Annotated in this window: 54 protein-coding genes, 1 tRNA gene and 2 pseudogenes (2 of these 57 cut by a window edge); 21 read left to right on the top strand and 36 right to left on the bottom strand. The window is 40.2% G+C overall.

All coding sequences use genetic code 11. The features are described from left to right. The 6 genes from ABDV70_RS06585 to ABDV70_RS06560 form a co-directional block, all read right to left on the bottom strand. Positions 1–42: the 5' portion of a YdcF family protein gene (locus ABDV70_RS06585; protein ID WP_343596384.1), read on the bottom strand. The gene continues 1089 nt to the left of window position 1, outside the view; 42 of the gene's 1131 nt are visible here — the first part of the coding sequence; it begins with the start codon at positions 40–42; its stop codon lies beyond the left edge, outside the window. Between the two features lies 1 nt (position 43). Then, positions 44–1081, bottom strand: a complete 1038-nt coding sequence (gene murB / locus ABDV70_RS06580) for a UDP-N-acetylmuramate dehydrogenase (RefSeq protein WP_343596451.1) — start codon at positions 1079–1081, stop codon at positions 44–46. A 15-nt stretch (positions 1082–1096) separates the two neighbouring features. After that, positions 1097–1606: a low molecular weight protein-tyrosine-phosphatase gene (locus ABDV70_RS06575; protein ID WP_343596382.1), complete on the bottom strand. Its 510-nt coding sequence runs from the start codon at positions 1604–1606 to the stop codon at positions 1097–1099. A gap of 75 nt (positions 1607–1681) precedes the next feature. After that, on the bottom strand, positions 1682–3670 hold the full coding sequence (gene dnaX / locus ABDV70_RS06570; protein WP_343596380.1) for a DNA polymerase III subunit gamma/tau: 1989 nt from the start codon (positions 3668–3670) through the stop codon (positions 1682–1684). Positions 3671–3815: 145 nt separating this feature from the next. Continuing rightward, a complete protein-coding gene (locus tag ABDV70_RS06565) occupies positions 3816–4673 on the bottom strand; it encodes a MaoC/PaaZ C-terminal domain-containing protein (protein ID WP_343596378.1) in 858 nt (285 codons plus the stop codon). A gap of 59 nt (positions 4674–4732) precedes the next feature. After that, positions 4733–6124, bottom strand: coding sequence for a 3-oxoacyl-ACP reductase (locus ABDV70_RS06560; RefSeq protein WP_343596376.1), 1392 nt, complete (start codon positions 6122–6124; stop codon positions 4733–4735). A 331-nt stretch (positions 6125–6455) separates the two neighbouring features. On the opposite strand from ABDV70_RS06560, the pseudogene ABDV70_RS06555 reads away from it, so the two are divergent. Both ABDV70_RS06555 and ABDV70_RS06550 read left to right on the top strand, forming a co-directional pair. After that, a pseudogene (locus ABDV70_RS06555) lies at positions 6456–7736 on the top strand (acetyl-CoA C-acetyltransferase); the annotation flags it as partial. 272 nt (positions 7737–8008) lie between these two features. Then, entirely contained in the window at positions 8009–8215 is a 207-nt protein-coding gene (locus tag ABDV70_RS06550) for a KTSC domain-containing protein (protein ID WP_343596374.1), read from the top strand. On the opposite strand, the gene ABDV70_RS06545 is transcribed toward ABDV70_RS06550, so the two are convergent. The 3 genes from ABDV70_RS06545 to ABDV70_RS06535 all read right to left on the bottom strand — a co-directional run bounded on the left by ABDV70_RS06545 (position 8205) and on the right by ABDV70_RS06535 (position 10405). After that, on the bottom strand, positions 8205–8789 hold the full coding sequence (locus ABDV70_RS06545) for a class I SAM-dependent methyltransferase (RefSeq protein WP_343596372.1): 585 nt from the start codon (positions 8787–8789) through the stop codon (positions 8205–8207). The genes ABDV70_RS06550 and ABDV70_RS06545 overlap by 11 nt on opposite strands. Before the next feature lie 450 nt (positions 8790–9239). Next, positions 9240–9461 (bottom strand): DUF1653 domain-containing protein, encoded by a 222-nt coding sequence (locus tag ABDV70_RS06540; RefSeq protein ID WP_343596449.1) that lies wholly within the window; start codon positions 9459–9461, stop codon positions 9240–9242. A gap of 35 nt (positions 9462–9496) precedes the next feature. Next, on the bottom strand, positions 9497–10405 hold the full coding sequence (locus tag ABDV70_RS06535) for a LysR family transcriptional regulator (RefSeq protein ID WP_343596370.1): 909 nt from the start codon (positions 10403–10405) through the stop codon (positions 9497–9499). Between the two features lie 135 nt (positions 10406–10540). Between ABDV70_RS06535 and ABDV70_RS06530 the strand changes: the two genes are divergently transcribed. The 3 genes from ABDV70_RS06530 (at position 10541) to ABDV70_RS06520 (ending at position 13888) form a co-directional block, all read left to right on the top strand. Further along, positions 10541–11809 carry an MFS transporter gene (locus ABDV70_RS06530; protein WP_343596368.1) on the top strand — a complete coding sequence of 423 codons (1269 nt, stop codon included), beginning with the start codon at positions 10541–10543 and terminating at the stop codon, positions 11807–11809. 13 nt (positions 11810–11822) lie between these two features. Continuing rightward, positions 11823–12521 carry an alpha/beta fold hydrolase gene (locus tag ABDV70_RS06525; RefSeq protein ID WP_343596366.1) on the top strand — a complete coding sequence of 233 codons (699 nt, stop codon included), beginning with the start codon at positions 11823–11825 and terminating at the stop codon, positions 12519–12521. A gap of 329 nt (positions 12522–12850) precedes the next feature. After that, complete coding sequence (locus ABDV70_RS06520; protein ID WP_343596364.1) at positions 12851–13888, top strand: nitronate monooxygenase; 1038 nt, start codon at positions 12851–12853, stop codon at positions 13886–13888. Here ABDV70_RS06520 and dusB read toward each other — a convergent pair. The 4 genes from dusB to cysS form a co-directional block, all read right to left on the bottom strand. After that, positions 13885–14907 (bottom strand): tRNA dihydrouridine synthase DusB, encoded by a 1023-nt coding sequence (gene dusB / locus ABDV70_RS06515; RefSeq protein ID WP_343596447.1) that lies wholly within the window; start codon positions 14905–14907, stop codon positions 13885–13887. The two genes, ABDV70_RS06520 and dusB, sit on opposite strands and share 4 nt — an antisense overlap. Positions 14908–15581: 674 nt before the next feature. Beyond that, the gene (locus ABDV70_RS06510; protein WP_343596362.1) at positions 15582–15872 is read right to left on the bottom strand and encodes a hypothetical protein; all 291 of its coding nucleotides are present in this window, start codon (positions 15870–15872) and stop codon (positions 15582–15584) included. A gap of 211 nt (positions 15873–16083) precedes the next feature. Continuing rightward, positions 16084–16159 (bottom strand) — tRNA-Gly (locus ABDV70_RS06505). A 62-nt stretch (positions 16160–16221) separates the two neighbouring features. Continuing rightward, on the bottom strand, positions 16222–17649 hold the full coding sequence (gene cysS, locus ABDV70_RS06500) for a cysteine--tRNA ligase (protein WP_343596360.1): 1428 nt from the start codon (positions 17647–17649) through the stop codon (positions 16222–16224). A gap of 205 nt (positions 17650–17854) precedes the next feature. Here cysS and ABDV70_RS06495 point away from each other — a divergent pair, with 205 nt between their 5' ends. The 9 genes from ABDV70_RS06495 to ABDV70_RS06455 all read left to right on the top strand — a co-directional run bounded on the left by ABDV70_RS06495 (position 17855) and on the right by ABDV70_RS06455 (position 26543). Beyond that, positions 17855–18832 (top strand): KpsF/GutQ family sugar-phosphate isomerase, encoded by a 978-nt coding sequence (locus tag ABDV70_RS06495; protein WP_343596359.1) that lies wholly within the window; start codon positions 17855–17857, stop codon positions 18830–18832. A gap of 1 nt (position 18833) precedes the next feature. Beyond that, positions 18834–19373, top strand: a complete 540-nt coding sequence (locus tag ABDV70_RS06490) for an HAD-IIIA family hydrolase (protein WP_343596358.1) — start codon at positions 18834–18836, stop codon at positions 19371–19373. Between the two features lie 37 nt (positions 19374–19410). After that, positions 19411–19959, top strand: a complete 549-nt coding sequence (gene lptC / locus ABDV70_RS06485) for an LPS export ABC transporter periplasmic protein LptC (RefSeq protein WP_343596356.1) — start codon at positions 19411–19413, stop codon at positions 19957–19959. Next, positions 19943–20527 (top strand): lipopolysaccharide transport periplasmic protein LptA, encoded by a 585-nt coding sequence (gene lptA / locus ABDV70_RS06480; RefSeq protein WP_343596355.1) that lies wholly within the window; start codon positions 19943–19945, stop codon positions 20525–20527. The genes lptC and lptA overlap by 17 nt, the downstream gene beginning before the upstream one ends. After that, positions 20524–21270: an LPS export ABC transporter ATP-binding protein gene (lptB, locus tag ABDV70_RS06475; protein WP_343596353.1), complete on the top strand. Its 747-nt coding sequence runs from the start codon at positions 20524–20526 to the stop codon at positions 21268–21270. Before lptA ends, lptB begins: the two co-directional genes overlap by 4 nt. An 87-nt stretch (positions 21271–21357) precedes the next feature. Beyond that, the gene (locus ABDV70_RS06470; protein ID WP_343596352.1) at positions 21358–22131 is read left to right on the top strand and encodes an IclR family transcriptional regulator; all 774 of its coding nucleotides are present in this window, start codon (positions 21358–21360) and stop codon (positions 22129–22131) included. A 222-nt stretch (positions 22132–22353) separates the two neighbouring features. Next, positions 22354–23745 carry a GntP family permease gene (locus ABDV70_RS06465; RefSeq protein ID WP_343596350.1) on the top strand — a complete coding sequence of 464 codons (1392 nt, stop codon included), beginning with the start codon at positions 22354–22356 and terminating at the stop codon, positions 23743–23745. Positions 23746–23858: 113 nt separating this feature from the next. Further along, positions 23859–25019: an iron-containing alcohol dehydrogenase gene (locus ABDV70_RS06460; protein ID WP_343596348.1), complete on the top strand. Its 1161-nt coding sequence runs from the start codon at positions 23859–23861 to the stop codon at positions 25017–25019. 27 nt (positions 25020–25046) lie between these two features. Next, a complete protein-coding gene (locus tag ABDV70_RS06455; protein WP_343596346.1) occupies positions 25047–26543 on the top strand; it encodes a CoA-acylating methylmalonate-semialdehyde dehydrogenase in 1497 nt (498 codons plus the stop codon). A gap of 77 nt (positions 26544–26620) precedes the next feature. Here the strand turns inward: ABDV70_RS06455 and ABDV70_RS06450 are convergent, their stop codons facing one another. From ABDV70_RS06450 to ABDV70_RS06425, 6 genes are read right to left on the bottom strand one after another with little or no spacing between them, the layout of a single operon-like run. Continuing rightward, entirely contained in the window at positions 26621–27679 is a 1059-nt protein-coding gene (locus tag ABDV70_RS06450) for a 2,3-butanediol dehydrogenase (protein ID WP_343596344.1), read from the bottom strand. A 25-nt stretch (positions 27680–27704) separates the two neighbouring features. Further along, the gene (locus tag ABDV70_RS06445) at positions 27705–28355 is read right to left on the bottom strand and encodes an SDR family oxidoreductase (protein WP_343596342.1); all 651 of its coding nucleotides are present in this window, start codon (positions 28353–28355) and stop codon (positions 27705–27707) included. Positions 28356–28389: 34 nt separating this feature from the next. Continuing rightward, on the bottom strand, positions 28390–29793 hold the full coding sequence (gene lpdA / locus ABDV70_RS06440; RefSeq protein ID WP_343596341.1) for a dihydrolipoyl dehydrogenase: 1404 nt from the start codon (positions 29791–29793) through the stop codon (positions 28390–28392). Between the two features lie 10 nt (positions 29794–29803). Further along, complete coding sequence (locus ABDV70_RS06435; RefSeq protein WP_343596339.1) at positions 29804–31351, bottom strand: 2-oxo acid dehydrogenase subunit E2; 1548 nt, start codon at positions 31349–31351, stop codon at positions 29804–29806. Position 31352: 1 nt separating this feature from the next. Next, positions 31353–32372, bottom strand: a complete 1020-nt coding sequence (locus ABDV70_RS06430; RefSeq protein ID WP_343596337.1) for an alpha-ketoacid dehydrogenase subunit beta — start codon at positions 32370–32372, stop codon at positions 31353–31355. A 26-nt stretch (positions 32373–32398) separates the two neighbouring features. After that, complete coding sequence (locus tag ABDV70_RS06425) at positions 32399–33361, bottom strand: thiamine pyrophosphate-dependent dehydrogenase E1 component subunit alpha (RefSeq protein WP_343596335.1); 963 nt, start codon at positions 33359–33361, stop codon at positions 32399–32401. A 337-nt stretch (positions 33362–33698) separates the two neighbouring features. Between ABDV70_RS06425 and ABDV70_RS06420 the strand changes: the two genes are divergently transcribed. Together ABDV70_RS06420 and ABDV70_RS06415 are read left to right on the top strand one after the other, a co-directional pair. After that, the gene (locus ABDV70_RS06420; protein WP_343596333.1) at positions 33699–34655 is read left to right on the top strand and encodes a lipoyl synthase; all 957 of its coding nucleotides are present in this window, start codon (positions 33699–33701) and stop codon (positions 34653–34655) included. Positions 34656–35002: 347 nt separating this feature from the next. Then, positions 35003–36091 (top strand): transcriptional regulator, encoded by a 1089-nt coding sequence (locus ABDV70_RS06415; protein ID WP_343596446.1) that lies wholly within the window; start codon positions 35003–35005, stop codon positions 36089–36091. Here the strand turns inward: ABDV70_RS06415 and ABDV70_RS06410 are convergent. Next, positions 36088–37434: a PepSY-associated TM helix domain-containing protein gene (locus ABDV70_RS06410; protein ID WP_343596331.1), complete on the bottom strand. Its 1347-nt coding sequence runs from the start codon at positions 37432–37434 to the stop codon at positions 36088–36090. The two genes, ABDV70_RS06415 and ABDV70_RS06410, sit on opposite strands and share 4 nt — an antisense overlap. Positions 37435–37530: 96 nt before the next feature. Here ABDV70_RS06410 and ABDV70_RS06405 point away from each other — a divergent pair, with 96 nt between their 5' ends. Both ABDV70_RS06405 and ABDV70_RS06400 read left to right on the top strand, forming a co-directional pair. Continuing rightward, positions 37531–37947, top strand: a complete 417-nt coding sequence (locus ABDV70_RS06405) for a DUF2946 domain-containing protein (protein WP_343596329.1) — start codon at positions 37531–37533, stop codon at positions 37945–37947. A gap of 61 nt (positions 37948–38008) precedes the next feature. Beyond that, positions 38009–40108, top strand: a complete 2100-nt coding sequence (locus ABDV70_RS06400; protein ID WP_343596327.1) for a TonB-dependent siderophore receptor — start codon at positions 38009–38011, stop codon at positions 40106–40108. Positions 40109–40202: 94 nt separating this feature from the next. Here the strand turns inward: ABDV70_RS06400 and ABDV70_RS06395 are convergent, their stop codons facing one another. The 6 genes from ABDV70_RS06395 to pqqA all read right to left on the bottom strand — a co-directional run bounded on the left by ABDV70_RS06395 (position 40203) and on the right by pqqA (position 44541). Continuing rightward, positions 40203–41252, bottom strand: coding sequence for a dipeptidase (locus tag ABDV70_RS06395; RefSeq protein ID WP_343596326.1), 1050 nt, complete (start codon positions 41250–41252; stop codon positions 40203–40205). A 35-nt stretch (positions 41253–41287) separates the two neighbouring features. Beyond that, positions 41288–42433: a pyrroloquinoline quinone biosynthesis protein PqqE gene (gene pqqE, locus ABDV70_RS06390; RefSeq protein ID WP_343596325.1), complete on the bottom strand. Its 1146-nt coding sequence runs from the start codon at positions 42431–42433 to the stop codon at positions 41288–41290. After that, the gene (gene pqqD, locus ABDV70_RS06385; RefSeq protein ID WP_343596324.1) at positions 42430–42714 is read right to left on the bottom strand and encodes a pyrroloquinoline quinone biosynthesis peptide chaperone PqqD; all 285 of its coding nucleotides are present in this window, start codon (positions 42712–42714) and stop codon (positions 42430–42432) included. Before pqqD ends, pqqE begins: the two co-directional genes overlap by 4 nt. Next, a complete protein-coding gene (gene pqqC / locus ABDV70_RS06380; protein ID WP_343596323.1) occupies positions 42711–43472 on the bottom strand; it encodes a pyrroloquinoline-quinone synthase PqqC in 762 nt (253 codons plus the stop codon). The genes pqqD and pqqC overlap by 4 nt, the downstream gene beginning before the upstream one ends. A gap of 12 nt (positions 43473–43484) precedes the next feature. Then, the gene (pqqB, locus tag ABDV70_RS06375) at positions 43485–44396 is read right to left on the bottom strand and encodes a pyrroloquinoline quinone biosynthesis protein PqqB (RefSeq protein WP_343596321.1); all 912 of its coding nucleotides are present in this window, start codon (positions 44394–44396) and stop codon (positions 43485–43487) included. 70 nt (positions 44397–44466) lie between these two features. Beyond that, on the bottom strand, positions 44467–44541 hold the full coding sequence (pqqA, locus tag ABDV70_RS06370) for a pyrroloquinoline quinone precursor peptide PqqA (RefSeq protein WP_343596445.1): 75 nt from the start codon (positions 44539–44541) through the stop codon (positions 44467–44469). Positions 44542–45084: 543 nt separating this feature from the next. On the opposite strand from pqqA, the gene ABDV70_RS06365 reads away from it, so the two are divergent. Next, on the top strand, positions 45085–45750 hold the full coding sequence (locus ABDV70_RS06365; RefSeq protein WP_343596319.1) for an O-methyltransferase: 666 nt from the start codon (positions 45085–45087) through the stop codon (positions 45748–45750). A 108-nt stretch (positions 45751–45858) separates the two neighbouring features. On the opposite strand, the gene ABDV70_RS06360 is transcribed toward ABDV70_RS06365, so the two are convergent. The 4 genes from ABDV70_RS06360 to tsaD all read right to left on the bottom strand — a co-directional run bounded on the left by ABDV70_RS06360 (position 45859) and on the right by tsaD (position 49700). Beyond that, positions 45859–46701, bottom strand: coding sequence for a universal stress protein (locus ABDV70_RS06360; RefSeq protein ID WP_343596317.1), 843 nt, complete (start codon positions 46699–46701; stop codon positions 45859–45861). A 390-nt stretch (positions 46702–47091) separates the two neighbouring features. Next, complete coding sequence (locus tag ABDV70_RS06355) at positions 47092–47718, bottom strand: acyltransferase (RefSeq protein ID WP_343596315.1); 627 nt, start codon at positions 47716–47718, stop codon at positions 47092–47094. Beyond that, the gene (locus ABDV70_RS06350; RefSeq protein ID WP_343596314.1) at positions 47711–48310 is read right to left on the bottom strand and encodes a YigZ family protein; all 600 of its coding nucleotides are present in this window, start codon (positions 48308–48310) and stop codon (positions 47711–47713) included. The genes ABDV70_RS06355 and ABDV70_RS06350 overlap by 8 nt, the downstream gene beginning before the upstream one ends. A 364-nt stretch (positions 48311–48674) precedes the next feature. Beyond that, complete coding sequence (gene tsaD / locus ABDV70_RS06345; RefSeq protein WP_343596313.1) at positions 48675–49700, bottom strand: tRNA (adenosine(37)-N6)-threonylcarbamoyltransferase complex transferase subunit TsaD; 1026 nt, start codon at positions 49698–49700, stop codon at positions 48675–48677. 147 nt (positions 49701–49847) lie between these two features. Here tsaD and rpsU point away from each other — a divergent pair, with 147 nt between their 5' ends. Further along, entirely contained in the window at positions 49848–50063 is a 216-nt protein-coding gene (rpsU, locus tag ABDV70_RS06340) for a 30S ribosomal protein S21 (RefSeq protein WP_001136722.1), read from the top strand. 27 nt (positions 50064–50090) lie between these two features. Next, the gene (locus tag ABDV70_RS06335; protein WP_343596312.1) at positions 50091–50537 is read left to right on the top strand and encodes a GatB/YqeY domain-containing protein; all 447 of its coding nucleotides are present in this window, start codon (positions 50091–50093) and stop codon (positions 50535–50537) included. 22 nt (positions 50538–50559) lie between these two features. Here the strand turns inward: ABDV70_RS06335 and ABDV70_RS06330 are convergent, their stop codons facing one another. The 6 genes and pseudogenes from ABDV70_RS06330 to ABDV70_RS06305 all read right to left on the bottom strand — a co-directional run. Next, positions 50560–51963, bottom strand: a complete 1404-nt coding sequence (locus ABDV70_RS06330; RefSeq protein WP_343596443.1) for a M48 family metalloprotease — start codon at positions 51961–51963, stop codon at positions 50560–50562. 77 nt (positions 51964–52040) lie between these two features. Further along, positions 52041–53009, bottom strand: a complete 969-nt coding sequence (locus tag ABDV70_RS06325; protein ID WP_343596310.1) for a D-glycerate dehydrogenase — start codon at positions 53007–53009, stop codon at positions 52041–52043. A gap of 9 nt (positions 53010–53018) precedes the next feature. Beyond that, positions 53019–53672, bottom strand: coding sequence for a hypothetical protein (locus ABDV70_RS06320; RefSeq protein WP_343596308.1), 654 nt, complete (start codon positions 53670–53672; stop codon positions 53019–53021). A 76-nt stretch (positions 53673–53748) separates the two neighbouring features. Beyond that, positions 53749–55641 carry a peptidase M48 gene (locus tag ABDV70_RS06315; RefSeq protein ID WP_343596306.1) on the bottom strand — a complete coding sequence of 631 codons (1893 nt, stop codon included), beginning with the start codon at positions 55639–55641 and terminating at the stop codon, positions 53749–53751. Between the two features lie 89 nt (positions 55642–55730). Further along, positions 55731–57275 carry an amidophosphoribosyltransferase gene (purF, locus tag ABDV70_RS06310; RefSeq protein ID WP_343596305.1) on the bottom strand — a complete coding sequence of 515 codons (1545 nt, stop codon included), beginning with the start codon at positions 57273–57275 and terminating at the stop codon, positions 55731–55733. 129 nt (positions 57276–57404) lie between these two features. Beyond that, positions 57405–57671: pseudogene (locus tag ABDV70_RS06305) on the bottom strand (CvpA family protein) (its annotated part continues 219 nt past the right edge of the window); the annotation flags it as partial.

Raw genomic sequence — 57671 nt, 5'->3', positions numbered from 1 at the left:
CGCTATTCGTACGATCTTGACCATCCAATGTTGCTTTCTCATTTTAATTACTCACATGGGGTTGAATTAGCCCTAAACCATTAAACAGTACAGGTTCAGGCTCAAGTGTGATATTAAATTTTTGTTGAACTGCATGTTGAACAGCCTGATAAGTCTGTTGAACCTCATTTAAAGTTGCATCTGCATAGTTCACCAAGACCAACGCTTGTTTTTCAAACATACCCACAACACCAAGACGCTGCCCCTTCCATCCTGCCTGATCAATTAACCAACCTGCGGCAATTTTCACTTGAGCGTTCGGCTGCGGATAATGGGGTAATTTTGGAAATTGCTGTGCCAATTGCTGATAATGACTTTCATTAATAACAGGATTTTTGAAAAAACTGCCTGCATTTGGAAAAACACTGGGGTCAGGTAATTTACTTTGACGAATGGCAATCACTTGACGTTGTAAATTTTCTGCGGTCTGTTCATCGCCAACGGCTGTGCGTAAGTCACCATAACCGAGTTTTAAATCTGCAACTTTTAGTAGTTTAAATGTCACAGAAACAATCACAAAACGGTTTGGATTATCTTTAAAAATACTATGACGATAAGCAAAGTGGCATTCTGCTGCTGTCAGGGTTTTAAATTGTGACTGTTCACGGTCATAGACTTGCACAGTTTCAATAAAATCACCCGCTTCCACCCCATATGCACCAATATTTTGTACAGGGCTTGCTCCGACACGCCCGGGAATTAAGGCTAGGTTTTGCAGACCATACCATTGTTGTTGGGTAGTATATAAAACAAAATCATGCCAGTTTTCACCCGCCCCGACACAAACAGTCACATGGTTTTCATTTTCTTCGAGTTTTTCAATTCCTCGAATATTTATGTGAATCACCAATGCCTGTATTGACTCAGGCAATAGCATATTGCTACCACCTGAAAGAATGAGACAATTCAGTTGATGTTGTTTTGCAAAATCCAAAGCATCCAGTAATGCCTGTTGCGTTGAAATTTGCACATAATATGCAGCAGTCGACTTTAGATTTAATGTATTAAACTTTTGAAGTTGAACTTGCTGTTGTACCTCAATCACTGAATTTTCACCTTATGATTTCGTTAATTTACTGAATGTATCAATCCATGCCTGACTTGCTGCTTCACAATGATCAATCACCAGCTCAAAATCAGCCGCATCGCCATAGTAAGGGTCTGCAATAGCTTGATTGTGTCGCAATGGGTCTTGTGCAGTCATCATGACAATTTTTGCCTTACACGCATCTGCGCTAAACTGTTGCTTCGCATGTTGATGTAATTTTTCAATTTCTTTGAGATTTTGATGATCCATCGCCAAAATCAGATCAAACTCGGTAAAATCCTGTACTTTAAGTTGTCTTGCTCTGAGTGCGGATAGATCATATCCCCGTTGCCCTGCATGTTTTTGACTTCGATGATCGGGGGCTTCGCCAATATGATAGGCAGCAGTTCCTGCCGAATCGACGAAAATATCGAGATGATTTTGCATAAAAAAATGCCGAAGAACAGCCTCAGCCGTTGGAGATCGACAAATATTTCCTAAACAGACACACAATACTTTCTTAGGCATTAAGTTCGCCATTATTTTCCCCAACGCTACTGACAAGTCATTATTTTAAGCATGTCATGCTTCGTTCAAAGCATTATAACCATTCATTTAATGTGGCTTTAATTGAATATTTCGAATTTCACCATCAAAACTTTCTAACAACTGGCGGACGGTTGAATCATGATGAATTAACTCTGCCGCACGTTTAAATGCCTTTTCCTTACGTTGTTGCTGCATCACATAAGGTGTGGTCATCGCAACTTCGCCATATTGAACTGCAAAACGAGTATTATGCCACTGTTGTTTTAATGCTTGTTCCAAATTGTGTTGTTGCTGCGTCAATAATTGTTCGTATTGTTGTGGAATATGGAAAATACTTTCTCCATCAATATTCCCTGCCATTACCCCATATTGTGCCAACTCTTGTACCGCTGGTGATAAAGCGCTATTTCTAAACCAGTATTCCCATTTTTCAACCGTCCATTCACCTTCGAGTGCCTGCTCTGCAACACGTAAAATGTCTTGTGGCATTAATGACGAATTTTGAGCTGGCTCAGGCTCAGGCTCAGGCTCAGGCTCAGGCTCAGGCTGGAGTATATCTTGCTGTAGATCAGCTTCAATGGTGCTTAAACTACTTTCAGGGTTTACATCATGAACGGGTAATTCCTGTTCAAATGTAGCAGCCTGTACTTCCTCAACCGATGGATCATCATAAGTAAAAGGAAATACATCATCAGGTGCATGTGTTTCTGAGATTGGCTGACTCGGTGCATCATCCAATCCAACATCAATCAGTGGGTTCTCATCATCGACCTGAAAATGAACCACGTCTGCATCATCAAGATGAGCCTGTATTTCTGCTTCATCTACAATCAACTCTTCAGAAAAATCTGTTTCATCTTCTTCTGAAATTACAGTTTCCCGATCTGAAGCTTTTTGTTCTAGTGTGATGACGTCTTCTACAGGTTCAGCATGGACAATAGTTTCTGACTGAACCACAACTTCGTTGGCTTGCAATGGACGGAACGCCAATAAGCGCAGCACACACATCTCAAAACCTTGTTCTTGTGTGACTGCCCAAGACAGTTCTGTACGTCCTTTACATGCAATCTGATAATACAGTTGCAAATCAACCGCAGAAATTGTTTGCGATAATGTTTTTATCTTTTGATTAATTTCCTGACTATATTTCAAACTCAAATCAGGTAAATATTGCATCAATGCCAGTTCATGGAATGTAGAAATCAGTTGATCTAACACCAATGCAACATCGAGGGCCTGTTGTCTAAACTGCAATAAAAGCTGACTAACTTTTTGGGTCTGATTGCGGTGAATTGCCAAAATCAAATCATAAATAATGGTACGGTCAATCAAACCCAGCATTTCTTTGACATCTTGCTGATGAATCTGACCTTGTCCATAAGCAATAGCCTGATCGGTCAAAGACAACGCATCACGTAATGAACCTTGTGCGGCTTCTGCAATCTGCCAAATCGCATCTGATTCATTTTGAATATGTTCTTTGTCTAAAATATCAGTCAAATGGTGCTGAATTTCACTGGCATCCAAAGGACGCAAGGTGAACTGTAAGCAACGTGAAATGACCGTAATTGGAAGCTTTTGCGGATCTGTAGTCGCAAATAGAAATTTGACATGTTCAGGTGGTTCTTCCAATGTTTTGAGCAAAGCATTAAAAGAATGCGTAGACAACATGTGGACTTCGTCAATCAGATAAACCTTAAACCGTCCCTGTGTCGGCGCGTAAGGCACATTATCTAAAAGCTCACGCGTATCTTCCACTTTGGTACGTGAAGCCGCATCAATTTCAATCAGGTCAATAAAACGACCTTCATTGACGGCTTTACAAGTCGCACATACCTCACATGGTGTTGCAGTAATCCCTGTTTCACAGTTCAAGCATTTCGCTAAAATACGGGCAATGGTCGTTTTTCCCACACCACGCGTTCCCGTAAACAAATAAGCATGGTGCAAACGACCACGTTCTAAAGCACTGGTTAAGGCTCTAGAGACATGATTTTGCCCCACCAACTCATTAAAATTACGTGGACGATATTTTCTAGCAAGAACTTGATACATGTATGCTCCTTTCTACATCGCTAAGCATACTGTTTTTTGACGCAATAGTGAATGAACACTGTACCGATTGGATGAAATACAACGCATTTATCGAATTTGTTGCCTCTCATCCCATATTTATTTTTACAGTATTCACCAGATCATTTTACAGCGCTGTTACATGCCCAATTAAATGCGGTTTGGATGTTTGCTGTTGCTGAATTAAAAAATCTGTTCTTGGTGCCTGTAATGCGGTTAAAAATTCAACATTTGATGGTAAAAAAATCGGTAATTTGAAATGAACTTCTGCCTGATACTTTTCAGGTAACTCCAAATTGGCAAGTGCTTTTGCTTTACTCCACATACCATGTGCAATGGCACGTTTAAAACCAAAGGCTTTTGCTGTCAGTGCATGTAAATGAATGATATTGGCATCGCCTGAAATAAACGCATAACGGCGACCAATATTTTCAGGAATCTGCCATGTATCTTGAAGTACATAATCTGGTGTTTGCACAGTCCGATGGTTATTTTTATCTGCAACGCCTTTAGTTTTTTGACGTGACAAATAGGTACTTACCCCTTCCATCACCACTTCATCGCCTATTTTCACCTGAGTGATAAACTCAAATTGTACCCCTTTGGCATGTGGCTTTAATTCGCCAAATTTACATGAAAGTTGATATTGCAAATTGGCAGCCAACGGACGGTATTGTGTCACCTGATTATGAATATGTACCAAACCTAAAATTGCAAATGGAAATGGCTCTTCTGTCATCATGTGCATCTGCAAACTTTGTGAAAGCACTGCAAAATAGATTGCGGGGATATATCCATTATTGTCAAAACCACAAATTTCATTATAGGCATGTAAATGACGTGCATGCACATGAAACGCATCTACGACATATTCAACATCGGGCAAAGTCTGAAGCAAGCCTTTCTTTTTCAGCACCAAGCCTTTAATGATATTGGGGTAAGCAGTATATGGCTTGGGAAATTGACTAAAATGACGTGTTCGCATTGCTCACCTTCTTGAATGTTTAGATCTGGCGATAAAGCATTTTATCCCCATAGATTCGATTATGCACCCAGTAGACTTTGTCCACAAACCCGAACCACATTACCATTTATACCCGAAGATGCTGCCGTTGCAAACCATGCAATCGTTTCGGCAACATCGACAGGTAACCCACCTTGACTCATGGCGTTCATACGTCGACCAGCTTCACGAATCGCAAATGGAATCGCTGCGGTCATTTGCGTTTCAATAAACCCCGGGGCAACTGCATTGATAGTTACGCCATTTTTAAGTCTTGGTGCTGTTAATTGAACCAGACCAATGACACCTGCTTTCGAGGTTGCATAGTTCGTTTGCCCCAAGTTCCCCGCAATACCACTAATCGATGAGACGCAAATGATTCTACCGTGGTCATTCAACACCTGTTTTTCCAACAAATATTGATTAATTTTCTCTGCTGCGGTGAGGTTAATTTTAATCACCAAATCCCAAAAATCAGGCGTCATATTGGCAAGGGTTTTATCTCGGGTAATGCCTGCATTATGTACAATCATATCTAACCCGCCCAATGCTGCCGCAGCCTTTTGAATTTCGGCTCCTGCATCAGGTTCAGTAATATCCAATGGCAATACTGAACCGCCAATTTCCGCTGCAACACGCTCTAAGTCAGCTTGTTGCGAAGGCACATCCAAGCAAATGACATGCGCACCATCTCGTGCCAGTACATGCGCAATTGCCTCACCAATCCCTCGACTTGCACCCGTAACCACGGCTGTTTTCTCATTAAGTGGTTTTGTCCAGTCGACTTCGACCACATCTGCTTTTGAAACATGAATCACCTGACCTGAAACATAAGCAGAACGTGGTGAAAGCAGAAAACGAAATGTAGATTCAATATTGTGTTCGGCATCTTCATCAACATAGACGATTTGCGCTGCAATGCCTTTTTTAAACTCTTTCCCAACAGATTTAATAAATCCGACCAATGCCTGTTGCGCAATCGCCTGTGCAATGGTTGGGCAACTTTCAGGCGTTCTGGCAAAAATAATGACTCGCCCCGAACTTTGGACTTTACGTGCCACAGGATGAAAAAATTCATAAACCTGATGCAACTGCTCCGAGTTTTCGATACCACTTGCATCAAAAACCAAAGCTTTAAATTTAGTTGTCTGATCTTGTTCTGTAAAAAAGGTTGTTTGTAACCCAACCTGATCTAACACAGGTTGCAACGCTAACTGTTGAATATAACTATTGGCATGAATGGCTTGTAATATTTTTATTAAAGCTGTTGTTAAATTTGATGTAACAGAGGCAGCACCAAACAATACCGCCCCCTTGACAACAGGTGACGGACTTTCAAATCGTTCCAGTAAAATAGGGCTTGGTAAACCTAAATTTTTAATGACAAATTTACCAATAGGATTTTTTGAGAATAGTTGATATTGGTCGGTCATAAATTTTGCCTCAGATATTTTTAGGATACGGCGTACAGATTATAAAATTGCCATACAATCTCATGATCTTATCGTTTCATTTCATTACGTTATTGTAATGATCATACTCAAGATGAGCTTTAAATGTGTTGACCCGAATCTTTTTTGACGGTGTCATTTAAGTCAATTGTCCATCTGCTATTCTGTGTTATGTTAGCGAAAAGCGGTATTTTCAATACCTTAGAAAAAACAGAAAAATGATCAGGCTTGCAGAATGTACCCTCAAAACAATACTTCATTCTGTCTGACTTTTTACTGATGCCCCGTTTAGTGATGCAACAGGAACATCTTTATGAGCCAAACCACAGTTCGTCGTGTCGCCATTCTTGGTGGAAACCGTATTCCATTTGCCCGTTCAAATGGCCCTTATTTTAAAGCCAGTAATTCGGACATGCTCACCGCGGCCTTAAATGGTTTGGTTGAGCGTTTTCATCTTGAAGGACAACGCCTCGGTGAAGTGGTTGCAGGTGCTGTACTCAAACACAGCCGTGACTTTAATTTAACCCGTGAATGCGCTTTAAGCACCAAGCTTGCACCTGAAACACCCGCAGCAGACTTACAACAAGCTTGCGGAACAGGTTTACAAGCAGCATTTATGGTCGCCAATAAAATTGCCCTAGGACAAATTGAAGTGGGAATTGCTGGCGGTGTCGATACAGCTTCCGATGCTCCGATTGCCATTGGTGACGGATTACGCAAAGCATTACTTGAGCTGAACATTGCAAAAACGGCAAAAGCACGTTTGCAAGCTCTCGCAAAAATTAATTTCAAACATTTACTTGATGCGCCCAAAAATGGCGAACCGCGTACAGGTTTATCAATGGGCGAACATGCTGCCATTACAGCATTAGAATGGGGAATTTCACGACAGGCACAAGACGAGTTAGCCGCAGCAAGTCATCAGAAACTTGCCGCAGCCTATGAAGCAGGTTTCTTTAATGATTTAATCACACCCTTTTTAGGTTTAGAGCGTGACCAGAACCTACGTCCAGATTCGACTGTAGAACAACTCGCCAAACTTCGCCCTGTGTTTGGACGTGGTGAAAGTGCCACCATGACCGCAGGCAACTCAACCCCACTGACTGACGGTGCTTCAGTCGTATTACTCGCCTCTGAAGAATGGGCAAAAGCCAATGGACACGAAGTTTTGGCTTATTTAAGCTTTAGCGAAACGGCGGCAGTAGACTTTGTATCGAAAAAAGAAGGCTTGCTCATGGCGCCCGCCTATGCCGTGCCACGTATGTTAAACCGCGCAGATCTAACCTTGCAGGATTTTGACTTTTACGAAATTCATGAAGCCTTTGCCTCACAAGTCTTAAGCACACTCAAAGCATGGGAAGACCCTGAGTTTTGCAAACAACGCTTAGGTTTGGCACAGCCTTTGGGTGCAATTGACCGTAGTAAATTAAATGTCCACGGGTCATCTTTGGCAGCAGGACATCCATTTGCAGCGACAGGTGGTCGTCTTTTGGCAACCGCAGCAAAACTGATTCACCAAAAAGGTTCGGGACGCGCACTCATTTCCATCTGTGCGGCAGGTGGTCAGGGCGTTACAGCTATTGTTGAAAAATAAACATATCCTTTATCTCCCTAATGTACTCTCCACATTAGGGAGTTTTTTATCTCTCAATACAAATGAATTTCATTAATCACTCAAGTTATTCACTAAAAAACCATCTTTAAACTATACATATCATCTAACAACGCTAATTTTTATTAGTCATAAAAAGCTTTTTATAAAAACAGATAACATCTCTGGATTATTTGGTTAGAATTTACATAAACAGTACGTTTTTTAAGCCTATTTTTTCTATATTCAAAATATGGGGAAATTTTGAGGTGCCTATGGATGAAAGCCGATTTGTGGTGATGTGGAAATACAATCCAACTTCACGTTATTTAAAAATATTTTATCAGGATGGTACTGCGGTACTATTTCATCCTGTACCTGAGTTTGTTTATCAAAATTTATTACGCACACAAGACAAGGCAGCTTTTGTCGAAAAATACCTTGTCTATGATTTGCATTTTTCACATATTGCTATTGCTTAACAATACACATCAACCCTGCACCAATGGCAAGTGTCGTGGTCAAAAATGATGGATCTGATTCTACAAGTTTTTTAAAATCAATCACCTGATCTGCATGGGAAAGTACATTATCCACAATACAGATTCCAGATGATTTCAACAAATGCGGTAAATATGTCCAATATTCAACATACGCATCTCGCTCTGCATCTAACAAAATAAAGTCAAAGCTTTGCTGACTTTGCTTTAAAAATTCAAGTGCATCTCCAACCCAAAACGTCACTGGCGTGTGTATTTTAAACGCATCTAATTGTGCTGCTGCCATCTGACTACGTTCAACATCGATTTCTAAAGTTGTGATCTGACCTTGAGTACTTTCTGCGGCTTTTGCCAACCATAGGGTTGAAAAACCTGTTGATGTACCAATTTCCAGAATGTTCTGGCTACGTTGAACCAATACTTGTTGCGCCAAAAATGTAGCCGAATCTGGCTCGATATTTCGGTAACGTGCCAAACGGTGATCCTGTGCCACATCGTGTTGGCAGTAGCGTTGATAAAGCTGTTGTTGCTGTTTTAAAAATTGTGTATCGAACATGGTTATTTTTCCGTGTTATGCTGATTTTATTATTCGCGGTTGACAGAACATTAAGCAGTTTTTTTAACTGCATGATTCTGTAAAATATCGTTTATACGGTTTGAATACCGTTTATATCATGGGTTTTGTACTCCTTCACACGTCATTCTGATTATTCATATTTTTGTTCTAAATAAAATTTTTATATTTTAGTGCCAGTTTTTTCCCTTATTGATCAAGGACATTATTTCCTCTAAAAATAGCTTTGTTCTAAATCAGGTTAAACCTTAATTTTCAAACACTACCAACTGATATCTAATACTGATGATTCATCAGAATGAGAAAAAAATCCTTTTACATTCATTCATAATTCACACATTATTTAATCTCTTTTTATGTGCTGATTGATCTCATTCATAGGTTAATCTCAGACCTCAGACTATATCCATATTTTCCAGACTCACTACAACCTCAACTGGTCGCTTGCATTAGTCGAAAACGCGGACAAATTGTTCCATCTGCCAAAGTCACCTGTTCAGTAAACATACTCAATGGTCGAATCCACATCGAATAATCACCATATAAACACTGATACACCACATGCGCTTCTTCTGTTTCACTGTGTTTAGCCACATGAAAGACTTGATAAAGCTGCCCTTTGTAGTGCTGATAAATACCCCGTTGAATCATGATGTATTCCTTAAATTTCAAAGTGATGATTGTATACATCAATCTTGCTGATGACACAATGATTGAATCACACTTGCAAAATTAATGGCACATTGTGACGGCGCCTGAGCCTTATAAGCAAGCGCCAGACTTACCTGTGGAATCGGTTCTTGCAGATCATAATATTGAATGCCGCTTAACTGCACTTGTTTGGATGATTCTGGCACAAGAGATACCCCTAAATTTGCCGAAACAAGTGATAAAATCGAAACCAGTTGTGGCGCATGTTGACCAATTTTTGGCTCGAACCCCACCTTACGACACGCCTCCACCATTGCATCGTATAACCCCATGCCAATTTCGGAAGTTGGGGTCATAATAAACGCATCATTTTTTAATTGATTCAAATCGAATGCTGCTGTTACAGGCTGCTGTGCCAATGGATGCTGTTGAGACATGACGGCAACCAATGGTTCATCTTTTAAATGTTGTATTTTTAGATCTTTTGGAATTGGGTTGGATGGGCGAACCACAACCAAATCCAGTTGGTCATCTAATACTTTTTCGATAAGTACCGCAGAGTTTCCTTCTTCAATTTTTAAATCAACCTGCGGGTAAACTTTCTGAAATTCACGTATTCCAGCAGGAATAAGCGGGTTTAATGCAGCCGTTCCGGTAAAACCAACACGCAGTTGTCCTTGTTCACCATTGGCAACTTGCCTTGCAATCTGAATGGCTTCTTCGGCACGTTGTTGTAGGGGTTTGACTGCCTGCAAAAAAGCCATGCCTGCCTCGGTTAAAGTAATGCCATGCGCGGTTCGATGAAACAGGCTTGCTCCGATTTCATCTTCTAAATCCCGAATCTGCATGCTCAAAGGTGGCTGACGGATACCCAGCTTGGCTGCCGCTTTGGTCAGATTTTTCTCTTCTGCTGCCATCAGAAAATAACGAATATGTCGTAATTCCATATGTATTCTTTATTCGATGTATATAACAAGGATAAGGTATATATAAAACATATCAAGTTAGCCAGCTAAATATATTAGAAAAATACCTACCCAATTGCTAAAGTATGCCTATCACACGAACATGCTGCTCTTCCCATGTTAAATTCATCTCCCTCACCCATCACATCAGAAACTGTTGAGGTGCCAAAAGCTCAGCCTATTCCACCTCAATCCAAGACTGCCGTTTGGATTCAACAAGGGACAGCCGAATATTATCGTGCTGGCATTGCATTGTTCCTGTTAGGTTTTGCCAGTTTTTCTCTGATTTATTGTGTTCAGCCATTATTGCCCGAATTTACTCAAAGCTTTCATGTCAACCCTGCCACCAGTTCTTTAGCACTGTCACTCACCACAGGTTTTCTCGCTTTTTCTATTGTGCTTGCCAGTGCATTTTCTCAAGCAGTTGGACGTAAAGGCCTGATGTTTTCCTCGATGCTCATTGCTTCACTTCTTAATATTATTGCCGCCTTTTTAACTCACTGGCATGCATTATTAGTGATTCGTGCCCTTGAAGGATTCATTTTGGGAGGTGTTCCTGCTGTTGCAATGGCTTGGCTCGCTGAAGAAATTGATCCCTTACATTTAGGTAAAGCCATGGGGCTTTATATTGGCGGAACAGCCTTCGGTGCGATGATGGGTCGTGTTTTTATGGGACTTGTGACCGAGTTTATGTCTTGGCGTGTGGCACTCGCAAGCCTTGGTATGATCTGTTTTGTTTTTTCGATTGGCTTTTTATGGTTGTTACCTCGCTCTCGCAACTTTGTGAAAAAATCAGGGCTCAACCTTGGCTTTCATCTTCAAGCATGGCGCAAACATCTTCAAAATAAACAATTACTTCGGCTATATAGTATTGGATTTATTCTAACCAGTATTTTTGTGACCCTATTTAACTATTCAACTTTTCATTTATCGCTTGCGCCTTATTCACTCAGCCAAAGCATGATTAGTCTGATCTTTTTGGTCTATGCTTTTGGGATTGTTTCTTCATCTGTTGCTGGTAGTTTATCTGACCGTTTAGGCAAACGCCCGATGATGGTGAGTGGATTTATTCTGATGTTTTTGGGTGTTCTCGTGACGCTATTCAGCTCTATCCTAATGATTATGCTTGGGATTATTCTGGTGACCACAGGATATTTTATCACCCATTCTGTCGCAAGCAGTAGCGTTGGAGCAACAGCGAAAGAAGCAAAAGGACATGCGGCTTCGTTATATTTACTGTTTTATTATCTTGGCTCCAGTATCATTGGCTCTTTCGGAGGATGGTTCTGGCTTCATGGAGGATGGAATGCCATTGTTGCACTCACCGCAGTGTTCGCCATTGCTGGTGCATTATTGAGCCTTCTTTCTGTTCGTTTTTCCCAATAAGGTTAGATCATTTATGCAAGCGCTACAGCCTGTTGTTTTTATCCCAGGTTTACTTTGTGATGCCCAACTTTGGCAAAATCAGATTGAAGGTTTAGCAGATATCTGCCAAAGTCAGGTTGCTGATATTTCACTCGATCATTCGATGACTGCTATGGCGGAACGTATTTTAGAAACCGCACCTGAACGCTTTAATTTGATCGCACTATCTATGGGCGGATATGTGGCATTTGAGATTTTACGCCTCGCACCTGAGCGTATCATAAAGCTTACCCTTATGGACACCAGTGCACGTATCGACAGCCCTAAAGCTGCTGCCCACCGTAAAGCAACTATTGAAGTCATGCAAGTCGGAAAATTTTTAGGGGTTACGGACAAGTTATTACCTCAGCTTATTCATCCAAGTCGTGTGCATGACCCAATTGCAAATGTGATTAAAACAATGGCTATCCGTGTTGGAAAAACGGCCTTTTTAAACCAGCAAACTGCAATTATGCACCGTACCGACTCCCGTTCGTTCTTACCTGAAATTCGAGTTCCAACATTGGTTGTCGTTGGTGAGCAAGATCAAGTTACTCCACTTCATCATGCTCAGGAAATGCAACAAGGTATTCCAAATGCCAAACTTCATATTTTCCCCGAATGTGGGCATTTACCACCATTAGAATACCCTAACGAAACAACGCAGTTGTTAAGAGAATGGTTGACAGCTTAAATTTTCTTTGCGTACTTTATAAATCATTATTTTTATATGGAGGAGCTTCGAAAAACACCGAAGTTCCTCATTTTTATTTAGTCTAACCTGTTACAAATATCTGTAGCTTATGTCATCTACAACACAGCAAAAGATCTTGAAATGTTTCAAGGTAAGAATATTAAAATATCAATAAGTACAAGATGTTCATTTCAGAACTTTTCATTTGTATATAGGTTTCAAAAATCAAAACTAAAAATATCGACATAAGATATATTTTATTTACATTTTCTTGTTTTTGGCATTCAATAAGATCAAATTACAAACACATGCAACACACGGATGCACCCATGTCTCTTTTAGAAAAACTTAAAATCCAACATCCAATATTTCTTTCACCGATGGCAGGGGTAACCACTCCACAACTTGCTGCAGCAGTGTCCAATGCAGGCGGGTTAGGTGCGCTAGGCCTAGGTGCAAGCACAGTCGATCAGGCACGTACACAAATTTTAGCAACACAAAAGCTGACTGAGCACCCATTTCAAGTGAACTTCTTTTGTCATCAGCCTCAAGCTCTCGATGAATCTAGCGCACAACAATGGATTGATTATCTACGCCCACATTTTTTAAAATTCAATGCAGAACCGCCCAAACAGCTTCATTGCATTTATCCAAGCTTTTTAGACCATGATGGTTTTTTACAGCTGGTTTTAGAAACACACCCTCAAGCCGTGAGCTTTCATTTTGGCATACCGCATGCTCATCAAATCCAAGCACTCAAACAAGCAGGGATTATCACAATGGTCACTGCAACCAATCTGGTCGAGGCTTTGCAAATTGAACGAGCAGGCATTGATATTATTATTGCCCAAGGAGTTGAAGCTGGTGGACATCGGGGTCTATTTAATCCAGCACACGAAAGCGGATTATTGACACAAGACTTGGTCACACTGCTCTTACAACATTGTAAAATTCCAATCGTTGCAGCAGGTGGTGTTATGAATGGGCAACAGGCTCAGACTTATTTAGACCTCGGTGCTTCGGCTGTGCAATTCGGAACAGCATTTATCGCCTGTCCTGAATCAAATGCAACTGCTGCATATCGTCAAGCACTCACCGACTCACCCATTACACAACTCACCATGACCATTTCGGGTCGTGCTGCACGAGGTATTCTCAACCATTGGCACAATGAAATCGATACACCACAACGCCCATGTGTCCCAGCCTATCCATATACCTATGACATTGCGAAGCAATTACATGCGCTTGCCGCTTCACAGCAATGTCAAGATTATGGTGCATTTTGGGCAGGTACAGGCGTTGCTCAAATTCAGGCCAAGCCGGCTATCGATGTCTTTCAGGCCATTCTTGCTCAAATGAATTAGGTCTTTACCTCGAAAGGATGATGGATTTCGACACGCACTTCATCCATATTTTGACCATGTGCAAGCAAACCATCAAAGTAATCTGCAACAACTTTGGCTTGCTCATGAGTCGATTCCACCTGATACATTTGTTGGCGAAACTCGTTACTGCTGTGCAAACCTTTGGTGTACCAAGCAATGTGTTTACGGGCTATTCGACAGCCTGAATATTCACCATAAAAGGCATAAAGTTCTTCTAAATGCCCCATTAAAACATCTTTTACTTCCTGAATATCGGGTGCTGCAAGGTATTCACCCGTTTTTAAGTAATGTGCAATTTCCCTAAAAATCCAAGGGCGACCCTGTGCCGCCCGACCAATCATAATGGTATCTGCACCAGTATAATCCAGTACATATTTGGCTTTTTCAGGAGTATCGATGTCGCCATTGGCAATTAAAGGAATCGAGATTTCTTGTTTTACCTGTTTGATTAAATCGTATCTTGCATGGTTTAAATACATATCTTCACGGGTGCGTCCATGTAATGCCAATGCTGCAATACCTGCCTGCTCCGCCCGTTTTGCAACACGCATAATATTTTCTTCACCATTTAAAAAACCTAAACGTGTTTTTAAAGTCACGGGAACGTCAACTGCTGCAACAACCGCATCTAAAATACGCGCTACTAAATCTTCATCTTGTAATAATGCTGAACCCGCCAATTTGTTGCAGACTTTCTTGGCTGGACATCCCATATTAATATCGACAATTTGTGCACCATTTTCGACTTGGTAGCGTGCAGCTTCAGCCAACTGTTCAGGGTCAGAACCTGCGATTTGTGCAGAAATAGGCGCAATTTCCCCATCAAAGTTCGCTCGATATAAGCTTTTTTTACTCATGCGAAGGGTCTTGTCTGCTGTCATCATTTCACTGACGGCATGACCTGCACCAAAGTATTTACATAAAGTTCTAAATGGCCGATCAGTTACCCCTGCCATCGGTGCAACCCAAATTTGGTTACGCTTTGTTTTATCGAACAATTCTGCAATTACTTTGTTTTTACTCAATTTTTAAATTCCTATATTCCTCAATATTCACCCATATTTTCAATAACGTAATCATGCTTCAACTTATCTGATTATAGTAACCAGATAAAACTTATATAGGGATAGCACAAAGCAATAGTAAGTAGACGGCAAGTTTACCTATACTGCGAAATACATATCAAGTGACCAAACAGAACTACATTAGAACAAAAACCTTCAAAAAGAAGGTAATGCACATAAACTAAGAGAATTGAGGTGAGATCTTGGGTAATCCCGCTATTCTAAATCCTAAAGCCAAGGTTGTGTCAAAAACTTTAAAACAGTTTGTTCAATAATATTTGGCAAAGTTAGTGATTCTGCGTAGTACCTGTACCTTCGGCTATTGAATATCCTTGCGATGTGCTGACTGGACTGACGCAACCTCATTAGCATTTGCATCAAATGTCATCTGCTTTAGCTTTTATTTTTCAGATAGATACGAACCCATTCATATTGCTTTGCTCTACGTCTAATGCCTGATTCTGCAATTTGACGTAGAGACTTAATACCTGCTCGATAATCGAGTTCAATTTTTCCCAATCAATTACTTTTTTCAACCATAATCACCAAACCTCAATTTAATGATCATCGATTTATGGTACGATGGTCATGGTTTTTTAGAGAGAGTATCAGCAACTAACACCTAGAGATGAAAGTGAGATTCCATTCCAAAATAGCCGAGGATATGTTTCGCCATTTGGTTCACCAAATTCTGCACGTAAAGCACTTGGGCTATTATAAGAGGTTGGATGTTTCCCATTAGGCTTTGAAATCAATGTAACAGTCGTATCATAATGTATCGTTAATAAAACAATTAGATGGCCATTTAAATCCCTGAATTCAACAGGACTCAATTGAGTCAAATTATTCTGATTCATAATGGTTTGCAATTTCTTTTTGCACTCTGGTTTAGCACCCATTTCAATCACCTCTAATCATCATTTTTAGATTTAAAATTTTATTAAATAGCAACTATGCTTATTAAACTAAACTATAAAATTGTGCAAGTGCATTAGCTAAAAGCGTTCCTGCTGTATCTATGAATAATAAAACGCATTCACATATCCAAAACCATAAAAAAAAGCCGAAAGATTTTCAACCTTTCAGCTTATTCATTTACACCATAAATTTTGGAGCGGGAAACGAGACTCGAACTCGCGACCCCAACCTTGGCAAGGTTATGCTCTACCAACTGAGCTATTCCCGCAATAGGACGCATTATAGAGAAATTTTAGTGGGAGTCAATACTCCCACTATTCAACTGGTGAATTAATCAGCTCTACGCCACAATGTGCCTTGACGAGTGTCTTCCAAGACTACACCCTTCTCGAGCAATTCTTGACGGATTGAATCTGCTTTCGCAAAATCTTTGGCTTTCTTTGCATCGGCACGTTGTTGAATAAAATCTTCAATATCTGCATCAGACAAGCTTAATGCTTCCTGACCAATGTCCGATTTTAAGAACTCATCAACTGGATGCTGCGCCAATCCTAAAATATTCGTCAGATAACGTAATGTTGCGAAGCTCATATGCGCAGCTTCGTCCTGCTCTTCTTTTAAAGCACGGTTCAGTTCTTTATTGAGTTCAAATAAAATCGCAATCGCTTCGGCTGTATTAAAGTCATCAGACATTGCGGCATTAAAACGTGCAATGTAGTCATCATATACAGGATGTGAAGAATGTTCTTCGATTCCAAAGCGTTGTTGATAGGCTTTAAATGAATGATAAAAACGAGTTAAGGATGTTTTTGCTTCTTTTAAGGCAAAATCGGAGAAATTAATCGGGCTACGATAGTGCGAAGACACAATAAAATAGCGAATCACTTCAGGGTGGAATTTTTCCATTACATCACGAATGGTAAAAAAGTTGCCTAAAGATTTAGACATTTTTTCACCATCAACATTTACAAAGCCAACGTGCATCCAATAATTGACATATTGTTCGCCTGTCGATGCTTCACTTTGTGCAATTTCATTTTCATGATGTGGAAATAACAAATCACCACCACCACCATGAATGTCAAAGTGATTTCCCAAGCAACACGTTGACATTGCAGAACATTCAATATGCCAACCCGGACGGCCATTGCCCCAAGGTGAGTTCCATGAAGGTTCATTTTCTTTGGCACGTTTCCACAGAACAAAGTCAAACGGATGTTTCTTTTCTACTTCTACATCGACACGTTCACTTGCGCCCGCTTGCATGTCGTCCAGTTTACGACCAGACAAACGACCATAAGACTTAAATTTATCAACTTCAAAATAAACGTCACCATTTGACGCAGCATAAGCCGTGCCATTATCAACCAGCGTACCAATCATGTTTTGCATTTGATCGATATATTCAGTTGCTTTCGGTGCTTCATCAGGGTCTAAACAGCCAAGACGATGTGCATCTTCGTTCATTGCATCGATAAAGCGTGTCGTTAATGCCTGAATTGTTTCACCATTTTCATTGGCGCGCTTAATAATTTTGTCATCAATGTCAGTGATATTTCGTACATATTTGACGTTCCAACCCTGACTACGCAAGAAGCGGATAATATAGTCAAACGCAACCATCACTCGAGCATGTCCAATATGACAATAATCATAGACGGTCATTCCACACACATACATGTCAATATGTCCTGCCTTTTGAGGTACAAAATCAACTTTTCTGCGTTGCTCAGAGTTATATAAAACAAAAGGTTGCATACGTTTTTAAACACTCAACAAAAATAGTATTACATCATAACTGATGCGCCCAATCTTCTCAAAGTTTTATCCGCAAAAAATATATGCTTGTGAAAATAACATTTGAAAACGTGACTTTGGCGGAACTGTGCTAAGATAGACCTAATTATTGCATCGTGAATGCAGTCATCTGTTTTAAGGGTAATCAGCTTTGAATTTTCCACATATGATCAATCAAATTGATTTTAAGAAAGTTGCATTAGAAACCATTGATATTGAAAAAAATGCACTTGATATTTTAGCAACTCAAATCGATGATCGATTTACACGTGCCTGCGACATTATTTTGCAATGCAAAGGACGACTTGTAATCACGGGCATGGGAAAATCTGGGCATATTGGTCGTAAAATGGCAGCCACTTTTGCATCGACAGGAACGCCTTCGTTTTTTATGCATCCTGGTGAAGCGGGTCATGGCGACCTTGGTATGTTGGTTAAAGGCGATGTACTCATTGCAATTTCAAATTCGGGTAAAAGCGATGAAATTATGATGTTAATGCCGCTGATCAAATATTTGGATATTCCTCTCATCACCATCAGCGGAACAGATAAAGGGCCAATGCCTCAAAATGCCGATGTTGCGCTTACTTTAGGTGATTTACATGAGGCTTGCCCACTTGGTTTAGCACCAACCTCAAGTACAACAGCAACCTTGGTTCTAGGCGATGCCTTAGCTGTTGCCTTATTAGATGCACGTGGTTTTACTTCGGATGATTTTGCTCGCTCGCATCCTGCTGGAGCGCTAGGAAAGCGTTTACTTTTACATGTAAAACATCTTATGCATACAGGTGCTGAATTACCTAAAGTAAGACCAGAAACACCAATGAATCAGGTACTTTACGAAATTAGCGACAAACGTCTTGGATTAACCACGGTTGTAGATGAAAATGATGTCCTTCTTGGTATTTTCACCGATGGAGATCTTCGTCGTTTAATTGACCGTCAACAAGGGTTTGACGTGAATTTACCTGTTTCAGATGTCATGATTAAAAATCCTGCAACGATTACCGCAGATATTCGTGCCGTAAAAGCACTTGAAAAATTACGTGATAAAAAAATCAACCAGTTTGTTGTGGTTGATGCTGAAAATAAAGTGATTGGTGTCATTAGCATGCATGACTTAATTGCCGCAGGAGTCGCTTAATATGGCATCGTATATTTTATTGGAACAGGCACGCCATATAAAAGCATTAGTTTTAGATGTCGATGGTATTTTAAGTGATGGTTTTGTTACCCTGACCAATACAGGTGACGAAATTAAATCGTTTGATATTCGTGATGGCCTAGGCATGAAACTTGTGCAACAGGCAGGTTTAAAAGTTATCATCATCACGGGGCGTAAAAGCAATATTGTCGACAAACGCATGTCCGATTTGGGTGTTGATCTGGTTTTTCAGGGCCGAGAAGACAAAGGAACTGCTTTACGTGAAGCGTGTGCAGAACTCGGTTTAACCCCTGAAGATTGTTTATATATGGGTGATGACTGGCCTGATCTTTCTGCTTTTGCGATTGCAGGAATGAAAGTGACCGTACCCAATGGGCATTTAGAAGTTCGTCGCCGTGCCGACTTGGTCACACAGGCGATGGGTGGTCGAGGTGCTGTGCGTGAAGTGTGCGATATGTTATTACAAGCACAAGATGTCTACCAAGACCTGCTTGAAAAATATTTAGCGACACCTCATTAATCTTTAACTGAATTTTGTTTGATACACTACGACGCTTATGGATACAAAGAGTTTATATATTGTTGCCCTTGTGGTTGCGACCGTAAGCGGTGGTTACTATTATTACAGTGGTAAGAGTAAGAAACTAGATAATACTTCTTCGCCCAACCTTACCTATGCCGCCAAAGACGTAAAAGTCACTCAGACAGATGTAAACGGACATTTATCTGCTCGGGCATCTGTTGATGAGATGTCTCAGAATAAATTAAATAATACTTCTGAACTGTTGAATTTCAGAGCAACGACTTATAATAAAGGCAAAGAAGATGCCAATTATTATGCATCTAAAGCAGAAGGTTTTAATGACAATCAGAAAATCGTGTTAACAGGTCAGGTGATTGCACATCGAAATACAACTCAAGGTATTATGACTTTAACAACAGATAAACTTATTGGCTATCCAAAAACGAAACAAATCGAAACTGACCATCTTGTCAATGTTGACTCTCCCCAGAGCCAATTTGTGAGTCAAGGCTTGAAGGCTGACTTTACAACAGGACAATATGATTTTTTCCATATTCGAGGAAAGTATGTTCCAAAATCCTAAACTATCTCGTAAAGCTTTCCTAAAAGTTGCAATTGTAGGTGCTTTGTCTGTTTCTGCAATATCGGCCTATGCTTTACCTTCAGACCGTAATCAACCCGTTTCTTTAGTGGCTGACCGTGCAACCTATAATGATAAAACAGGTTATACCACCTATTCAGGTAATGTCATTATTGAACAAGGGACAATGAAACTACAGGCAGATACGGTAACAGCACAGCTTAACTCGAATCGTCAGATCAGCACTGTAACTGCACTTGGACGCCCTGCTCGTTTCCAGCAAAAAACCGATCAGAGTAAAGGACTTGCCAAAGGTGAAGGACAAAAAATCGTCTACAATGCAGACACAGGCATTATTACGCTGACAGGCAATGCGTTTGTCAATCAGGATGGTGCGAGTGTGCGTGGTGCAACTTTACGCTATAGCATGAATAAAGGTGACATTGAAGCCATCGGTAGTTCATCAAATGGTTCTGCAACCTCTACTAGCCCATCTCAAAATCATGGACGTGTTCAAATTGTAATTCCACCAAATAGTTCAACCTCCAAGCCAGGAGCAAAAAGTAAATGAGTGATGCGCTAAATCAGCCGCAAACCCTCTGCATTAAACACTTAGCGAAAAACTATAATAAACGCTGGGTGGTCAAAGACGTATCCTTTAAAATGCAAAGTGGACAAATTGTTGGCTTGCTTGGTCCAAATGGTGCGGGTAAAACCACAAGCTTTTATATGGTTGTTGGACTTGTCCGTATGGATAAAGGTGAAATCCATCTTGATGATCAAGATTTATCTCACTTTGCAATGCATGAACGGGCACGTAAGGGCTTAGGCTACCTTCCACAAGAAGCATCTATTTTTCGTAAATTGACCATTGGTGAAAACATCATGGCCATTTTAGAAACACGCAAAGAGCTAAACAAAGCTCAACGCGAACAACGCCTGAAAGAATTATTGGAAGATTTTAAAATCAGCCATATTAAAGATTCTTTAGGAATGAGTGTTTCTGGTGGTGAACGTCGTCGTGCAGAAATCGCCCGCGCTTTGGCTGCCGACCCAAAATTTATGCTTCTTGATGAACCTTTTGCAGGTGTCGACCCAATCTCTGTGGGTGACATTAAAGAGATTATTCAAAACCTTAAATCACGTGGGATTGGAGTGTTAATTACCGACCATAACGTGCGTGAAACACTGGCAATCTGTGAAAAAGCTTATATTGTCAGTGAAGGCTCCGTTATTGCAGAAGGTACGCCACAAGAAATTTTGGAAAATACAACTGTCCGTGAAGTATATTTGGGTGATGATTTTACCGTGTAAATTTTAGTTTTCTCAGTATTTCCAAAGCTGTATATTGAAAAATATACAGCTTTTTTTAACATTTAATTTTCAAATAAGGCAAGACCAATGACGGATCAAATTAAGAAAAAAGGCTCATCCATTACTCGAGTTTTAGAAATCCTAGAAGCAATAGGTGAAGCGAAGCATCCTCCCTCACCACTCGACCTCTCAATTGCCCTTGATATTCCTAAACCCAGTATTCATCGGCTCATTCAATTCTTAGAAAAAGAAGGTTATGTCAAAGTTGACTTATATGGCGGCCTCCTTACAGGTTCAAGGGTAAAAAAGCTTTTGTTTAATGTTTGGGATAATGAAAAATTTCGCATTGAACGAATTTCAATTCTTGAAAATTTATCCAACAAAATTGGAGAAACATGTGGCATTGCAATTCTTCAAGAAAACCACATGCTGTATGTCGATCGCGTTCAGACTAACTGGCCTTTGCAAGTTTATCTCCCTGTAGGATCGACAGTCCCATTATGGTGTACCTCGAGTGGTAAATTATTTTTAAGTTATCTTGATGCCGAAAAGCGCGCCAATATTCTCAGAAATATTCCAATGACGCCCTATACTAAAAATACAATTATTGGTTCTGAAGCACTAGAAAAAGACATTCAAACCATTCGCCAAAATGCTTTAGGAACAGACAATGAGGAATTCATTGCAGGTATGGTAGCCTGTTCAGTACCTATTTTTCACCCTAATGGAAAAATTTTAGCAAGCTTATATACCCATGCCCCTACTATACGTAAATCATTAGAAGATCTTGTTTCATTTGAAGATGATCTGCGCCAAGCTGCAAATGATCTAAATTTACATATTCAGAGCTCTTTAAAATAAAAAAGACAAATAATATCGTTTACTTATATTCCCCCCTCAAAGGCACTCTTTTAATCTTAACGAGTGCCTTTTGTATATTTTTCATTTTTATTCAATATGTTATCAAATATATTTAATTTTTTATAAATTTATCTATTTCTATTGTCTAAACTTTATGCTATTTATTTAATAATGATACATTTCGTATCATTATTAAATAACATTGATATGGATATCAATTTCATGAGTGTAATTATTACGATTGTTGCTTTAGCAACATTAATGATTGCTGCCTATCGTGGTTTCAGTGTAATTCTCGTTGCACCGATCATTGCTTTGGCAGCAGTATTTCTAACAACACCGATAGATGTTGCACCTGCTTTTTCTGCAATTTTTATGGAAAAAATGGTGGGATTTATCAAGCTTTACTTTCCCGTCTTTTTGCTTGGTGCATTATTTGGAAAACTGATTGAGATTTCTGGTTTTGCACGTTCAATTGTGCAAGCAGTGATTAAGATTTTAGGTGCACATCGAGCAATTCCAGTGATTGTAACGATTTGTGGTTTATTAACTTATGGTGGCGTTTCACTATTTGTTGTTGTTTTTGCAGTCTATCCTTTTGCAGCAGAGATGTTTCGCCAAAGCAACATTCCCAAAAGACTTATTCCCGCAACTATTATTTTAGGTGCACTAACATTTACTATGGATGCGATGCCTGGTACCCCTCAGATCCAGAATATTATTCCTACTTCATTTTTTAACACCACTGCTTGGGCTGCACCTACATTGGGTATTATTGGCTCAATTTTTATTCTTACAGTTGGTCTAATTTACTTAGAACGTAAACGTAAAAAGGCTCAACTGAATAATGAAGGTTATGGCACGAATTTACGAAATGAACCAACTATTGCCGCAGATTTAAAATTACCATCACCAATCATCGCATTATTACCATTAGTTGTTGTGGGGATTATGAACTTGACTCTTACCCATATGATTCCTGCGTGGTACTCCGATAGCTTTGCTTTTCAGTTAGCTGGTATGAAAGAAGCGATGAATCTGGATATCAAAAAAGTTTTGGCGATTTGGGCAGTTATTGGTGCATTGTGCAGTGGCATTCTTTGCATCATGTTATTTAGTTTTAAAACTATTTTTAGCCATTTTTCAGAAAATACTCAATCTGCTATTGCAGGTGCTATGTTAGCCGCAATGAATACAGGAACAGAATATGGTTTTGGTGCAGTAATCGCGGCATTACCAGGCTTTCTCATTGTTGCCAATTCTTTGCATGGTATTAGTGATCCATTACTTAATGAAGCCATCACGGTCAATATTTTGGCAGGGATTACGGGTTCTGCATCTGGAGGGTTAAGTATTGCATTAGGTGCCATGTCTGAACAATTTCAAACTATGGCGACTCAAGCCCATATTCCTATGGAAGTCATGCATCGTGTTGCCGCAATGGCATCAGGAGGAATGGATACCCTGCCACATAATGGTGCTGTGATTACTCTTTTAACCGTCACAGGCTTAACACATCGGGAAGCCTATAAAGATATTTTTGGTATTACTATTTTCAAAATCCTTTCTGCTTTTGTTGTGATCGGTGTTTATTACATGACTGGTTGGGTGTAAATAAAGCAAATATATAGCTAATTTTTTTAACTTAAAACACAGTTGATACGAAATGTATCGTTATTGAAAATTACTCTGAATATAATTTGGATCTAAAGAGGAAGGATATTTGTATGTCACATAATATTTTATTACCAAGAGTGATGCAGGTGGGTGCACATTCTAGAAAAAATATACCTGAAATATTAAAAAGTCTTGGTTGTCATAAGCCATTGATTATTACCGATAAAATAATGGTAAAACTAGGCTATATTAAGGATATTCAAAACATTTTATTAGATTCGGGAATAAGCTCTAATTATTTTGATGACACTATTCCAGAACCAACATCAGGTTCAATTGAAGCAGGTGTTCGTCATATTCGCGAACATCAATATGACTCAATTATTGCTGTTGGTGGTGGTAGCCCAATTGATAGTGCCAAAGCGATGAGTATTTTAGGCAAACATGGAGGCCATATTCGTGATTATAGGTTCCCACGTCAAGTCACTGAACAAGGGTTACCTATTATTGCTGTCCCAACAACCGCTGGAACAGGCTCTGAAGCTACACGTTTTACGATTATCACGGATGATGAAAGTAATGAAAAAATGCTTTGTGTAGGCATCGGCTTTATGCCAGTCGCAGCAATTATTGATTATGAATTGACCTTGAGTTTGCCTGCACGTACAACTGCCGATACTGGCATTGATGCTTTAACACATGCAATCGAGGCTTATGTCAGTAAAAAATCTAATTTATATAGCGATACTCAAGCATTGGCTGCAATGCAGCTCATTGGTCCTAATTTGAAAAAGGTCTATTTTAACCCTGAAGATAAAACAGCTCGGGAAGCGATGATGCTCGGTGCAACACTCGCAGGAATCGCCTTTAATAATGCTTCAGTTGCCTTGGTACATGGAATGAGTCGTCCTATTGGGGCATTTTTCCATGTACCTCACGGTCTTTCTAATGCCATGTTGCTACCAATGATTACCGAATATTCAATCCCTAATGCACCAGAAAAATATGCAGATTGTGCCAGAGCTATTGGTATTGCAACACAAGAAGATACTCTAGATGTTGCAAATAACAAACTTATTGATGCATTAAAGGATATTAATCAGTCGTTACAGGTTCCAACTTTAGCTGAATTTGGTGTAGATAAAGCTGAGTTTGATGCAATAGTTGAAACAATGGCGCAGCAAGCCTTGGCATCAGGTTCACCAAATAATAATCCACGTGTTCCCACCATTGCAGAAATGGTGAACTTATATCAACAACTTTGGACTTAATTTTTAGTTTTTATCGAGGTCATTTATATGGAAATCATCGGACATTTTATTAACGGTCAACTATCAACGGATACAGCTCGCACTCAAGCCGTATATAACCCAGCGACAGGTGAAATTTTAAAACAAGTTGCAATTGCCAGTAAAGCTACGGTTGAGGAAGCAATTGCTGCCGCAGAACAAGCCTTTCCAGCATGGCGCAATACACCTGTGATTAAACGTGCTCGTATCATGTTTAAATTTAAAGAACTTTTAGAACAACATGCAGATAAAATCTGTGAATTAATTGGTTTAGAACATGGCAAAATTGTACATGATGCCGCTGGAGAATTACAGCGTGGCATTGAAAATGTGGAATATGCCTGTGGTGCGCCAGAATTCTTAAAAGGCGAATTTTCTAAAAATGTAGGTCCGAATATTGATTCTTGGAGTGAACTACAGCCACTTGGTGTAGTTGCAGGTATTACACCATTTAACTTTCCCATCATGGTTCCACTTTGGATGTTTCCAATGGCGATAGTTTGTGGTAACTGTTTTATTTTAAAACCTTCAGAACGAGACCCATCATCTACACTCTATATTGCACAATTACTCAAAGAGGCAGGCTTGCCAGATGGCGTATTCAATTTAGTCAATGGTGATAAAGAGGCTGTCGATACACTCTTACAAGACCGCCGTATTCAGGCTGTGAGTTTTGTGGGTTCAACCCCAATTGCAGAATATATTTATAAAACCGCAACAGCAGCAGGCAAACGCTGTCAAGCACTAGGTGGTGCAAAAAACCATGCCATCATTATGCCAGATGCAGACGTTGATAATGTGGTGAATTCTTTATTAGGCGCTGCATTCGGTTCATCAGGCGAACGCTGCATGGCTCTTTCTGTTGCCGTTGCTGTTGGTGATGAAATCGCTGATGTCGTGATTGAAAAACTTAAAACTGAAATTGGAAAACTGAAATTTGGACATTTTGCAGACAAATCTAATGATTTTGGCCCAGTGATTACAGCCGAACATAAAGCGAAAGTGATTACACATATTGATAGTGCAGAAAAACAAGGTGCTAAGATTGTAGTCGATGGCCGCCATGTAGCACCACAAGGCTATGAAAATGGGTTCTTCGTTGGCGCAACGCTCATTGACCAAGTCACGCCAGACATGAGCAGCTATCAGCAAGAAATTTTTGGTCCTGTACTACAAATTGTACGTGTCAGCACCATGCAAGAAGCTATGAAACTAATCGATGATCATGAATATGGCAATGGTACTTGTATTTATACTCGAGATGGTGAAGCTGCGCGTTATTTCTCTGACCATATTCAGGTAGGTATGGTCGGCATTAATGTACCTTTGCCTGTTCCTGTTGCTTACCATAGCTTTGGTGGTTGGAAACGCTCATTGTTTGGTGATTTATATGCCTATGGACCAGATGGCGCACGTTTCTATACGCATCGAAAAACCATTACTCAGCGTTGGCCTTCTGCCAATGTACGTGAAGGTAAACAATTTTCAATGCCAACACTAAACTAAGTGACGTTGAATCAAATCTCATAAAAAAGCAGCATAAATTTATGCTGCTTTTTTCATTTTTTGAAATAAATTTCAAACTAAGGATGCACAATAATTTTTACAGCCGACTCATTATTATGAATCAAGGTTTCAAAACCTTGCGATACCAAATCATCGAGTTGAATGCGCTGAGTGATAAAAGGTTCTAAATTAATTTTGCCTTCTTCAACCAACTTAATGGTTTCTTGATGATCATTCACATAAGCAATTGTGCCGCGCACATCAAGCTCTTTCATCACCACACTGTGCACGTTAATCGTTGCTGGATGACTCCAGATCGACACAATCACCACGACACCTGTTGGTTTAACGGCTGCAACCAAGGTATCTAGAACTTTATTCACGCTACTGCATTCAAAAGCCACATCAACACCAAGATCATTGGTGATTTTCATGACCTCAGCAACAACATCAACTTGCGATGGATCAAGAATATAATCGGCAACGCCTGATTCTTTGGCTTTTTCTTTTCGTTTCGCACTCAATTCAGTGATAATGACCGTTAAACCTTTGGCCTTTAAAATTGAAGACAGCAATAATCCAATTGGCCCTGCACCGCCGACCAAAGCAACATCACCTGCTTTAGCACCACTACGAACAAAGGCATGATGTCCAACCGACAAGGGTTCAATTAATGCAGCCTGATCTAGAGGAATCTTGTCAGAAATTGGGTGCACCCAACGGCGTTTAACCGCAATTTTTTCCGATAAACCACCACCACGGCCACCTAAACCAATAAAGTTCATATTTTTAGAAAGATGGTAGTTATCCCCCGGCCCTGTCGGTACGTCGTCAGCCACAATATAGGGTTCAACCACGACATGTTGTCCGACCTGAATGTCATCAACACCTTCACCTACGGCATAGACTACACCAGAAAATTCATGCCCCATCGTTATTGGTGCAGATTCACCTGAAATAGGATGTGGATGCCCGCAAGGTGGAATAAAAATTGGGCCTTCCATAAATTCATGCAAATCTGTTCCGCAAATCCCACACCATGCAACTTTAATTCCGACCGTTCCAGCTTCAACGACAGGCTCTGGAATATCTTCAATCCGAATATCCCCACGGTCATAAAAACGTGCTGCTTTCATTATTATTTACTCCACATTTATCATTTTACCGATAGACCATACCACCATCAGTCAAGATGGATTGTCCCGTAATGTAATCAGAATCTTCACTGGCTAAAAATGCCACCAGTGCCGCTACATCATCAGGGGTTTCAGCCCGTCCAAGCGCAATTCCTTCGACATATTTTTTGTAGGTTTCACCAACTTTTGCCCCTGTTAAATCAGCAAAGCGTTGGTCAATCTCAACCCACATATCCGTGCCGACAATCCCCGGACAATAACCATTCACCGTAATCCCAAAACTTGCATATTCTTTGGCAGCGGCCTGAATGCCCCACAACACGCCTCCAATATTAATATCGGTAATCTTGCGGAACTCTTCTGGCGTCACGGCATTTAAGGGCTGTACTTGCGCAATCCCTGCATTATTAATCATCACATCAAAACCGCCCAGTTGTTGATGCGTATGTTCAATGGCAGCAGAGACTTGAGCAAGATCGGTGACATCCGCCACAAAAGTTGTGACCTTGACACCCAAAGCCTCGATTTCAGCTTGGGTTTGTTTTAATTGGCTCGGGTTCACATCCACCAACGCAATGTGAACACCTTCTTGTGCAAGTCGTAATGCAATCCCTCGACCAATGCCCCTAGCACCACCTGTGACCAAAGCCACCTTATTTTGCAATCCTCTTGGCATATTTGCGTTCCTTCCTTAACTTATTCGTCACATTCTAAACATGGATCGCCCTTTGCATTGAAGCCAAAATTGACTCATGCATTGCTTCTGAAAGTGTTGGATGTGGGAAAATGACCTGCGCCAAACTTTCATCGGTTGCTTCAAGATATTTGGCAATCGCAAAGCCCTGAATCTGTTCCGTAACTTCGTGCCCAACCATGTGTGCGCCTAACAGTTCACCTGTTTCAGCATGTACAACCGTTTTGACAAACCCTGATGAATCCGCCAGTGCCAAAGCTTTACCATTGGCTGTAAATGGAAATTTCCCCACATGAATTGGTAAATTTTGTGCTTTTGCCTGTGCTTCGGTTAAGCCAATGCTTGCCACTTGTGGATGAGTAAAAATACATCCCGGAATCTGGCTTCGATCCAGTGCATGAACGTTTTTCACACCTGCAATTTTTTCAACACACAAAATGGCTTCATGACTGGCTTTATGTGCCAAACATGGGGCGCCTGCAACATCGCCAATAGCGTATAAACCAACGACATTGGTTTTACAAAACGCATCGGTTTGGATAAAGCCTTGTTCGCTCAGTGTCACGCCTAAATCTTCCAAACCTAAATTTTGAGTGTTTGGGCGTACACCAATGGCAGATAAAACACGATCAAAAACCAGTGTTTGTACGCCCTTAGGCGTTTGCACCGTACAATGCACTTCATTATTTTGGATTTGAACGGTTTGAATACTCGACTCTGTAACAACCGTCATGCCTTTATGTTCAAACTGCTTCCGAACATATTCCGCTACTTCGCCATCTTCAGTCGGTAAAATCTGTTTAGCAATATCAATGAGCGTGACTTGCGAACCTAAATCTTGATACAGACTGGCAAATTCACTGCCAATTGCACCTGAACCGACAACCAAAAGTCGTTTAGGCAATTGCTCAGGGATAAGTGCCTGTTTATAGCTCCAGACATATTCACCATCAACTGGCAACTGCGGCAAATGTCGTGCCTGAGCACCTGTTGCTAAAATAATATGAGATGCTGTAACCGTCTGGTTTTTACCTTCAGTATCGGTGATGTTTATGGTTTCTTTAGCCGTGATTTCTGCTCGACCATTGAATAACGTCACCTGATTTTTTTTGAGCAAATGCCCAATGCCTTGTACCAACTGTGCTGATACCTGACGGCTGTGTTTGACTAATTTTTGAATATCGAACTGAACGGATGCTAACTGAAAACCAAATCGATCTGCATGTTTTAACTGCGTTGCTAACTCAGCACCCGCTAACAAGGCTTTGGTTGGAATACAGCCCCAGTTCAAACAAATTCCACCTAAATGTTGCTCTTCCACAATCGCTGTTTTGAGCCCGAGCTGGGCGGCACGAATTGCCGCCACATAGCCACCAGGTCCCGCACCGATCACCACAACATCAAACTGTGCCTCTGACATGTGGCTTCTCCTACAATAAAATCAACGATGGGTTTTCAACAAACTGTTTGAAGCTTGCTAAAAATTTTGCACCCAATGCACCATCAATCACCCGATGGTCACACGACAATGTTGCTGTTACCAATTGGCGAATCACCACTTGATTGTTTTCCACAACCGCACGTTGTTCCGATGCACCTAAGGCTAAAATTGCACCTTGTGGCGGGTTAATAATCGCATCAAACTGTTTAATGCCAAGCATACCTAAGTTTGAAATGCTGAAACTACCGCCTTGGAACTCATCAGGTTGTAACTTGCCTGTTTTGGCACGGGTTGCCAAATCACGCATTTCGGTTGAAATTTCAGATAATGATTTGGTGTTTGCTGCTTTCACAATGGGTGTGATTAAACCGTTTGGAATGGCAACAGCAACCGAAATATCTGCCTGTGAAAATTGCAAAATAGACTGTGTTGCTTCGTCATATTGCACATTCACTTCTGGTACTTTCACCAATGCCGCAGCAGCAGCTTTAATCAACATATCGTTAATTGAAAGTTTCACTTCTGGCACAGTTTCATTGATTTGTTTACGTAAGGCCTGCATTGCCTCGACATTCAAATCCACAATTAAACGGAAATGTGGTGCATTGCGTTTCGCTGCCTGCAAACGTAAAGCAATGGCTTTACGCATTGCATTCATTGGCACAGTGGTAACCGCTGCCACTTGTTTGGTGGATGCTGTCACATCACAAACCGATTGTGCTTTAGCTGCAACAGGGTTTTGGCGATGATAAACCGCTTCAACATCTTCCTTACACACGCGACCACGAGAACCCGACACACGGCAGTCATGTAGGTTAATGCCCCATTGTTTCGCCAAACGGCGTGCCACAGGCGTTGCTAAAACCTTGCTATCATCCGCAGTCGATTTTGCAACTTTACCAGAGGATTGAACCTGAGCTTTTACATCAGGCCATTGCCCGCCTGCACTTTGTACTGCGCTTTGAATATCCTGAACGCTAATACGCCCTTCACGTCCCGAACCTGACACTTTTGCCAAATTAACATTGTGCTTTTCAGCAAGTTTTAATGCATGTGGCGTGGTAAAAAGCTCGGCACTGGCTTGGAAACCTTGTAATGCTGCTGGAATCGCATAACCACCTTGTGCAACAGGCGCAGCACTTTGAACGGCGGCTTGAGGCGCTGAAGCTGCAACCGTGGTCTGTTCAACTTGTGCTTGCGGCTCTACTGCTGGCGTTTCAGCCTGTTGTGTAGCAGTCGATGGCTTTCCACCCAAAGACTGTACATATTGTTCAATCTCGGCATCAGAAACACTAGGTTCAGCACATACAGCAATCAACCCACCTACAGGTAAAGTATCGCCATCTTTAGCAATAATTTTACGCAAAGTTCCATCAAATGGCGCTTCTAATACATTGACGATCTTAGTGGTTTCAATTTCACAAATTTCCTGACCTTTGGTAAAAGTATCACCTTCTTGAATCAGCCATTGTGCAATCGTACCCTCTTCCATCGATAATCCCCATTTTGGGATTTCTAAGGTTTTGATTTCGCTCATCCTAAGCCTCCAATACTTTACGCACGGCCTGTTCAATTCGTTCTACGCTTGGCATCCATTCTTTTTCTAATACAGGTGAGAATGGCACTGGCGTATGCGGTGGTGTTACCAGTTCAATCGGTGCTTTTAAGTAATGGAAACCTTTTTGAGCGATCAATGCTGCAACATCGTGACCAAAACCACAACGTGCTGCTGACTCATCGACAATCACCACACGCCCAGTCGAAGCAACCGATTCTAAAATGCCATCTTCATCTAAAGGTGAAATGGTACGTGGATCAACCACTTCAACTGAAATGCCTTCTTTGGCAAGTTTATCCGCCACTTCATTGGCACGATGTACCATCAAACTGAGTGCGATAATGGTGATATCTGTACCTTGACGGGTATAATTCGCCACACCAAACGGAATGGTATAAGCCTCATCTGGTACTTCACCTTTGATGTCATACAGTAATTTGTGTTCACAGAACACCACTGGGTCGTCATCACGAATGGCTTGGATAAGTAGACCTTTCACATCGTATGGGCTTGATGGCACAACCACTTTTAGCCCTGGTACAGCAGCAAAGACGTTATAAGGCGATTGTGAATGCTGTGCAGCCGCAGAGAAGCCAGCACCAATCATGCCACGTACCACCAATGGTGCTTTGGCTTTACCACCAAACATATAGCGGAATTTTGCAGCTTGGTTATACAGCATGTCATGACACACGCCATAAAAGTCCATGAACATCAAATCCACCACAGGGCGTAAACCCGTTGCCGATGCACCTGCTGCCATACCCACCAAAGCTGACTCTGTAATAGGCGTATCAATGACACGTTCTGAGCCAAACTCTGTCCATAACCCTTTGGTCACGCCCAATACGCCACCAAAGCCTTCTAATTTATTTTCATCGGTATTTTTACCACCGTGACCACCACGAACATCTTCACCCATCACCACAACACTTGGGTCACGGCGCATTTCTAATTCAATTGCCTCTTTTACGGCATTACGAAAACTTTTATTTGGCATCTTGCTATTCCCTTAACTCTTTTTCCTTAATAGGAAACATAAACATCGGTGAGTAATTGTTCTGGTTGTGGATAGGCTGCTGCTCGAGCCTTCGCTACAGCATCATCCACATTGGCTTTCGCTTCAGCATCAATTGCATCAAGTTTGGCTTCATCTACTTTGCCTTTGACCTTTTCACGGAAAATTTTCAGTGGGTCTTTATGCTCTTTGACATATTCAATTTCTTCTTTAGAGCGAATCAATCCCGGATCACCCTCAAAATGCCCATAAAAACGGTTCGTGACGGTTTCAATCACACTTGGACCTTCGCCATTTCTAGCGCGTTCAATGGCAGCTTTGGCAGCTTCATATACTGCAAAGAAGTCTGTACCATCGACTTTTTGGGCTGGCAAACCAAACCCTGCGGCACGCCCTGCAATATCTTTACTTCCCACGGCATAGTCATGTGCCGTACCTTCACCAAAGCCATTATTTTCAAAGATAAAAATCACTGGAAGTTTCAAAACAACTGCCATGTTGATTGCTTCAAAAGTTAAGCCCTGATTCGACCCGCCATCTCCTGTAAATGACAGACCAACACCACCTGTTTTCAACGTTTTTGCAGTTAAAGCCGCACCAATTGCTAAAGGAGGTCCACCGCCCACAATCCCGTTGGCGCCAAGCATACCCTTGTCCAAATCAGCAATATGCATCGAACCGCCTTTACCACGACATAACCCTGCATCTTTACCAAAAATTTCCAGCATCATGGTATGAATATCACACCCTTTGGCAATACAGTGTCCATGCCCACGATGTGTCGAGGTAATGTAGTCTTTATCCGTTAAATTTTCACAGATGCCCACCGCAACGGCTTCTTCACCACTATATAAATGGATAAACCCTGGAATATCACCGTTGGTATTTTCTTCGTGAAGTCGATCCTCAAATTCACGAATATCTCGCATCCGCTTATATGCGGCAAGTAATTGCTCTTCTGTAAGCTGCATATTCATATCCTTATCTATATTAAAATTAACTTGATGAATATCAATCATCACCTTTATATAAAAATATTTTTGACTTACTGGATATTAGACTAATAATAAATACGATTTTTTTTGATATATTTTTATAATAAGTGATTAATTTTAAACTATTTTATATAAATGTAATTTTTTATTAATACGTTTAAAGCAATCAAAACAAACCTTCAACCAACCTTTGTCATTTATCATTTTTCTCCTTTATTTTATTTAAAACTTTTTATTTTAAAATAACACACAAGTTCTGTTTTTTATTATATCCTGAAATTCTGCATTTTTATAACATAAGGATATGTTTTAAATGAATCAGAGCGCAAAAGATAATCTTAAATCTGATAAATTAAATAAATATAAAACTCAAAATAAAGCACCTTTTGAGACAATTTCAAATACTTGGCTGAATGAACACGTACATACGACAGGTCATAAATATAGCCCAGAAGAACTCAAACGAATTCAGCGTCTATTTCGCCAGCAACATTTGCATCGGGAATGTAATAAAACAACGTGCTTTGAACCACCACAGTACCCAGAACATCGTGCTGCGAGTTTTATCATTTTGCCTACTGGCTATGCACGTTGCTGCCCTTTTTGTCATGCTGTCTATAGCTCGACCTTGATTTATCCAGTGGATGATATCCAGCAGTTTACCCAACACATTGCCACACTTGAGTTGACCTATCTGGTGATGGTGTACCATATCACTGAACAGATGAATGCTGCTTTACTCGCTCAAATCATGCAACACATTCGGCAGCAGTCTCCGAAAACCATGATCGAAATTATCATCACACATGCGCAACTAGATGCTTTATCTCTTTCGCCTCTGCTACGCGATACCCCTCCCGATGTACTAAATTGTCCCGTTTCAGCCGTACCACGCTTATTTCCAAAGCTGAAACTTGAAACGAATTATCTCAATACACTACATTTGCTCAAACAAGTGAAACGGCTATTTCCATCCATCCTAACCAAATCTGGTCTATTGGTAGGCTTAGGAGAAATTGAAGCTGAGGTATTCAGTGTTTTAAATGATTTAAAGGATGCGTCAGTTGACCTGATTACAATTGGACAATATCTACAACTCGACTCATCCCATCCAGTGATTCAGCGTTTTGTACATCTGGATGAATTCAAACGCTATCAGGCACACGGTAACCAACTGAATTTTCAAAATTTATGGAGTAGCCCGATGGTGAGACCCAGTTATTTCGCCGAACAATTATTTGAGAAACATGCCATACCAGAATTACTTTAAAAAACGCAGTAATGAAATGTCTGTAAAAACTATCAATTTTGAAACATTTTTTGATTATCTCTGCCAATGAATTTGGTATAGATTATTGATTGAATATCGTGTGCCCCTACAATGATTTGAATCATGTGAATGGAAATCATTGTAGAAAGCCTTTTTCATACTGCCTGATCTCTCTTATGCACTTTTTAAAAGAACTAGGCGTATAAAAAAAAGGATTTTGTTTTAAATAATATAATGATGTCAAAATTAAAACGAGAACTGTGACAAAACTCACTTAAAGGACTTAAGTGAAAAATAGTTCTCTTTAAAGGGAAATAAAAATGGATCTACACATTCGTCATTCTGATATGTCGAAAAATCAGGTTTTCAATAACCAGATGCCCCAAGTCGACAAAAATGCCGCACCGCTTTTATCATTAGAACAAGACTGGCAAAGTTCTTTATTTGGACGGGCCATTGAACATAGCCAACAAGAACTTGCATCTATCGCAAAAGAAGCAGGTATGGCAATTGGCGTAACCGATACTTGTGGTACCTTACTTTGGGCATGGAGTAGTCAAACCATGCGTTCATCTGCTGAACAAGTGCATTTTGTTGAAGGCGGTCAATGGTCAACACAGTCGGTTGGAACCAATGCCATTGGTATTGCACTTAATACATATCATACCAGTTGCGTCTATTCCCATGAAAACAGCATGAATAGCGTTCGTGATTGGGTCTGTTATGCAACACCTATCATTGACCAGAAAACTCAGCAATATTATGGCATTATGAATTTATCCGCCAAATACACCAAACACAGCAGTTTGGGGAAACTGGCTGTTGAACGCTGCGCTGAACTACTGAGTCAGGTTTTACATCATCAGCAACAAGACTGTTTGTCGATGAACTTATTCGGTACGCCTCAACTGACGTTCAACCAAACCGCTTTAACACCAACCCAAAGACAAATTGAAATCTTATGTATTTTGGCATTGTGCCCTGCGGGAATCCAACTTGATGAACTGCATTATGCGTTATATGGAGAACGTGATGTCAGCTTAACCACCTTAAAAGCTGAAATTTCACAACTCCGACATTTGCTCAATGGCGGTGTCCAATCTCGTTGTTACCGTCTTACCTGTGAATTACAGTGCGATTTCCTGATGGCAGAGAAAGCCTTAAATGCAGGTTATATACAAACTGCATTTAATCTCTATAAAGGTAATTTTTTACCCAAAACTGAAAGCCCGTTTTTACGTGCTTGGCGAGATGCTTTCGATGCCCGATTAAGCCATTATATTTATCATTGTCAGGATGCAACATTATTGCTTAATCTGGTTCATCGCACTCCAGATCGGATTGACGCGGTAGAACGCCTGTTGGAAATTTTGCCTGAGGATAGCCCGCATCTCAATCAATTAAATCGTCTATTGTCCATGACAGACGAAACTTAACTGGATCTGTTTTTTGCGGATGCCCAACATAGCATTTGCAGGCAAAATATACTGATAACCCAAACAGGCACCAAAAAGTACAAGGCGACAACAAGTAAACATCCGAGTGTTTTTTGTGAAAGCGTTGCCTTCTGCCAAACACTTGTCCATAGAAAGTGGGACTGTTGCAAGGTTGTCTTAACCTTTGCATGACGTAACCACGACCCATAGGCAATCATAATTAAGATGACAATGCCTAAACCACTCAGGACAAGAACAAGCTGATTCAACCAGCCGAACAATACACCAATATGCGCATCGACTCCCCAACGGGTTAATTTTGCCGAAAGTGGGAAATCTTTAAAATATATGGCATCGACGACTTTTTGCTGCTGCATATCGACTGCTAAGGCATCAATCTGAACTGGCCATTTATGGCGCATTTCTTCAATCGTCCATGCTTTATCAGGGCTGTAACTCGGTTTAATCTGTAGATAATCAGAGTTCAATCCTTGTTTTCGAGCAATCTGCATAATCTGATCAAACTGCCGTGGCTGTAATGGCATGTGCTGTGACATATCCATATTCATATGGTGTTCTGCATGTGCATCCATATTGGCCATATTCATGGACATAGAATGCAACTGGGTGTTTAAACTTGGCGTATCACTATTGGCAAGATGGCGTAATTTAGCAATATTCGCACCCGCCCAGTTCGACCATGTTAGCCCTGTTGCAGAGAAAAACAGTAACATCGGCAAAAAAACAAGTCCGACCCAGCTATGCCACTTCAACAAAGTTTTTTGTTGAGCGTGCTGTCTGCGCTTTCGATACCACTGAATCAATCCTGTTATTGCAAAAACACCTAACCAGCTTGCCGCCAATTCACTATAAGCACGCCCATATGTCCCAAGTAATAAATTACGATGCAAATTGTCCAAGAACGTCCGTATAGGTAAGACCCCACTGGTGCCATAAACTGGCAACTGGCCTCGTATCATTAAATTATATGGATTCACAAAAATTGCGGTGCTAATGTCTGGATGCTGTTTATCGATATACAAGACACGGGTTGTTGAATTTGGCGTAGGCGCAGGTCGAACGGCAAAAATACGAGCATCATGCGGTAAAACTTTTTGTGCAGCCATGACCTGTTCACTCAAAGGTCGACTTGATTGCATCGCATGCGGTTCAACAAACAGTTGTTGTTGATAAATTGCTTGTTCAATTTGAGGTGTCAATGCGTACAGCAAGCCCGTTAAGGCTGCAATAAAAATAAAAGGCGCAATCAACACACCGACTTGTACATGCAACAAGTGCATGAATTGACGTGAAACCGAAATTTTCGCTGATTTTTTATCCATAAAATGAACAATGACACCACACAAAGATGGTGCATATTAACAATCTCATGCTACGCTGTGCATCTTTTTTAATGTTAGTTTCAATTTTCGGCACAAATGCGACAGATTGGATTAAGTTTTGGTTTATTGGCACTCCTGTTACAGAATCTTGTGTTCTGGCAAGTTGCTATGCCCAAATCAATGCAATCCAACATGGTGTGTGAACAGATTCACGTGGCTTTAGACCAGACACATCATACAATGTCACCTCATGACAACATGGCCATGGCTGATCATGACCATACCCAGATGCACGACAAACAGAATCATGATGACATGCTCCAGCACTGTCACTTTTGTCAATTGTATCATCAGCTTTCTGCCCTACCTGATATTAGCCTTGACCTGATCGAAACTACGGTACTGGTTCGGCTGATTTTATTTGCTGCATTCGCTTACATTTTTTTCTATCTACAGCGTTTATTTCTTTGTCCTCAAGGACGAGCCCCACCGACTCAACTTTGTTTTGCTTAAAAATTATTGGTCATCCTGATTTTCAGGCTGCCCTTTCTTTTATGTTTTACAGAGTAAATACATGTCTAAATTTTTATTTCATCCACTGGTGTGGAGCATTTTGCTTGTTCAAATTTCAGCAACTCGCGCAATTGCAGCAGAAAATACGCCTCTTAACCCAACCACTTTACCAACCATTACCATCACTGCCGAAAAACAGGATGAACGCCACACTTCATCACAAGCCATAACACAGTTCCAGCATGAGCTGTTAGATGTTCCTTTTACCAAGTCACATGTTTCGGCTGAAGATATTCAAAATCAAAATATCCAACGTGTCAGTGATGCACTGTCTTTAGTCAATGGGGTTGTATATCAGGACAGCTATGGCGGTGGTTTTTGGGATAACTACTCGTTTCGTGGTTTTAGCACCGACCCAAATATGGGCACAATCTATATGCGAAATGGTCTAAGTTCACTCAATGGTATTCATACGCCACGTGACATGGTCAATATCCAGTCGATTGATTTTCTAAAAGGGCCAATGGCGGCCATGTATGGTCAAGGTGCAATTGGCGGGATCATGAACATCACCACCAAGCAACCCGAATGGCAACAAAAAAATGAATTAACCGTCAGTGGTAGCACAGAACAACAATATCGTGCAGCACTCGATACAACTGGTGCAATCAATGATGCTATTGCTTATCGCTTAGGTGTGGCCTATGAGAATAACCAGAGTTTTCGAGATCATGTCGATAACCAGCATTACATGTTGGCACCACAACTGGCATGGAAAATTTCCGATCAAACCCAGCTCAACCTAGACACAGAGTTTTCTGAATATAAAGGTGTTTTTGACCGTGGCATTCCAATGATCAATGGAAAAATGATAGATAATATCCATCGTTTTTACGGCGAACCCAGCGATGGCGATATTAAAATTCAAGATCAGATGCTTCAATTACGGCTAAATCACCAGTTCAATGACAACTGGAACAACACCACCGCATTGAGTTATGAGCATGGAATTCGTGAAGGCACTTCGACAGAAATTTATGCATTATCTCCCGATAACTTAACAGCAAAACGCTTCCGTCGTTACCGCCATTTTGAAACCGACACTACCCAGTTTCAGTCTATTTTACGCGGTAAATTCAATACAGGTTCAATCCGTCATGAACTGGTTGCCAATGTAGAAGCAGGCCATTATACCATTAATCAAATTCAGCGCCGAAATGCTTCAGGCACATCTAGTGATATCAGTATTTACGATCCTATATATGGTCAAACTGTACTACCACTTACCCGAATCACCAAATACAGTCAAGAAACCCAAAATATGTTGGGGGTCAATTTACAAGACCAGATTTTTTTCAATGATCAATGGAATATCTTAATCGGTGGACGTTATAACCGCCTTGAGCAAAAAATTATCAATTATTCAAATGGTGTCTCTGCGCAACAAGCCTTTACACCATTTACGCCACGCTTGGGCATTAACTTTAAACCGACTCAGCATTTGTCTTTTTATAGTAACTGGGGCAAATCGTTTGAGTTAAATACAGGCTTAAATAAAGATAATGCACTGTATGAACCTGAAAAAACCACCAGTTGGGAACTGGGCAGTAAATATGAATATCTGCCTGAAAGTTGGTTGGGTCTGACTTATTTTAATATGGAAAAACGCCATTTACTCACCGAAGGAATTACCGATGCTTATGTCGATAGTGGTCATGTGCAAAGTCATGGTATTGAGGTCGAACTGCAACACCAATTTAGCGACCATTTTCGTGTCAATGCAAACTATAGCTTAACCCATGCATCTGTGGTTGAAAGTGAAGTTGAAGCAAAAGGCGCACGTCTGAAAAATATTCCAAAACATACAGCAAATTTGTCTGCGGATTATCAATTTAATCTTTGGAACCACACTGCGGGGTTAGTGGGAAATATTAATTATTATGGCAAACGCAGTGCCAATTATATTGACAATGGCACCACACTGGCGTCATTTACTGTGGTAAATATTGGAGGTTATATGCAGCTTAATCCTGATTTGCGTGTACAACTCAATATTAGCAATTTGTTTAATCGCACTTATGCAGTATCGAGTTATACCAACAACTGGATTCAACCAGGCGAACCGCTCAAAGCAACTTTAAGTGTTAACTGGAAATTTTAAATACGCTTAGACGACATAACTTATTTATATAAAAGTAAGGCTACGCAGGTATCATCTGCCCGCGTAGTGACTTGAGATGAAAAACATACTTAGGCTATTTTCCCCAAATCCGTTCTAACACGTTCAGCCAATTCTCTCTACAAATCTGCTCAATTAAGTGTGCTGAATAACCACGTTGCTGCATTCTTTCAATAATTTTTTGCAGCCCCGTCACATCACCAATCTCTGAGCTCAGGCAACCACCATCGAAATCTGAACCAAATCCCACATGAGTTGCCCCAACATGTGCCATCAAATATTCAACATGGTCTAAAAGAACATCTATTGAAGTATCTTTGTTACGCTGACCATCGGCACGTAAAAACGCCACATCAAAATTCACCCCGATCATGCCTTCACTTTCCTGAATAGCATTTAATTGATGATCAGTTAAATTTCGCGCTTGTGGACACAGTGCATGTGCATTGGAATGAGTTGCAACTAAAGGTTGTTGAAGTATCTCAGCAGTATCCCAAAATGCACGTTCGTTCATGTGAGAAACGTCAACCACCATATTCAATTGAGCCGTTTTTTGCACCAGTTGCTTCCCTGCTTCGGTCAGCCCCGCACCTGTATTGGGTGAATGTGGAAAACTGGCTTTTAAACCATGCCCAAACACGCTCGGACGGTTCCAAAGTGGCCCAATACTACGCAGCCCTGCCTGATATAAGGTTTCAAGTAGGCTCAAATCAGCACTGATTGCCTCTGCACCTTCTAAATGCATCACAACTGCGAGTTGCCCATGCCTTTGACATTCACGAATATCCTGAACCGTGTGACATAAACGTAACTTCTGCTCAGAATGTGCAATCAACGCATGCAATAATTCGACTTGTTGCTGCACAGTTTCAATCATTTGTGCGTGCGTAAACTCATCGGCTGTCAGATCGGCTATTTTTTCAGGATGGTGTTGTTTAACATAAGAAAATGGCGGGATAAAAACAGCGAACATGCCCCCAAGCAGCCCTGCCTGTTGGCAACGCTGCAAATCCATTTCACCGACCAGACGTTCATTTAAGAATGCACGAACAGAATCTTGAGCAGGGCTCAACCATAAACGCGTCAAAACATCATTATGCCCATCAAAAATAAATGGTTGCGTCATGGGGTAATCTCTAGTTCTCTATTTGATTCACAATATCAATCTGTTTGCGTCAAAACAATGCGCTGCTGCATAAATTGCTTTGAATTTTTACGATTTCTAAACTGAAGCTGCTCCAATGCCACAGCTTGATGACTTTGCTCACGAGCCTGTTCAATTAAATGATGATATGAAGATTTACCACATACAGGGTCGGCATTTTTTGCATCACCCGTCAACATAAATGCCTGACAACGACACCCCCCAAAGTCACGCTCTTTTTTGTCACAACTACGGCACTGATCAGGCATCCAAGCATCCCCACGAAAGGCATTAAACCCTTCAGACTGATACCAAATCTCGGACAAATTGTGCTGTTTGACATTTGGAAAGCTCAAAGGCAACTGCCGTGCGGCATGGCAAGGTAAGGCTGTACCATCGGGTGCAACCGTCAAAAAGATTTTACCCCAACCATTCATACAAGCTTTAGGTTGTTCTTCATAATAATCAGGCACCACAAAAATCAACTTACACGGATGATTTTGCTGTTTTAATTTTTCCCGATATTGATTGGTGATCTGCTCTGCCCGAACTAGCTGTTCTTTGGTCGGCAATAGCCCTTGCATATTCAAAAATGCCCAACCGTAAAACTGACAAATCGCCAACTCTACCGTATCTGCATTCAGTTCGATGCACAACTCGATAATTTTATCAATCTGGTCAATATTATGCCGATGGATCACAAAATTCAGCACCATCGGATAATCATATTTTTTAACCAATCGACTGATTTCATATTTTTGTTCAAAGGCGTGTTTTGAACCTGCCAGTGCGTTATTCACCACAGGATCACTGGCCTGAAAACTCACCTGAATATGGTCTAAACCGGCTTGCTTTAATTTAGCAATTCGGTCTTCATTTAACCCCATTCCTGAAGTAATCAGGTTGGTATAAAAACCTAAGCTGTGGGCATGTGCCACCAATTGTTCCAAGTCCTGACGAACCAGTGGTTCACCACCTGAAAATCCAAGCTGTACAGCCCCCATCTGACGTGCCTGATCAAAAACATCACACCACTGTTCAGTCGTGAGTTCATCTTTGTATTGGTCATATTCTAATGGGTTCGAGCAATATGGACATTGCAATGGACAACGATATGTTAATTCTGCCAGCAACCAGAGTGGCAATCCCACAGCTTCGCTCATTTAAACTCAATCCAATATTGTTGCTGTGCCACCAACATATATTCAATGACATCCTGATCAATCGCATCGATATCGCCAAACTGCTGTTTTAGCTGTGCAATAATCTCGGCAACCGAATGCTGTCCTGTAATATATTGTCCAATTGCGCCTGCGGATTCATTCAGCTTGATCATGCCTTCAGGGTACAAAATGACATAAGTTTTTTGTGCAGGCTCATACTGAAAACGATAGCCTTGTCGCCAAGCTGGAATTTGTGCCACATTAAACGTATCTATACTCATGATTTAAATAATCCTTTATGCCAAACACGTTCATTGGTTACGCTGTGGTACGGTGCTTCATGATGCACATAAGCCAAAGACAAAGCGTCTAAAATTGTCCACAAAATATCCAATTTAAATTGAAGAATTTCGAGCATACGTTGCTGTTCTGCATATTCAGTAAAGGATTCAAGCGTAATGCTCATTCCATGTTCAACATCACGACGTGCCTGACTTAAACGTGAACGGAAATAGTCATACCCCTTTTCACTAATCCATGGATAATGCTCAGGCCAAGAATCTAAACGTGACTGGTGAATTTGTGGCGCAAAAAGTTCTGTTAAAGAGCTACTTGCTGCTTCTCTCCACGTTGCACGGCGGGCAAAATTCACATACGCATCAACTGCAAAACGCACACCAGGCAACACCAACTCTTCAGATATGACCTGTTCACGGGTTAAGCCTACCGCTTCTGCCAAACGCAACCATGCTTCACGCCCACCACCATCTGGATAAACGCCATCTTGGTCAATCATGCGTTGAATCCATTCCTGACGCACACGATGATCTGGGCAATTCGCCATAATCGCAGCATCTTTTAATGGAATGTTGATTTGATAATAATAACGATTCGCTACCCATGCCTGAATCTGTTGCTGTGTCGCCTTACCTTCATACATCATCACATGAAAAGGATGATAAATATGATAAAAACGCCCTTTATCCAGAATCGCTTGTTTAAATTCTTCAGTCGTAAATGCTTTAGGTATTTGTGTCATGTTCGGTTCATCTTAAAGTTCAATTTGCATGCCATCAAAAGCCACTTCGACTTGATGCGCCTGTAACTGAGCAAATTGCGCTGATTGTTCATTTAAAATTGGGTTGGTGTTATTAATATGGATATACACCTTACGTGGTTTATCAAGCTGATCTAAATAAGACAAAGATCCACCTTCTCCACCAATATAAAGATGCCCCATTTCCCGACCTGTTTTCGTCCCGACGCCACATTGCTGCATTTCATCATCCGTCCACAATGTACCATCAATCATGACACAGTCAGATGCTGCCATAATCTGCATAATGTCATCGGTGATTTTACCCAACCCTGGTGCATAAAAAAGCTGCTTTTGGGTTTTATGATCTTTGATGATCAGTGCGATATTATCGCCATCATGCGGATCATTGCGGTGTGGTGAATATGGCGGCGCAGCACTACGAATCACCAGTGGAATAAATTCTAACGCATCAAAACCTGAAATTTTGAACGCCTGTTTCGGGTCGATAAGATGATGTTTTAAACCACCATTCCAGTGTTTAAGCATATTAAACAATGGGAAACCTGTGCTTAAATCCTGATGCACCATTTCAGTACACCAAACATCCATTGGACAACCTTCTCTCAAGGTCAGCAAACCTGTTGTATGGTCAATCTGACTGTCCATCAGCACAACACTTTTTATGCCTGTATCACGTAGTTTTCGTGCAGGTTGTGCAGCCTTAAAGTCGAACAGTTGTTGGCGAATATCTGGAGAAGCATTACACAATACCCAATCAACGCCATTTTCTGACACCGCAATGGATGATTGTGTCCGTGTTTTTGCCTGAATTGTTCCCTGACGTACCCCTGAACAATTTGCACAATTACAATTCCACTGGGGAAAACCACCACCTGCGGCAGAACCTAAAACATGAATATACATAAAATTGAACTTTTAAAAATATATAAGCCCTAGAGGTCTAGGGCTTATGAGTTGAATCGGATTACAACAATTAACGCGCTTCAAAGTACATTGTAACTTCGAAACCAATACGTAGATCTGTGTAAGCGGGCTTAGTCCATTGCATAATTTATCTCCAGTATTTGATAAAAGACAAAGCATTTTGTACACAAAACACATGCTTCATCGTTTTTATCTTTGGTTAGTTTTGTAAAGTTATTCTAACTAAAAAGTTCAATCAATCAAACTTTCATTACTTTTTAAAACAACTTTGATCGTCTAAAAAACCAATAAAATTAAATAACTATTTATATTACAAATATTTATAATTATTTTTTTTGATTTTAATCGCTCAAAAAACAACTTTTAGGATGATTAAATCATCTCCATCAATTATTCTTACTTTTGTATCTGTTCAATAGAGCATATGAGTACGAGATGACAGAAAAATCTTCTTACTTCCAATATATTGTTTTTAAATTCAAACTACATCTTTATCCATTTCAAATTGATTCATGATAGCGTGAATCAATGTTTCAACGCTTTTCCTCAAACACATGGTTATCTTGTAAAATCAATTGCTGTCTTTTTTTTCAATTACATCTCTCAAAAATTGAACTCTAGACATAAATGTATAACAATTGCCTTATCGTAATAAGGTGTAAAAATCATGCAAGAACTGTGGACCGCAGTAGATGAGTATATTGAGTCACATTTAATCCCTGATGACCCAAAATTGAATCAGGCAGCCGAAAATACCGTCACTCACGGTTTCTCAAATCATCTTGCTGTTGCACCAAACCAAGGCATGTTTTTACAGATGTTGATTCAAATGAATCATTGCAAACGTGTTTTAGAACTTGGGACTTTTGCTGCATATAGTACAATTTGGTTAGCACGTGCTTTACCTGAAGACGGTTACTTGCTCACGATTGAAAACCGTGATACACATGCAAAAATGGCACAATATAATATCGACGAAGCAAACCTAGTACCCGAAGTTGAACTAAAAGTTGGTCGTGCCAGCGATATTTTACAAGGACTAGACGCCAATACGCCTGCATTTGACTTTATTTTTATTGATGCAGATAAAGCAAGCTACCCTGAATATTTAGAATTGAGTCTACAATATTCTCATTCTGGTACGGTCATTGTTTTAGACAATGTAATTCGTGCGGGTGATATTATTAATCCAGAAAATCACAAACCAAGTATTGAAGGATTACGGGCTACCTTTAGCGCACTACAAAACCATCCAAGACTCCTCTCATGCACAGCATTACAAACTGTTGGCGTAAAAGGTCATGATGGTTTTGCCATTGCAATTGTGAAATAAGGGTAAAAAACAACCAAAACAAAATTATCATTTAAATACAATGAGTTAAGATCTCTGTCCATAAATTTATCCACAGATAATGAGGATAACTATGGACAGATTTTTATGCTATTTCACCACAATCAGTGGTACGTTTAAATTTCTAAATATCGTTGTGGTAATACTTCCCAAAAAGAATTGGTGAATTTTACTATGACTAAATGCGCCTAAAAGCAATAGCTGAATCCCATGCTGACGTTGATAGTCCATAATATTTTCAGCCACATCGCCATAGCGTGTTTCAGAAATAACATTTATACCTTGCGAACGCAAGAATGTTTCAGGTTCATGCAAGATATCTGGATGATCTCCTACATAAAGTAAATGACACTGTAACTGACGTAACAAATCACTTTGTGGAATTCGGTGAAGCATTTTCAAACATGTTGGAGAGTATTCATAAGCAAAAATGAATCGTGTCGGTGCTTTAAAATGATCCCCCACAGTCATTACGGTACATTTTGCACCACGAATAAAGTTTTCGACATTACTCCCGATTGTTTTATTTTTACCAGCAGCACGCTCACCCACTCGACCTAAAACCACAAAATCATCTTCGGTTAAAACACTAAAGCTTTGTTCAAGAAAATCTCCTTTTTCCTGAATAATCGTGGTATCGAGTCCATATTGTTCTTTAATCATTTGAGAAATATGTTGCAATAAATTATTGCTATAGCTAACGGCTAACTCGCTTTGTTTTTGTTCTAGTTCTGCCAGTTCTTTTAACAACATGGCATTACTTTCAAAACCAATAACACCACTTATTTCGCCTAAATGATAACTCGCTGGGTAATAATCCAAAATTTGCAATAAAACCAGTTCCCGATGTGTCTGCTTCGCAACCCATGCTGCCGCAGCAGCAATTGCATTGATACATGGGGACGAATCAATACAAGCAATCACACGTTTCATTTTCGCCTCTCTCGGGTCGAAGCCCTTAGGTCTATTATTGTTTTTAACTTAGCACAACTTATCTCAGACGAAAATATTTTTATTTTGAGAATAAATTGTACAATTTGATTATTTTTAGGGGTTATTTGTCATCTTATCTACGACCTCATTCATCAATTCAGATGAATTAATACACTATAAAATGATGAAAACCATGATTCTATTGTCAAATTTGAGAAGAAAATTCCGTTCTAATTTCTCAAAACTAAATCATTTATTGGCTTTCTCCACACATAGAGATTCATTTGAAATCACTAAATTTTATCGCGCTTATCTCTAAACACTAAAAAATTTTGTGCTATGCAATACACTTTTTATGACATAGGTTTATCTACAACGTATCGACTATTCCTATTCTCTCCAACGAATAAACTTTGCGGGATTCCCCGCTACAACTGCTTTTTCAACAATATCTTTAGTAATCATGCTATTCATCCCCACAATGGCATGATTGCCGATTTTCACACCATCTTTCACACCGACGTGTGCACCTAGCCACACATCTTTGCCGATATGAATCCCCTGTGAACGCACAGCTTGCTGATAAATGGGCTGTTCAAGCGCCATACCATGATCAAACGCATAGAGATGACAATAAGCGGCTATTCTCACCTGATCCTCAAGTACAATCCCAGCCCGCCCACCATCCAAAATACAATGATGATTAATTGCAACCTCATTCCCTATGGTCAGTGGCCCATGCAAGGTACTATCGGCTGCCACAAAGCAGTTATCGCCAATGGTAATTTTTCGACCACGTTCGGCAAAAATATGTGCCAATGGTGAGATAAAACAATTTTCACCAATTTCAATGGTTTCCATCTCCATCAAATAGGCTTGATATTCTCGTTGCCACTGTTCTGCCCACACCCGATTTTTAGGCTTAAGCGACCAATACAACCAAGGCATATAATTCAAACGATGTTGATGCTGTTCACGATATTTTAATAAGGGATCATTTTGTAAAGAGTCAGTCATCGTTGGCCTCTTCTACAATTTTAAGTTGTACTCGACCACGTGTAACGTCCTGAATTTTTCGTGCTAAAGGCTCAATTTGATGAACTTGTAATTTTGCCTGAACCTCAACACCATCGGCGGTGTAATTTTCTTGGAACTCAATGCCTTGTTGCTGCAATTCATATTGAAAAATTGCCCATTCATTAAATAAACAAGGAAAATAAATCTGTTTTTTTTCAATTAGCTCGACTTTTTCTGCAAGCAATAAACATTGGCCTGCACAGCCACCATAGGCTCGCATCAAACCACCCGTACCTAACTTTACCCCACCAAACCAACGATTCACCAATACCAAAACATTGGTCAAATCATTACCTTCAATGGTTGCTAAAATAGGACGGCCTGCTGTTCCAGAAGGTTCACCATCATCATTAAAACGGACATTATGTCCAATTTTCCATGCCCAACACTGATGTGTCGTAGTGAGATCCTTATTTAACTCCAAATAATCACGTACATCCTGTTCATTTTCGACAGGCACAGCAAAGGCCTGAAAACGGCTCTTTTTTATTTCTTCTTCAAAACTGACAGACTGAACAATCGTAAATGGCATCTTTACATAAACATCAATAACATGGCTAGAGTATATCCTGTTTTTGACTGTTATAAGTATGCACCCGATTTTCAGTATATAAAAAAAGATGGTCTTAAGATTATCTTTTGACCTGTCATAAATATGTTATAGCAGCGCCCGTCAAGAAGCATAAAGTAAGAACGAATCATCTGAAACTTAAATAAACAACCGCCATTTAAAGAGCCATCTCTAAAAGTATCATTCGTTTTTTAGCAATCAAGAGATGAAAAAAATGATTAAAAATATTCACTGAATATCAATTTAAACCGTGATTTTTATCAATATAAAGTGTCTAAATATAGGAGAAAACACTCAAAATCTGGTGTTTTCTCTATTTTTATATTTATTCAGGCGCAGTCAATTCTGTCATTGGCCAACGTGGCGTTGTCGTCACAGATAAACCATCGCACGCCCCATTTTTCAAGCGTTGATAGCCTGCAAAAGCGATCATTGCACCATTATCTGTACATAAAGCAGGTTCTGCATAATAAACTGTCGCTTTAATTTTCGCCAACTGCTGTTCTAAACTTTCACGTAAACGCTGATTGGCACTTACACCACCCGCAATCACCAAGCGTTTTAGGCCTGTTTGCTTGAGTGCCTTGACTGACTTTTTCACCAATGTATCGACAATCGCTTCTTGAAAAGAAGCGGCAATGTCAGCATCCCGATTTTCATGATTTGGATCATCATAGCCCAATTTTTTCATTTGTACTGAAACTGCGGTTTTTAACCCACTGAATGAAAAATCCAGACCTTGATGCAACATTGGACGTGGAAACTCAAATGCTTTGATATCGCCAGCTAGGGCTAATTTAGAAATATTAGGGCCGCCAGGATAAGGCAATCCCATCATTTTCGCGACCTTATCAAAAGCTTCGCCTGCTGCATCATCGATTGACTCACCTAACAATTCATATTGTCCAATGCCATAAGCCGCCATCAATTGCGTATGTCCGCCAGAAACAAGTAATGCAACAAAAGGAAACGCTGGTGGCTCGGCTGAAAGTAACGGTGCAAGCATGTGTCCTTCCATGTGATGCACACCAATTGCAGGTTTATTTAAGGCAAAAGCCAATGTCCGACCAAATAATGCCCCAGTCATAAGCGCCCCCATCAATCCAGGTCCACGCGTATAAGCCACTGCATCAATATTTTTTTTATCAATCTGACTTTGTTGTAACAATTCGTTTAATAGTGGAATTAGTTTACGCACATGGTCACGTGAAGCCAATTCAGGCACTACACCACCATATTCAGCATGTAATTGAATTTGACTATATAAAACTTGACCTAACAGCCCCTTCTCACTGTCATAAAGTGCCAGTCCAGTTTCATCACACGAAGTTTCCAAGCCTAAAACAATCATTCAAATGCCTACTTTTTTCAATACAAATTACAGCGATAGCTATTATAGACTTGTGATATGAGATGTAAATGAGTAAAATAGCGAGCTTCACTTGTCAGCTAGTGCATGGTGCGCTGGCTGTTATCCATAAATATTTGAGGATTCTTCATGCCACAAGTTAAATTGAAAGAAGGCGAACCAGTAGACGTAGCTATCCGTCGTTTTAAACGTTCTTGCGAAAAAGCAGGTGTTTTAGCTGACGTTCGTAAACGCGAGTTCTATGAAAAACCAACTCAAGAACGTAAACGTAAAAAAGCTGCTGCAGTTAAACGCTACCAAAAGAAATTGGCGCGTGAATCTGTACGTACTACTCGCCTTTACTAATTAATTTGTGATTGAAGCTGAAAGACTATGAATACATTAAAAAACCAAATTACTGATGCATTAAAAACTGCAATGCGCGCCAAAGAAATGGCGACAGTAACGGTCATTCGTAGTCTGCAAGCGGCAATTAAGCAAATTGAAATCGATGATCGTATAGAGCTTGATGATACTCAAGTTCTTGCGGTTGTTGAGAAACAAGTTAAACAACGTAAAGAATCGGTTAAAGCCTTTGAAGGCGCTGGCCGAGATGATTTAGCTAGTAAAGAACAAGCCGAAATTGAAATATTGTCTCAATTTCTACCAGAAGCTATGACTGAGGACGAGCTTGATTCTCTCATTGAGCAGGCGATTGCTGCTCAAGGTGCAACTAGCATGAAAGATATGGGTAAGGTGATGAATTCTCTACGTCCGATCATAGCCGGGCGTGCCGATCCTGCACAAGCATCTGCCAAAATTAAAGCGAAACTCTCTTAAGCTATTCGCTCACTCTTCTTAATCAAGATAAGTTATACAGTCGTTCTTGTTGCATTTGTTTGAGTCGTGCATCAATGGTTGCAGATAAAGACTGATTGTCTTTAGCTAGACGCTGCGCATGTAATAATGACTTGATTCCCTCTTCTTCCAAACCAGACCAAAATTGAGCTTCTGCACGATATCGCAGTACATTAATTGCTTTTACCGCAGATTGATGATCATCAATACTTGCAGCACGCATCATTAAATCCCACCCAGATACATCTCTTGGGTAGCTGTCTAAGATTTTTTTGACAATTTTTTGAGCATCCGATGCTTTATTTTGCCGAATCAATACTTCAGCATATTTATATGTTAATGCCCGATTTTCAGGCATGATTTGCTGCTTTTCAGCAATAATTTCGAGTGCCCGATCTAGCTGATGCAAATTAATCAAAATATCTGTTTGCAACAATATGGCCAATATATTGTTTTTTGTTTCATTTTTAACGCTATCTAGCATCTTCTGTGCTTTCTGATCGTCTCCTTGTTTTGTATATAATGCAACCAATGCCAATTTTGCAGACTGGTTTTGTTGATTTGCCAGATTAATTAATTGTTGTTCTGAAATATCATCCGTAATAACTGCCGTATACCACCGAATTAAATCATACTGGCTTGTATCCATCGTAGACTTAGCATGAGGTAACTGATTTGCCCGAAGTCTGGCTTCACTCATTCGCTCAGTTGTTAAAGGATGTGTCAACCAAAACTCAGGCATAAAACTTAGTTGCGTCGAACTTCGTTGCATACGTTCAAAAAAATCTGCCATACTTTCAGGATTAAAGCCTGCTGCCACCATATATTGCATACCAATACGATCAGCTTCTCGTTCCTGATTTCGACTATAACTCAATTGTCGATCCATCAATGCCGCCTGCGTACCAAGCATGACAGCTGACCCTGCATTACCATCTGACTGGCTTGCAATTGCTGCGCCAATCAAAATTCCTGCAAGCGCAAGTAAACTCTGCCCCTTAAATGCTTCTTGAGACCGACTATAATGACGCTGAGTAACATGGGCGATTTCATGTCCCATCACACTTGCAACTTCATCAGGGTTTCTAGCCAGTGTAATTAGCCCCGTATTAATTGCGAACACACCACCCGGTACAGCAAACGCATTCACCTGTTTGTCATTAATAATCAACAAACCTACAGGTGCAACCAAATTGGTTTGTGACCATATTTTAAAAAATATTTGATTTAATTGATCTTCTAACCATGGATCTTGCACAACGGGCAAATGCTGATGAATTTCTCGATAAACTTTTTCACCTAGAAATTTCTCATTTTGCTGATCAATCAGCCCTATACCCGCACCGATTTCGGGAACAGTGCTCACTTCTGGCCTATAACTTTGATTAAAAGTAACGGCTTGTGCCATGTTCAACTGAACCATCAGACTTAAAATTAACAAACACTGTCGGCTAGACTTGAACATTGTTCTTCCATTTTTATTAATTATTTAAACTCAGGATTAACCAGATAAGTCGGCTGTTTTCCATCTAGGGCTTGCACCAAATTCCGATAAGCCAATTCTGCCATTTTATGGCGAGTCTGCGCTGTTGCTGATCCCACATGTGGCAATGTGATCGCATTGGGTAATTTAAATAATTCAGATGCTTGTAAAGGTTCTTTTTGATAAACATCTAAACCTGCAGCAAAAATTTGCTTTTGTTTTAATGCTTGAATAAGTGCATTTTCATCGACCACTGCGCCACGCGAAATATTCACAAGCACCGCATGTGATGGCATTAATGCAAACTCCTTTTCACCAATCAATGCTTTAGAGTCGGCATTAAGATTAACCGCAACCACAACAAAATCAGCATGTTTTAATAAATCAGGTAAATCACAATATTGTGCATTTAATGGTTGAGCCAGCTCTGGTTTTTCATTACGGCTATGATATAAAACATTCATATTAAAACCATAAAAACCACGTCGGGCAATTGCTGCCCCAATATTTCCCAAACCAATAATACCCAGTGTTTTTCCAAAAATATCCTGACCAAATAAAGTTTCAGGTACAGTTCTTCCCCATTGTCCCGATTTTGTCCAGACATCTAGCTCAGGGATTCTTCTTGCAGCACTGACCAATAAACTAAAAGCCAAATCTGCTGTTGTTTCGGTTAAAACATGCGGTGTATTTGCCAACCAGATTTTTCTTGAGTTTAGATATGCTAAATCATAATTATCATAACCAACACTTACACTAGAAATAATTTTTAGTTTCTGTGCAGATGATAGATTCTTTTCATTTAATAACCGCCCAGCACCGATTAAGGCATCTGCATCGACCACATATTCCCGAATTTGATCATTAACATCCCCTTGTTTAGGGTCTACACAAACAACCTGATATTTTTGTTTTAATTGATCAAGGATTGAATTTGAAATTTGACTAAAAACAACAACTTTGTGCTGCATGTTTCCTCCTTATTTTATAAGAGGAGAAACCTTTTCCCATAATACTTGTTTATTTAAAGGCTGCTCCAACATTTGTTCCAGACTCGGCAATATTTCCAATGACGTATGCATTTGTATGGACAACTGCCCTAAACAGAATACTTGCTTTTCAGCCGCAATAACATCAAAAAAACCTTTGATATAATCATGAACCGCATTTCCATCTTGTAAATCCAACACTGGAAATGGCCACTGCAAATCAGCAGAACTCAGGTTTAAGACCTTTTGTATATTACGCCACAAGGTTTGACCGGTTAAAGGCAATTGTTGTTGCTCTGTAATCAGAACAAAGTTTTCCCCAACCAGCGCATGTAAATGAAATTCATTAATGGTTGTTTTAGATACAACAAGTGCTTGTGTAAGAGGTGCTTTCTCCTCTAATGCAGGCGCGACTTGTGTCTTTTGAATATCTACCTGTTTTGTTTGAACAGGTACTACTTTTTCAGGTTCTAACCGCTCTATAACGTGTTGAGGTGCGTCTTCTACATGAACGATAACTTCAGATTCTAGAGATGACTGATCTCTCCAGATTGTTCTTGGCTGAACCGAACGCACAGCTACCTGACGTGGCGCCCAAAGCGCTACACCCATACTGGTCAGGAGTTGTTGTCGATGTTCAATCATAACTTTCTTCAAGTTCGTTTAAGGATGGCTAGTTTAGTTTTTTTTCAATTTAAAGGATAGTCATGCTGCCCAATTGCTACACAATCATGATGCTATTTTTTTTCAAAATATGATCTACGATTTCATCCGTTTCAAAACCCAACCGCCAATATAACAACTCAAGTACGTCCAGTTCATCTTGTGTAATTACACGGTCATTCCATAAGCATTGCTCTGCAATTCCTAATATTTTTAAACGATCTCGGAGTAATAGCCCTGAGATATCCTGCAATATCTCTCCCAAATCAATGGGTTCATCTGAAATATCCTGATATTGATCCAAATTTTCGACCTTAATCAACTTCCTAGTCAATCTTTCTCGGACTTCCATTTGGTTGGTGCTGTTAATTTGTTGAACATGCAACAACGCATCCATTAATCGTATAACCTCTGGCAAAACTTCATCATATGCAGCAGGCATACGTTCAGGCAAAAGGTTTAATTGATATTTAACACGTTCTAACAACAACGCATCTAGTAACCCAATCTCCCCATCTGCTTGCACAATAAGCGCCAATTTGGTTAAAAATTGACGGGCAAAACTAGCGGGCATTGTTTGAATATTATCACAGGCATCATAAAAAATTTGGACATGTTGACGCCCATCCACATTTAACAACGCATCAATTAATGCACGACTCACGGGCGCATCGGTAGGAATAAATTCACGATATTGTCGAATCATTAAAATAGCCACCAACACTTCTCTAGAACCTGTTGCGGTCTGTAATGCCCGATCAATTTGTTCAGGTCTGGCCATATTGGCACGAATCTGAGGATTCAGAGGCTTAATGGCATCTTTCATTGAAAAGCTAATAGGTGATAAACGCAACAACGGCAAAGGTTGAGGGGCTGACCAAACCAGATTAATTTCAGGCGTGCTGTCATCATCAAATGGTCGAAACAGACTCGACCAAGGCTGTGTCCGTAGTTTCTTCAGATTTTCAAGTTGTAAATCTTCCAACAAACTTGGGTCTAAGTCATAAATTCTACGTTCAATACTCGGATGAATATTTAACCAACTTTGCGGGCTTAATGAATTTGCAAAACACATATGCGCAATAGACTCTGAATAAGGGCTATGAATTTGCGAGCCTGCATGGTGTACATAAATTCTTAGTAATGTTTGGATATTGGCATCATTACCAATAATATCGGTTGTAAAACCATCGTTTTTAAATGTGCGGCCAGACAAAGTAATAAACTTAATTAAACGAGAAATCAGTAATCCCATACTTCCCATTAACCAGATAATTCCACCTACCGCAACTAAAATCGTTTCAAATTTATTTTGCTTTTTACTGTGATACGGCTTAAAACCCAGTCGTGCAACATTACTTCCAAGTTGATTAAAGGTTGTTAGGCTACTAAATAAAATTTTTAACCGTGTATTTTGTTGGGTTTCACCACTTAAAATCTGATAAAACGCATAACTAAATAACCCATATAACTCCAATTCATCTAAATTTTGCAGCGCTCCCCAAGTAATAATAATCACGGTATCATTTGCATGCACCCCTGCTGTTAATGCATTAACGCCAATTTCATCAGGAAGTACATATAGCGTTGGTGTTTTTACTTTGAATTGTTCTGAAAATTTTTCAATGATCTTAATTGCAGTAATTTCTTCTGGAGTACTTTCCAAGGCACTTACATAACGTGCACGTAATTGTTTCGCCAACGAATGACCACCTTCACGAAAGACATAAACTTCGTAAAGTACCGAACTCATCATGACCCCAAAGATCACCAAAAGCACAACGGGACTATAACTGTACCAGACAACAGATTGCTCTGGGTCAAGATAATGCGCCAACAACCCAAAGGATAAGTTTAATACTATCAAGGTGATCAAGATAGCGAGAATACAAATTGCTGTTGGCCAGAATAGATTTTTCTGATGATTTGAAGAAAATGTATTTACTGCCAATTGTGAGCAACCTCGCGCTTTTGAGCATTTCCATCTTAAAATAAAAAAGCGGGAAATTCCCGCTTTTTCATGCTGTATTTGAAGAATATTTATTCTTCATGAATACCGGTCAAATCTACAGATGCCGCATCAATATTTACATCAATATAGCCATCTTTTTTCTTTTTCTTAGCAATATCGCTACGGCTACGTTGCAACGCATCCAGATAAGCTTCATCGATATCACCAGTAACATACACGCCATCAAAAACTGAACAATCAAACTCAACAACTTCTGGCACTTTTGGAATACGAATCGCTTCTTTCAAGTCTTCTAAATCCTGAAAAATCAAACGATCCGCACCAATGATTTCCTGAATTTGTTCAACTGTACGACCAGAGGCAATCAGTTCAGTCTTGGCAGGCATATCAATACCGTAGACATTCGGATATTTCACCATCGGTGCAGCAGAAGCAAAGAATACTTTTTTCGCACCCGCATCACGTGCCATCTGGATAATTTCATTACACGTTGTACCACGTACAATCGAGTCGTCTACAAGTAAAACATTCTTACCTTTAAACTCAAGTTCAACTGGGTTGAGTTTTTGGCGCACAGATTTTTTACGTTGCTGCTGACCTGGCATAATGAAGGTACGGCCAATGTAACGGTTTTTCATAAACCCTTCACGGAACTTCACGCCTAAAACATTTGCAAGCTCTAAAGCTGATGTACGACTGGTATCTGGAATTGGAATCACAACGTCAATATCGTGTTCCGCACCCCATTCTGCCAAAATACGATTTGCCAGTTTTTCACCCATTTTTAAACGGGCTTTATAAACCGAAATGCCGTCAATCGTTGCATCTGGACGCGCAAAATACACATATTCAAAAATACATGGGAAATATTTTGGATCACTTGCGCACTGTTTTGAGAACAACTCGCCTTCAGCACTGATATAAATCGCTTCACCTGGTTCAATATCACGTTCAACTTTAAAACCAAGTGCAGTAATTGCAACTGATTCTGACGCAATAATATACTCTTTTTGACCTTGGTCGTTTTCACGAGAACCGTAGATCAATGGACGAATACCATTTGGATCACGGAACCCCACTAAGCCTTGGCCAGTGATCATTGCAACAACACCATAAGCACCACGACAACGCTGATGCACACGATGTACTGCATAGAAAATATCTTCTGGCGTTGGATGTAGTGTTCTTAGTTTTTGCAATTCATGTGCAAAAACGTTAAGCAATACTTCCGAGTCAGAGTCTGTGTTCATGTGGCGTAAGTCGGTCTCAAACAAGTCCTGACGGATTTCATCAGCATTGGTTAAGTTACCGTTGTGTGCCAAAGTAATCCCATAAGGCGAGTTCACATAGAACGGTTGTGCTTCTGCACTACTTGAAGACCCTGCTGTTGGATAGCGCACATGTCCTATACCGTAGTTTCCTTGCAAGGCGCGCATATGACGCGTATGGAAAACATCTCGAACCAAGCCGTTATCTTTACGCAGAAAAAGTCGACCATTTTCGCAAGTAACGATTCCTGCTGCGTCTTGTCCACGATGTTGCAACATCGTCAAAGCATCAAATAACAATTGGTTAACGGGAGCCTTACCAGCAATCCCAACAACACCACACATAGCAACCTCGCAAACAAGCTTGGATTAATTAAAAGGGTTTTCTTCTGAATGGCCAGATTGCGGTTTACTTGAAGAAACAGTATCAGGTTTTTCAACAGAAGATGCCTCGACTTGAGGTTGATCCTGATTCATATGATGAATTGTATCACTCGCAATTTCTTTGGAAACTTCTGTTGCCAAAGGTGCATACGGCAAAAGCGTTTGTACCATTTTTGACTGTTTCCAAAATTGGGCACTTTGCACCCAAGGCTGAACGCCCTGCATTGTAATTAATACAATCAACAAACTTTTCAGTGAACCAAAAACACCACCAGCGAAACGATTTAATGGCCCTAACTTAAATGAATCCAGCACCTTATTAAAAAGTGCCGAAACCAACCACGTTAACACCACAAC

The sequence above is a fragment of the Acinetobacter sp. genome, from assembly GCF_039596015.1.
GTDB lineage: Bacteria > Pseudomonadota > Gammaproteobacteria > Pseudomonadales > Moraxellaceae > Acinetobacter.
This window is presented reverse-complemented; position numbering and strand designations above follow the sequence as displayed.

What these genes read in the sequence shown, in the direction of transcription:
- ABDV70_RS06365 (WP_343596319.1), top strand. Translation starts at nt 45,085, where the DNA reads ATGCAAGAACTGTGGACCGCAGTAGATGAGTATATTGAGTCACATTTA.
- lptC (WP_343596356.1), top strand. Translation starts at nt 19,411, where the DNA reads ATGGATACAAAGAGTTTATATATTGTTGCCCTTGTGGTTGCGACCGTA.
- ABDV70_RS06520 (WP_343596364.1), top strand. Translation starts at nt 12,851, where the DNA reads ATGTCTCTTTTAGAAAAACTTAAAATCCAACATCCAATATTTCTTTCA.
- ABDV70_RS06350 (WP_343596314.1), bottom strand. Translation starts at nt 48,310, where the DNA reads ATGCCATTTACGATTGTTCAGTCTGTCAGTTTTGAAGAAGAAATAAAA.
- lpdA (WP_343596341.1), bottom strand. Translation starts at nt 29,793, where the DNA reads ATGTCAGAGGCACAGTTTGATGTTGTGGTGATCGGTGCGGGACCTGGT.
- cysS (WP_343596360.1), bottom strand. Translation starts at nt 17,649, where the DNA reads ATGCAACCTTTTGTTTTATATAACTCTGAGCAACGCAGAAAAGTTGAT.
- ABDV70_RS06445 (WP_343596342.1), bottom strand. Translation starts at nt 28,355, where the DNA reads ATGCCAAGAGGATTGCAAAATAAGGTGGCTTTGGTCACAGGTGGTGCT.
- ABDV70_RS06560 (WP_343596376.1), bottom strand. Translation starts at nt 6,124, where the DNA reads ATGACCGACCAATATCAACTATTCTCAAAAAATCCTATTGGTAAATTT.
- ABDV70_RS06320 (WP_343596308.1), bottom strand. Translation starts at nt 53,672, where the DNA reads ATGATTGAACATCGACAACAACTCCTGACCAGTATGGGTGTAGCGCTT.
- ABDV70_RS06420 (WP_343596333.1), top strand. Translation starts at nt 33,699, where the DNA reads ATGAATCAGAGCGCAAAAGATAATCTTAAATCTGATAAATTAAATAAA.
- ABDV70_RS06550 (WP_343596374.1), top strand. Translation starts at nt 8,009, where the DNA reads ATGGATGAAAGCCGATTTGTGGTGATGTGGAAATACAATCCAACTTCA.
- pqqD (WP_343596324.1), bottom strand. Translation starts at nt 42,714, where the DNA reads ATGAGTATAGATACGTTTAATGTGGCACAAATTCCAGCTTGGCGACAA.
- ABDV70_RS06535 (WP_343596370.1), bottom strand. Translation starts at nt 10,405, where the DNA reads ATGGAATTACGACATATTCGTTATTTTCTGATGGCAGCAGAAGAGAAA.
- purF (WP_343596305.1), bottom strand. Translation starts at nt 57,275, where the DNA reads ATGTGTGGTGTTGTTGGGATTGCTGGTAAGGCTCCCGTTAACCAATTG.
- ABDV70_RS06425 (WP_343596335.1), bottom strand. Translation starts at nt 33,361, where the DNA reads ATGCAGCTTACAGAAGAGCAATTACTTGCCGCATATAAGCGGATGCGA.
- pqqC (WP_343596323.1), bottom strand. Translation starts at nt 43,472, where the DNA reads ATGACACAAATACCTAAAGCATTTACGACTGAAGAATTTAAACAAGCG.
- ABDV70_RS06450 (WP_343596344.1), bottom strand. Translation starts at nt 27,679, where the DNA reads ATGAAAGCAGCACGTTTTTATGACCGTGGGGATATTCGGATTGAAGAT.
- ABDV70_RS06455 (WP_343596346.1), top strand. Translation starts at nt 25,047, where the DNA reads ATGGAAATCATCGGACATTTTATTAACGGTCAACTATCAACGGATACA.
- ABDV70_RS06490 (WP_343596358.1), top strand. Translation starts at nt 18,834, where the DNA reads ATGGCATCGTATATTTTATTGGAACAGGCACGCCATATAAAAGCATTA.
- ABDV70_RS06460 (WP_343596348.1), top strand. Translation starts at nt 23,859, where the DNA reads ATGTCACATAATATTTTATTACCAAGAGTGATGCAGGTGGGTGCACAT.
- ABDV70_RS06565 (WP_343596378.1), bottom strand. Translation starts at nt 4,673, where the DNA reads ATGCGAACACGTCATTTTAGTCAATTTCCCAAGCCATATACTGCTTAC.
- ABDV70_RS06530 (WP_343596368.1), top strand. Translation starts at nt 10,541, where the DNA reads ATGTTAAATTCATCTCCCTCACCCATCACATCAGAAACTGTTGAGGTG.
- ABDV70_RS06325 (WP_343596310.1), bottom strand. Translation starts at nt 53,009, where the DNA reads ATGCAGCACAAAGTTGTTGTTTTTAGTCAAATTTCAAATTCAATCCTT.
- ABDV70_RS06330 (WP_343596443.1), bottom strand. Translation starts at nt 51,963, where the DNA reads ATGGCACAAGCCGTTACTTTTAATCAAAGTTATAGGCCAGAAGTGAGC.
- pqqB (WP_343596321.1), bottom strand. Translation starts at nt 44,396, where the DNA reads ATGTATATTCATGTTTTAGGTTCTGCCGCAGGTGGTGGTTTTCCCCAG.
- ABDV70_RS06430 (WP_343596337.1), bottom strand. Translation starts at nt 32,372, where the DNA reads ATGCCAAATAAAAGTTTTCGTAATGCCGTAAAAGAGGCAATTGAATTA.
- ABDV70_RS06410 (WP_343596331.1), bottom strand. Translation starts at nt 37,434, where the DNA reads ATGGATAAAAAATCAGCGAAAATTTCGGTTTCACGTCAATTCATGCAC.
- ABDV70_RS06470 (WP_343596352.1), top strand. Translation starts at nt 21,358, where the DNA reads ATGACGGATCAAATTAAGAAAAAAGGCTCATCCATTACTCGAGTTTTA.
- ABDV70_RS06465 (WP_343596350.1), top strand. Translation starts at nt 22,354, where the DNA reads ATGAGTGTAATTATTACGATTGTTGCTTTAGCAACATTAATGATTGCT.
- ABDV70_RS06525 (WP_343596366.1), top strand. Translation starts at nt 11,823, where the DNA reads ATGCAAGCGCTACAGCCTGTTGTTTTTATCCCAGGTTTACTTTGTGAT.
- lptB (WP_343596353.1), top strand. Translation starts at nt 20,524, where the DNA reads ATGAGTGATGCGCTAAATCAGCCGCAAACCCTCTGCATTAAACACTTA.
- ABDV70_RS06405 (WP_343596329.1), top strand. Translation starts at nt 37,531, where the DNA reads ATGCGACAGATTGGATTAAGTTTTGGTTTATTGGCACTCCTGTTACAG.
- ABDV70_RS06335 (WP_343596312.1), top strand. Translation starts at nt 50,091, where the DNA reads ATGAATACATTAAAAAACCAAATTACTGATGCATTAAAAACTGCAATG.
- ABDV70_RS06495 (WP_343596359.1), top strand. Translation starts at nt 17,855, where the DNA reads ATGATCAATCAAATTGATTTTAAGAAAGTTGCATTAGAAACCATTGAT.
- ABDV70_RS06400 (WP_343596327.1), top strand. Translation starts at nt 38,009, where the DNA reads ATGTCTAAATTTTTATTTCATCCACTGGTGTGGAGCATTTTGCTTGTT.
- ABDV70_RS06395 (WP_343596326.1), bottom strand. Translation starts at nt 41,252, where the DNA reads ATGACGCAACCATTTATTTTTGATGGGCATAATGATGTTTTGACGCGT.
- ABDV70_RS06575 (WP_343596382.1), bottom strand. Translation starts at nt 1,606, where the DNA reads ATGGCGAACTTAATGCCTAAGAAAGTATTGTGTGTCTGTTTAGGAAAT.
- ABDV70_RS06545 (WP_343596372.1), bottom strand. Translation starts at nt 8,789, where the DNA reads ATGTTCGATACACAATTTTTAAAACAGCAACAACAGCTTTATCAACGC.
- lptA (WP_343596355.1), top strand. Translation starts at nt 19,943, where the DNA reads ATGTTCCAAAATCCTAAACTATCTCGTAAAGCTTTCCTAAAAGTTGCA.
- tsaD (WP_343596313.1), bottom strand. Translation starts at nt 49,700, where the DNA reads ATGATTGTTTTAGGCTTGGAAACTTCGTGTGATGAAACTGGACTGGCA.
- rpsU (WP_001136722.1), top strand. Translation starts at nt 49,848, where the DNA reads ATGCCACAAGTTAAATTGAAAGAAGGCGAACCAGTAGACGTAGCTATC.
- pqqE (WP_343596325.1), bottom strand. Translation starts at nt 42,433, where the DNA reads ATGAGCGAAGCTGTGGGATTGCCACTCTGGTTGCTGGCAGAATTAACA.
- ABDV70_RS06415 (WP_343596446.1), top strand. Translation starts at nt 35,003, where the DNA reads ATGTCGAAAAATCAGGTTTTCAATAACCAGATGCCCCAAGTCGACAAA.
- dnaX (WP_343596380.1), bottom strand. Translation starts at nt 3,670, where the DNA reads ATGTATCAAGTTCTTGCTAGAAAATATCGTCCACGTAATTTTAATGAG.
- ABDV70_RS06510 (WP_343596362.1), bottom strand. Translation starts at nt 15,872, where the DNA reads ATGGGTGCTAAACCAGAGTGCAAAAAGAAATTGCAAACCATTATGAAT.
- ABDV70_RS06355 (WP_343596315.1), bottom strand. Translation starts at nt 47,718, where the DNA reads ATGACTGACTCTTTACAAAATGATCCCTTATTAAAATATCGTGAACAG.
- ABDV70_RS06435 (WP_343596339.1), bottom strand. Translation starts at nt 31,351, where the DNA reads ATGAGCGAAATCAAAACCTTAGAAATCCCAAAATGGGGATTATCGATG.
- ABDV70_RS06360 (WP_343596317.1), bottom strand. Translation starts at nt 46,701, where the DNA reads ATGAAACGTGTGATTGCTTGTATTGATTCGTCCCCATGTATCAATGCA.